The following is a 46,600-nucleotide window of genomic DNA, read 5'->3' as shown; positions in this document are numbered from 1 at the left end:
CGCGCGCCGCGCCGCGCGCGCCGCGTCGCCGCGCCGCGCGCCCGCCGTGCGCTCCCGCCCGATCGACTTTCGCGAAGAGTGCGGTCCCCGGCCTCCCGCACCGCACATCTGACGCAACTCGTCGAACGCCCCCGCGCGAGAGGTGCGTACGGTCGCTCATCCGGGCCGTTTGAGAGACATTTCGCACCCCTCGCGAGAAGGGGTACACGGTGGCCCCCGTGAGCGTGGCACCCGCACGCGGGGCTGTTGTGCCCGTGACCCGTGCGAATAGTGTGACAACGCTTCACCCGACCGAAGCACCGAGTGCACCGCACTCCTTATCGCCGCACTCTGCCGTGGAACCCGAATCACCTCGGCAGCGTCCTTGAACAAGGAGGCAACCGTGGCGTCCATGACGGAGATCCTCATTCTCCACGGCCATCTGCCGATCGAGTACCTCGACTCGGTCACCAGCGAGCCCGCGGCCGACGAGGCCGCCGTGACCGATCTGCTCGCGCGCGGCGCGATCAGCGAACTCCAGCTCGCCAAGGCCCGCGCCGCCCAGGCCGGCATGCCCTTCGTCGAGCTCGTCGACTACCCCGTCGACCGCACCGCCGTCGCCCTCGTGCCCGGCGCCATCTGCCGCCGCCACAACGTGCTCCCCATCGCGATCACCGACGGAACGCTCATCCTGGCGATGTCCGACCCCGGCAACGTGTTCGCCGTCGACGACGTGCGCGCCGCCGCCCGGATGCGCGTCTCGCCCGCTCTCGCCGACAGCGCCGACCTCCTGGCCGCCATCGACCGGTACATCCGCGCCGACGACGAACTCAGCGACCTCACGACCACGCTCGAGGAGGAGAACGCCCCCGCCGACGATTCCTCGATGAGCATCGGGGACGCCTCGGAGGACGACGCGCCCATCGTGCGCTTCGTCAACCTGCTGGTGAGTCAGGCGATCCAGGACCACGCCTCCGACATCCACATCGAGCCCGCCGAGCACGACGTGCGGGTGCGGTACCGCATCGACGGCGTGCTGCACGCCATGCAGAGCGCGCCGAAGAGCATCCAGAACGGCGTGATCTCGCGGCTCAAGATCATGAGCGACATCGACATCGCCGAGCGTCGCAAGCCGCAGGACGGCCGCATGTCCGTCGTGCACGGCGGCCGCCAGATCGACCTCCGCGTCGCAACCCTCCCGACCGTGTGGGGCGAGAAGGTCGTCATGCGAATCCTGGACAACACCAACACCGGGATGACGCTGCGCGACCTCAACCTCCTCGAGCGCAACTTCGAGACCTACCGCACGTCGTACTCCAAGCCGTACGGGATGATCCTGGTCACCGGTCCGACGGGTTCCGGCAAGTCCACGACCCTGTACACGACGCTGAACGCGGTCGCCCGTCCCGAGATCAACGTCATCACCGTCGAAGACCCGGTGGAGTATCGGATGCCCGGCATCAACCAGGTGCAGGTGAACCCCAAGGCCGGCCTCACCTTCGCGAGCGCGCTGCGCTCCATCCTGCGAAGCGACCCGGATGTCGTGCTGCTCGGTGAGATCCGCGACCACGAGACCGCGCAGATCGCCATCGAGGCATCGCTGACCGGCCACCTCGTGCTCTCCACGCTGCACACCAACGACGCGCCGAGCGCCATCACCCGCCTCACCGAGATGGACATCGAACCGTTCCTCGTCGGCTCGGCTCTGGACTGCGTCGTCGCCCAGCGCCTCGCGCGCCGCCTGTGCGACCGCTGCAAGCAGCCGGCGCAGTACTCGGCGGAGGACCTGCACGCGCTCCGCTTCGGCGTCTCGGCAGGTGAGGTTCCGCCGGTCGTGTACGCGCCGGTCGGCTGCGCCACCTGCTCGAACACGGGCTACCGCGGACGCATCGCGGTGCACGAGGTCATGGCGGTGAGCGAGGACATCGAGCGTCTCGCCGTCGCCCGCGCATCCAGTGCCGAGATCGGCCGCGCCGCGCGCGAGCAGGGGATGCTCACCCTGCGCGAGGACGGCTGGGAGAAAGCCAAGCTCGGGCTGACGAGCGTCGAAGAGATCTTGAGGGTGGTCGCGTAGTGAACGATTCCGAGTGGGGAGACCGCATGAGCCAGCCGATCTACGAGATTCCGGTGACACCGCCCGGTCAGGATGCCGACGGCTGGCATCCGGGCACGCCGGTGCCGCTCCCGGATTCCGCGGTGGGCTCGCAGCCGTCGTTCGACGCGATGCTGGGGCTGACGCCGCCGGCTCCGCCCGTGTCGGCGGTGCCGCCGGTGTCGGCTGCGCCGCCGGTGTCGGCCGCGCCGCCCGTGTCGGCTGCGCCGCTGGCAGCGTCCGCGTCGGTTCCGCCTGCGTCCTCCGTCGTGCCGCCGACGCTTCCGCTCCCTGTGCCCGCGGCGGCTCCGGCATTCCCTGCGCCGACCTCGGCTCCGGTCACCTCGTTCGCTCCGCCGGCCTCCGCGCCGGTCACGCCCGAACCCGCCGTCTCCGCGCCGAGCGCTCCGGCGGCCTTCCCGCCCCCGACCACCGCGCCGATCGCCGCCGACATCGCCCCGCCGGCGTTCACCGCACCGCTGCCGCCGGCCGCCTCGTTCGATCCGCCCACCGGATCCTGGTCCCTCACCTCGCACGAGCAGACGGCTCAGCCCGCGCACCCCGAGCACGCCGGGCAGACCGCGCCCGTGCAGCGCCTGGTGCCCGAGGGTCGCCGCGCCGCCGAGGTCGCTCCGGAGACACTCACCGAGACCACGCCGGCCCCGCGCGCCCCCGAGCCGATCGACGAACGTCTGACCGCCGCCGAGCGCGAGGCCCTCGAACGCGCGGACAAGGAACTCGTCGCCGCCCTGCACGAAGTCGTGTACCAGCGGGCCTCCGACCTCCACATCACCGTCGGCGCACCCCCGACCATCCGCGTCGATGGCGGCCTGCGCCCCGCAGCCAGCACCGAGCCCTGGAACAACGACCGCACCATGAAGGCGCTCACCAGTCTGCTGAGCGAGCGCCAGGCCGAGATCTTCAAGCGCGAGCTCGAGCTCGACTTCGCCTTCACCATCTCGGCCAACGCCCGCTTCCGTGTGAACTTCTACCAGCAGCGCGGCGCCGTCGGTGCCGCGTTCCGTCTCATCCCGACCGAGATCAAGCAGCTCAAGGAGTTGGGCGTTCCGGAGAGCGTCGGCGGCTTCTCGCAGCTTCCGCGTGGGCTCGTGCTCGTGACGGGACCGACCGGTTCGGGCAAGTCCACAACCCTCGCTGCGATGGTCGACCTCGTCAACAGCACGCGCGCCGACCACATCGTGACGGTCGAGGACCCGATCGAGTTCATGCACGTGCACAAGAAGGCGATCGTCAACCAGCGCGAGGTCGGCCACGACACCCACAGCTTCAACAACGCGCTCAAGCACGTGCTGCGGCAGGACCCCGACGTCATCCTGATCGGTGAGCTCCGCGACCTCGAGACCATCTCGGTGGCCCTCACCGCCGCCGAGACCGGCCACCTCGTCTTCGCCACCCTGCACACCCAGGATGCCGCGCAGACCATCGACCGTGTCATCGACGTCTTCCCGCCGCACCAGCAGGACCAGGTGCGCGCCCAGCTCGCCGGCACCCTGCAGGGCGTCGTCTGCCAGACCCTCGTCAAACGTGCGAACGGCCGCGGCCGTGTCGTCGCCACCGAGGTGCTCATGATGACACCCGCCATCGCCAACCTCATCCGCGAGGGCAAGACCTACCAGATCGCCTCCATGATGCAGGCCGGCCGCGACTCCGGGATGCACACCATGGACCAGCACCTCGCCGACCTGGTCAACAACGGCACCATCACCCGCAAGGCGGCCCTCGAGAAGGCACACGACGTCGAGGGCATCCACCGGCTGATCCAGCGCGTGGAGTCGCCGACAGAGGCCTCAGCGCGGGCATTCGCGACCGCCGGTCCGGACTTCGGAGACACCTACTCAGGGACGGTGAGGTAACCCGTGGCAGGTGCAACCGCTTACGCGTACAAGGGACGCGACGCCGCAGGCAAGATCGTCAAAGGCCGGGTGGATGCGCCGAGCGAGTCCGCCGTCGCGTCGCGGTTGCGGACGATGGGGCTGTCGCCCGTGTCGATCGTGGAGGCGGCCGAGGGGACGGGCCTGAGTCGCGAGATCAACATCGGATTCGGAACCGGCGTCAAGCTCAAGGACCTCGCGATCATGAGCCGCCAGATGGCCACGATGATCGGTTCAGGCCTTTCGCTGCTTCGGACCCTGAACATCATCGCCGAGCAGACCGAGAACAAGAAGCTCGCGACGATCATGGGCAGCGTTCGCGACGATGTCGAGACGGGCGTTTCGATCTCAGACTCGCTCCGCAAGCACGCAGAGGTATTCCCGCCGCTCATGATCAACATGGTGCGCGCCGGAGAGACGGGCGGCTTCCTCGACAGCTCGCTCGAGGCCATCGCGACGAACTTCGAGAAGGAGGTCAAGCTCCGCGGCACCATCAAGTCGGCGCTGACCTACCCCGTCATCGTGCTGATCATGTCGCTCGTCGCCGTCATCGCCATGCTGCTGTTCATCGTGCCCGTGTTCGAGAACATGTTCAAAGGCCTCGGGGGACAGCTCCCTCTGCCCACCATGGTGCTCGTCGAGCTCTCGCACGCCATGGTGTGGATCGCGCCCGTGTTGATCGTGGGCGGGATCGTCGGCGGCGTCTGGTGGTCGAAGAACAAGAACACCGAGAAAGTGCGAATGCGGGTTGATCCCATCAAGCTGAAGCTGCCGGTCTTCGGACCTCTGCTGAAGAAGATCGCGGTGGCCCGTTTCAGTCGCAACTTCTCCAATATGATCGGTGCCGGCGTTCCCATTCTGCAGGCCCTGAAGATCGTGGGGGAGACCAGCGGCAACTGGGTGATCGAGAGTGCGCTCGTGAAAGTCGCGGACTCCGTGCGGCAAGGCGAGTCGATCGCCGGCCCGCTGTCGGAGCAGCCAGTATTCCCCGCCATGGTCACGCAGATGATCGCAGTGGGCGAGGACTCCGGCTCGCTGGAGATCATGCTCGACAAGATCGCGGACTTCTACGACCAAGAGGTGGAGTCTGCGACGGAGCAACTCACGGCGATGATCGAGCCGCTCATGATCGCGTTCCTCGGCGTCGTGATCGGCGGCATGGTCATCGCGCTCTACATGCCGATCTTCCAAATCTCCAGCCTAGTCAAATAAGACCCCCCAACTGGGAGCCACCTCACCGTTTTCTCCCCCTTACTGGGGTGAAAACTGAGTGATATTCCCCCCTTTCGTGGGATTCTGCCGGGAGTTTTCTGCCAAATACCATCAAGCCAACGGACGGGACTCGCCCCATCCGGACCCGCATTCCCGACCGAATGGACACCGCAATGTACTTCCGACTCATGGGCAAACTGAACGCCCGCCGCAAGGGCCTGCTCGAAGAGAACGAAAAGGGCTTCACGCTCATCGAGCTCCTCGTCGTGGTCATCATCATCGGCATCCTCGCCGCCATCGCCATCCCGGTGTACCTGGGCATCCAGGACAACGCGAAGGACTCCGCCACGAAGTCCGACCTCACCAACGCGAAGACTGCCGTCATCGCCTGGATGAACGACAACCCCGGCAAGGCTTACACCGACGCGACCACGGTCGTTCCCACGACGGCGGCTCCCACCGCTGACCAGTCCAAGTACGGGGCGACCTTCAGCGACAACACGGCGTCGCTCACCCCGCATGCGACTGCGACCGGCTTCTGCATCGACGGAGTGAGCAAGAGCTCGGGGGCGACGAAGTTCTCGATCACCGACACTGCAGGGGTCACGAAGGCTGCCTGCACAGTCACTCCATAGTCACCGTGGAACGGGGCGTCGCGCAGGCGACGCCCCGTTTCTGCAGTAGAAGTACCCCCCGCTCCGCCACCATCCCAACCCGACCAGGGGAGGTGAACTATGAAAGCTCTCCGTGCCACCCTCCGCGTCGCCCGACTAGCGCGCGACGAATCTGCCGGCGTCAGCCTCATCGAGGTGATCGTCGCCATGATGATCTTCGCCATCATCTCCGTCGGCGTCGCCTACTCGCTGCTTTCGGCGTTCAGCCTCACCAACGACTCCCGATCCCGCGCCGTCGCGACCAATCTCGCTGCGCAGGAGATCGACCTCGACCGTTCAGCGGCCGACATCTTCGCCCTGCAGTCCACTCTTGACAACGCTCCGAAGACGGTGCAGGTTCCGAGCGGAACGGGCACGACCTATTCGATCGAGCGCGACGTCAGCTGGGTCTACAACTCGGGGAGCGACGTCGACTGCAATGCCTCTGCACCGAGCTCCTTGCTCTACAAGCGCATCCACGTCTCGATCACGTGGCCAAAGATGATCGGGGCCCCGGTGGTCGCGGACACGTTGTTCGCCCCCTCCTCCAAGATCAGTATCGATACTCTCGGCACGATTCTCGTCTCGACCAAATCGGCTACGGGGTCTCCCGTCTCAGGCGTCTCCGTGTCGATCTCGCCGAACCCCGGCTCCACCCCGACGGCGACCGACGTCGCCGGGTGCAGCTACGTCCTCAAGGTTCCGCCGGGTAGCTACACGGTGAGCGTGACCAGGGCGGGATACATCGATCCGCAGCAGAACACCGCTCCTTCTCGCACCGTGACCGTCAAAGCGGGTACGAGCACGTCTGCAGGGTTCACCTACGACGAAGCGGGAACGATCGGCATGTCCTATCCCAGTGGTGGAGTGCAGATCCCCAACAATCTGATCGACACGTTCACCAGCTCGAACGGCGTTTACAACACAGCGGCCACCACGCCCGGCTCTGTGAAGCTATTCCCGTCCACCGAGTACGACGCGTTTCCCGGTGCGTTCGTCGCCAAGACATCGAGCAACGCCGGCTGCGTCTCTCCCGACCCCGGTCAATGGCCCGACACGACCGATGCTCAGGGGCACACCCTGAGGGCACCGGCGCCCGCCGCCGTCCCGAGCTTCGCCGCGGGCGCGTCGGTCACGGTTCCACGGTTCCCGATGGGCTCGGTGACGGTCACCAACACCAACGGCACGACCGGAAACCTCTACCTGGTCGCGACGAGCGCACTCTCCGCGGTGCCGGGAGACCCGGGATGTTCGGGCAAGCCGCAGTCCCTCGCCTTCACCACGCTTCTCGGAAAGTCGAAGGGAAACACGCTGACCGTTGCGTTGCCGTACGGTTCCTGGACGCTCGCCTGGGGAACCAGCGCCAACCCGACTACCCTCGTCCCGTCCGCGAGCCTCACGGTCCCAAGCGGTACGACGGGAACCAAGATCGGCCTCCTCGGCGTCGTCACCCTTGACCCGAGAGTGGTGGTCCCGTGATGCGGCACACCTGGCAACGACGCCTGCGTAGCGATGAATCCGGCATCAGCCTGGTCGAGTGGATCGTTGCGATGTTCGTCTTCGGCATCGTGATCACGCTGATCGCCAACCTCTACGTCAGCACGGTCAACGCCCTCGGGGTCGCGCAGAACACCAACCAGAACACCCGGTCGGCGACCAACGTCATGAACGAAGCCGCAAGGATGCTCCGCGCCGGAACCGACAACCCGATCCAGGGCAGCGGAGTCGGCACGCCTCCGCCCAACGACCCGGCATTCGTTTACGCGCGCAACGAGTCGGTGCTCTTCTATGCGTTCGTCAACCTGACCGGCACGGCCCAGAAACCCATCATGGTTCGGCTCCGAATCGAATCGGGCACGCGGCGGTTCACCGAGAGCGTGTGGCCGGCGACCAACCTCGGCAACGGCTATTGGTCGTTCCCCGCCGAGACGACCACACCGCAATCGACCAGGATCCTGGCCGGTGCGATCGCCTCACGAGCAACCGGGAAGCCCTGGACCTTCACCTACCTGGACGCGACGAACACGCCCATCGCGATGTCGTCCGCGACGTTGGCAACCGGGGAGATCACGAGCGCGGCGACCCGAGCCACGATCGCCTCCGTTCAGGTCACGCTGACCGTGCAGTCCAGCCTCACGGACACGGCCCATACCGTGACGCTGCAGAACACGGTCGGGCTGCCGAATCTCGGACTGAACAGGACCCTCTCATGACGAAGCGCATCGAATGGTCTATTCGGGCGATCCGCCGCGGCCGAGACGACGGCATGGCACTCATCACCGTCGTCATATTCGGCACGGTGCTCGTGATGCTCGTCGCCACGGCAGCGGCGTTCTCGTCCAGCGGTGCGATCAACTCCCGCACCCAGGATGACTGGAATGCGGCGATGTCGGCCGCGTACGCCGGGGTCGAGGACTACAAGAGCCGGCTGGCTAACGACACGACGTACGTGCAGTATCGCAATCCGGCATCGTCTTTCAGCTCCACGAGCACCGGCGGGCTGCCCCCGACGACCAACCCGGCGTTCGGTGCCGACGGGTCATGGGCGAATGTTCCTTCCGGCAGCCCCGGGGTGCAGTCACGGTCATTCTTCCGCTATGAAGTCGACAACTCGCAGTACTCGGCGACCGGCGTCATCAAGCTCCGCTCGACGGGGATGGTGGGGAAGGAAGTCCGATCGCTAGTGGTCAACGTCCGTCAGCAGGGTTTCATCGACTTCCTGTACTTCACCGACTTCGAGGTGCAGGACCCGACGCAGTCGGACCTCGACTGCAACTCTTCGACGGGCAAGCCGAATTACGCCTGGACGTACTCCACGAATACCCACGATTCCGACTGCACGGAGATTCAGTTCGGCCCCAATGACGTGATCAATGGGCCCCTCCATTCGAACGACACCCTCCTGATCTGTGGTTCGACGTTCAATGGTGCCGTCACCACGTCGAACACCAAATCGCCGTACTACAAGAAGGTGAGCGGCTGCAGCAATCCGACCTGGAGTGCGACGTACGGGCCGCCGACAGTCGACTCCACGTGGGGGATGCCGCAGACGAACCTTCAAATGAAGTCCGAGACCCGCACCGACCTCGACTCGGTCAAGCGCCCGGGTTGCCTCTACACCGGTCCGACCGTGATCACCTTCACGGGCGACGGCAAGATGAATGTCAAGTCGCCGTTCAGCATCAAGACCCAGGTCAAGGGGGACCCGCCGAGCGACGGGATCGCGGCGCCGATGTGCGGCACGCCGGGAAACGTCGCCAACGGGCTGGGCTCGAAGACCGGTGCGACCATCGACGTCATCCCCCAGAACCTGATCTACGTGCAGGACGTACCGAGTTCCGGCGACCCGAATGCGACCGCCGTCGGAACATGGCCGGCGAACTTCACCTGCCTGAACACCTCGAGCAAGACGGGCTTCCAGATCGACACGACGCGCTTCCCGATGTCGACTGAGACGGTGCCGTCGGCGACCCCATCGCACTACGGATGCCGGGCTGGTGACGTGTACGTGCAGGGAACCCTGCACGGGCAGCTCACCATTGCAGCCCAGAACTACGTCTACATCACCGGAGACCTCCTCTATCAGGACAAGACGAAGGACATGCTCGGGCTGGTCGGCAACAACGCCGTGTGGGTATGGAACCCGATGAACGGCGGTACGCCCCTGCTCGCGAAGGACCGCACGATCTACGCGGCTATCCTGTCGGTCGGGCACACCTTCATGGTGCAGAACTACGATCTCGGACCGACGAGCGGGCGCGGCAGCCTGAACATCTACGGCGCCATCGCGCAGGAGTTCCGCGGCACCGTCGGGAAGTCGAGCGGCCAGGGGTACACGAAGAACTACAACTACGATTCGCGCTTCAAGTACACGGCCCCGCCGAAGTTCCTCTCACCCGTGTCGACGACCTACGGCATCAGCACCCTTGTCGAGGTTCCCAAGGCGTTCAAGCCAGATGGGAGCCCGGCCGGATGATGAGCATCGAGCAGGGCGGGTTTTGGCTCGCCGCATTCCTCACCGTCGGCGGCGCGCTCGGTCTCGCGATCGGTTCGTTCCTCAACGTGGTCGCGTACCGGGTGCCGGCAGGACTCTCCGTCGTCGCTCCGCCGAGCGCGTGCCCGGACTGCGGCTCGGAGATCCGGCCCTTTGACAACATCCCCGTGCTGTCGTGGCTGGTGCTCCGCGGTCGCTGCCGCGACTGCCACGGACCCATCAGCGCGCGCTATCCCATCGTCGAGGCGATCACGGGGGTGTTTTTTGTTCTGGTCGCCCTTCGGTTCCTGCCGCTGCTAGGAACACAGCCAGGCGTTGCGGCGCTTATCGGCGAGCTGGTCGAGTTCGTCGCATTCCTCTATCTCGCGGCGATCAGTGTCGCCCTCGCTGCCATCGATCTCGACACGCGCACGCTTCCCAATCGGATCGTGCTTCCTGCGTACCTCGTGGGCGGCGGCTTCATCATCGCGTCCGCCGTGCTGACCGGCGATCTGGGCGGTCCGATCGGGGCCGGAATCGGGCTGGCCGCTCTCTTCATTCTCTACTTCACGCTCGCGATGGTGCGCCCCGGGGGGATGGGTTTCGGCGACGTCAAGCTCGCCGGCGTGATCGGAATGTACCTCGGCTATTTGGGCTGGGGCCCACTGGCAATCGGGGCATTCTCCGCCTTCGTCCTCGGCGGCGTCTTCGGCATAGCTCTCCTTGCCTTGCGTCGCGCGCGCCGGGGCTCGGGCATTCCTTTCGGCCCGTGGATGCTCGCCGGGGCATGGATCGGAATCTTCTTTGGGCAAGCGCTGTGGAATGACTACCTCGCGCTCATCGGACTGGCTTAGCGGTAAAGGAACAAGGAGGAACACATGGGATCGAGTGTTGTCGGGATCGACATCGGGAGCGCATCCATCCGTGCGGTCGAGGTCGCCGACCCGGGTAAGCCGAAACCGACCCTGATGCGTCACCACGAGGTGCTGCTCCCGGATGGCGCGGTCAGTCGCGGGGAGGTCCTCGAGCCGAATACGGTGGCTGCCGCCCTCAAGACGCTCTGGGGCCAGGGCGGCTTCAAGAGCAAGAACGTCGTGCTTGGGATGGGGAACCAGCGGGTCCTCGCACGAGACCTCACCGTGCCGAAGATGTCGCAGACGCGCATCCGGGAGAGCCTGCCGTTCCAGGTGCAGGACATGCTGCCGGTACCCGTGGCGGAGGCCCTTCTGGATTTCTATCCCGTCTCCGAGTCGATGAGTGACACCGGACCCGTCGTCAACGGCCTCTTGGTCGCAGCCGTGAAGGATGCTGTCCTCGGCAATGTGAAGGCGACACAGCTCGCCGGCCTCACAACGGTGGACGTCGACCTCATCCCCTTCGCCCTCACCCGAGTCCTCCTGGGGCGGTCGGCAGCGGGCGGTTGCGTCGCCTTGATCGAGATCGGCGCCAACACGACGAGCGTCGTGATCGCGCTCAACGGCGTGCCGCAGTTCGTCCGTATCATCCCGACCGGCGGGGCGGACCTGACCCAGGCACTGGTGTCGGAGCTGGAGATCGACCTCGGAGAGGCGGAGCGACTCAAGGCGACGATCGGCCTGGCCAAGCAGGTGACGACGATCGAGGAGCACCGCGCTGTGGAGATCATCTACCGTGTCGCGAGTGAGCTTCTGACAAGCCTGCGCAACACGGTCAGCTACTTCGTGAACACCCACCCGTCAATACCGGTGCGCGAGTTGGTCGTGACCGGCGGCGGTGCGCAGCTTCCCGGATTGACCGAGGCACTCAGCGAGATGACCCGCCTCCCCGTCGCACTCGGTGATCCTTTCCGGGCGATCGCCCTCTCCCGCTCTCTCAACGCGGACCTGCTCCGACACAACAGATCACGACTGGCTGTCGCCCTCGGGCTGGCATTAGGGAGTGCAGCATGAGCATCACACTGCGGCGTCCTGCCGACGCCGAACAACCCGAGGTGGCGCCCGACGCTACGACGTCCACGGGCTCGTCCAAAGACAAGACGGTCAAGAAGGCGAAGGCCGCCGGCGAAAGTCGATCCTCTAAACAGAAGGCCCCGACGCGGGACGCCCTCGTCGTCGGCGGCGCCCCCCGTGTCGACCTGCTCCCGCTCGAGGTCCGTGCGGGTCGCAAAGCCAAGCGGCTCCGGCGCGGTCTGGGATACGGCGTGCTGGCCACGGTGATCGTCATGGTGCTTGCGGCCGGGGCCGCCTTCGCGTTCAACGTGGCGGCCCAGGCCCGCATGCTCCTGGCGCAGTCAGAGACGGCCACGCTCCTCGCACAGCAGCAGGACTTCGTAGAGGTCCGCCAGGTTCAGGGACAGGTGGCGGTCGCGCAGGCGGCGCAGCAGGTGGGCGCGTCGACGGAGATCGACTGGAAGGCCTACCTCGGCCGCGTTCAGGGGACGCTCCCGGGTGACGTCTCGATGCAGAAGGTGACGGTCGACTCGTCCACGCCGATGGCCATCTACGCGCAGGCGACCGTGCCTCTGCAGCCTGCCCGTGTAGCGACCCTCACGTTCACTGCGTCGAGCCCGAACATCCCGCAGGTCCCCGAGTGGCTGCGCGCGCTCGCCAAGCTCCCCGGATACGCGGATGCGACCCCCGGCACGATCACGCTCGACAAGACGACGAACCAGTACACCGTGAACATCACGATGCACATCAACGACGCGGCTTTCGACAAGCGCTTCCAGCCGAAGGGAAAGTAGCGATGGACAAGACACGCCTCTGGGCCATCGGAGCAGCGCTCCTCATGGTCGTCGTGGTCGCTCTCGGCTGGGTGGTCGCCGTGCAGCCGCAGCTCGACGCGGCATCGGCCGCCGACGCGCAGACCGCGACGATCCAGACGACGAACGCGCAGAGCGCCGCCGCGCTGGAGCAGCTGAAGAAGGACTACAAGAACCTGCCTGCGCTTCAGGACAAGCTCACGGCGTTGCAGAAGTCGGTTCCGGCTGATCAGTCCATCCCGGCCTTCGTCGACGAGCTGTACGCGATCGCCGCCCAGAACGGGTTGACCATCACGAACTGGACCGCCGCCGACGCGCAGGCGTACAAGACCGTCACACCGCCTGCCGCGGCCGCCCCGGCTCCAACGGCCTCCCCGTCCGCGACGCCGACCCCAGCTCCGTCGGTCGCGCCGACCGCTCCCGTGGCCGCGGCGAACGCAGGTGTGCCTCCCGTTATCAGCGCGCTGATCACCCCGGCCAATTTCGCCGCGGTACCCATCACCGTGTCGGTGAACGGACCATACGAGAACATCCTGGCGTTCCTCCACGGCACGCAGACCGGTCAGCGGCTGTTCCTGGTCACCGGCTTCTCGTCGGCTCCGTCGACCACGAGCCCCGGATTCGACGGCACCGTGAGCGGTCTCATCTACGTCCTCGACCAGCCGAAGGCCGCGACGGAGGTCACAGCCACCAAGAAATAACGCCCCTCACCCGCCTCCACCCCTCGCCGTCCGCCCTCCCTGGACTTCGTGCACCTCGTTGCTACAGTGGGCACCACTGACGGAGCCCACCGCGGGCCGATCGAGGAGTGGCACATGAGCAACACGACGCCGGAGAAACCGGACGCACGTTCGGGCGACGCCGCCGCGCAGACCGACTCGGCGACCGGTCAGGTCGCGCCCGCAACGGCTCCCGCCGAGTCCGCCGCGGCCGCGCCCGCCTCACCTGCGGCATCCGCTGCGCCCGAGGCCGGCAGCGCCGGCGAGCCGCACGACACCGATCCGGATGTCGCCAACCCGCCGTCCAAGCCCGTCGCCGCCCGCGGCCACGTGAACCACCCCGAGACCCCCGTTGCAGAGGTTCCGGCGACGCCGGCCAAGGCCGCCAAAGCGAAGACCGCCGCCCCGGCGCCCGTCGAGCCGGAGCCGGTCGTCACGTCCGACGACGACGTCGCCGCCGCCGTTGCGCGCTCGAACACCGCAGACATCCCGGATGTCGAGACTGCTCCTGCAGCCGCAGCCGGCACCGCGACCATCGACACGGCGTCTCCTGCCGAGTCCGCCACCCCCGTGATCGTCGCCGCAGAAGCCGCGACCGCAGGCGGCGCCGCCACGGCAGGCGCCGCAGCAGCGACCGCGCCGTACGCCGGCGAGGCGACGGCCGCGCCCACGGCCGCCTATGCGCAGCAGCCGCAGCCGGTCACTCCTATCTACGTGCAGCGCCCCGAGCCGCCCAAGAAGAAGAGCAACCGCGGCGTGGGCATCCTGATCGCGCTCGTCGGCACGGTCGTGTTCCTCGCCCTGTGGGCTGCCGCGGTCGTCATCGTCGGCAACATCCTGACGCCGGGGACCGCCTTCGTCGACAACCTGAACCTGTTCGTCCGGTCGTATGCGGGCTGGGTGCCCGTCGTGGTGTTCTTCGTCGCGATGGTGGTGCTGATCCAGATCCTGAACCGAGCACGCTGGTGGGCGTACATCCTGGGCGGTCTGTTCGTAGCCGTGCTGGTGTACCTCTCTTACATCGGTGCGGTCTTCCTCGACGCGAACCCCGGCAAGCTCACCCAGAACGAGGCGGGCATTCTGCTGAGCCGCCTGTGGGTCAACCCGTTCGCCGTGCTCGCCGGTGTGATCGCCCGCGAGGTCTCGGTGTGGACCGGCGCGTGGCTCGCCGCCCGCGGCCGCAAGCTCAAGGTGCGCAACGCCGAGGCGCAGGCCGACTACGACCAGCAGCTCGCCGACGCCCAGAACCAGGCGGTCTCGGCTTACGCGACGCCCGCTCCCGCGCAGACCGGGTACTGATCTCTCGAGAACGACGCACGAGGAGTGCCGGCCATGCGTGACGAGCGTGCGTATGCGGCGGTCGTCGCGGCCTTTGCGGCGTTCCTCTACCTCGCGATCGTGGTCGCGGCCTTCGGCCTGATCTCGCTCGCCACCAACACCGAAGTGATCGCCGACCCCGACGTCGGAACCCTCGTCGGTCCGGTGATGACCGGCGCGGCGACGCTGACCGTGTTCGCGTTCCTGCTCTCCCTGGGCCTGCGGGTTCCCGCGGACAATCAGCGGGTCATGCCGGGGGTCGCCCTCGGCGTCGGATTGGCGGCCTACTTCGTCTACGCCGCGGCGGGTGGCATTGCGGGGGCGGCCGGCGACCCATCGCAGCCGTTCCACTACTTCCTGTTCACGTTCGCTCAGCTCGGCAGCTGGTACGCGATCACGGTAGGCATCGCCGCGTTCCTCGTGACCCTGCTCTACCAGCTCGTGCTCGTCGGACGCTTCCGCCAGCGCGGCCGGCCCCGCTGGCCGTGGGAGAGCGACGACGACGAGTAGCTCCGGCTCTCCGGCTCTCTGGCTCTCCGGCTCTCTGGCTCTCCGGCTCCGTGAGTCGGCACTAATTGTCGCGCAGACCCGGATTCCGGGGTCTCACGCGACAATTAGTGACAGCTCATGCTCGTGCATGCCTGGATCCTGTGGATAACTGCCACCCGCGAGCACTGCCACCCGCGAGCACTGCCACCCGCGGGCGCCGCCACCCGCGCGCGCTGGCACCCGCGAGCTCCCCACCCACGAGCGCCCCCGCACAACCCTCACCCGACCAGCGGCACCTGCACCCGCGCGAACTTCCCCTTCGCGATGTACATCCCGCGCCCCGGCGGGAACTCCGCCCGGTTCAGCCGCGGCAGCGGCGTCTTCAGCAGCAGGTCGCCCTCCACCGAGTCCGGCTGCAGCAGCAGTCCGCGGCGACCGTTCTTGACCTCGCCGAGCAGCGGCCACGACGAACCCCACGCACTGGTCTCCGCCTCGGCCACCAGCAGGTGATCGCTGCGGCGGACGGCGCGCACCAACTCGACGATCGGCGAGTCCGCCGGCGTCTGCAGGAAGTCGCCGATGCTCTCGACGAACACCGCGATCCGTCCTTCGGTGTCCGGGTCGGCGACCGCCGCCGCGAGGTCACGGGCGAGCGCAGCCGCCTCGTCCGGTGTCGTCGCCGTGTCCGTCCAGTGCGCCGCCGACGCGAGCGGTGAACGCGCGTTGCCCATGTAGTAGAGGCGCGTCTCGGGATCGAAGCGGGTGACGGATGCGGCCAGCGCCGCCAGCGTGCTGGTGCGGCCGCTCGCGGGAGGGCCGGCGACGAGCAGCGTGCCCGACGGTTCGAAGCCGAACGGGCCGAGGTCGAGGTCGCTCACGCCGAGCACGGGCGCGCCGTCGTGCGACGTCGGCAGCCCCGAGAATTGCAGTTCCTTCGGCAGCGCGCCGATGGGCGGAGCAGAGGGCACCCCGGCCCGCACCATCGCCTCGGCCAGGCGGGTGGTCGCCGCGGACTGGTCGGAGACCGACGTGCTGCCGCCGAGGATCGCGATCTGCGTCTCGTAGCCGCCGACGATCGCGCGTCCGGGAGGCGACGACGGACCCAGGATGTCGCTCGGCACGTCGAGCATCCCGTAGCCATCGTCCGCGAGCCGCAGCACCACCTTGCGCTGCACCATCGAGCCGATCGAGGTGGGCACCGCGCCGGCGCGGTCGCCGGTGAGCGCCACGTGGATGCCCAGCTGCCGCCCGTCGCTCAGCACGTCCTTGAAGACGTCGTACCAGATCGAGCGGCCGGCGGGGATCTCGAAGTCCTCGCGGAAGTTCGGGAAGCCGTCGATGAGCAGCAGGATGCGCGGCTCGTCCGGGCGTCCGGCGAGGCGGCGGTACTCCGTGATGCTCGAGGCGTTGGCCTCGGCGAAGCGCGGTCCTCGATCGTCGAGCTCGGTCTTGAGCATCCGGAACAGGCGGATGATGCGCTCGGCGTCATCGCCCGGGATGATCGATCCGACGTGCGGCATCGCCTCGAGCATCCGGAGGCTGCCGGCGCCGAAGTCGAGGCCGTAGACGCGCACCGGGCCGCCGCGCGGGGTGATCGCCGCCGCCGAGGCGAGCGTGCGCAGAGCGGCGGACTTGCCGGAGCCGCCCGTGCCGTAGATCGCGATGTTGCCGTCGACGTCGGGCGAGAAGTACACCGGCACCTGCTGCTGGCGGTCGGGCACATCACTCACGCCGATGAGCAGTTCCGCGTCGGTGCGCTGTCGCAGCAGACCCAGGTCGTAGACCGCCGCGAGCTCGTCGAGCCACGGTCGCCGCGGGCCCGGGATGTGCGCCGCGGCCTGGGCGTGGATGATCGACGTCACGAGACGCTGCTGGTCGGTCGGCCCGAGGTCGCGCTCCTCGTCGACGACGCCACCGGGTTCGTCCCAGCGGATCTCGCCGCCGAAGCGCAGTTCGGCCACCTCGACGCCCGCGCGTTCCGGCTCCCGCGCGGTCCAGCCACCGGCGTATGCCGACTGGAACTGCGTGAGCCGCCCTGGACCGGTCTTGGCCATGCCGCGCCCGGGGATGCCCGGATCGAAGTGCGCTGCGTCGCTCACGCCGACGACGTCCTGGCTGTCCGACTCGTCCGCCATCCGGAGCGCGATGCGCAGGTTGGTGTTCGCGCGCAGGTTGTCCTTGATCACGCCGGCCGGTCGCTGCGTCGCCATGATCAGGTGGATGCCCAGCGAGCGGCCGCGCTGGGCGATGTCGACGACGCCGTCGACGAACTCCGGCACCTCGCCGACGAGGGCGGCGAATTCGTCGATCACCAGCACCAGGGCGGGCGGGCACTCGGGGTCGCCGCGCTTCTCGAGCTCGAGCAGGTCTTTGGCCTTCTTGCGGTTGAGCAGGTGCTCACGGTAGTGCAGTTCGGCGCGGAGGCTGGTGAGCGCGCGGCGCACCAGGTGCGGGCTGAGATCCGTCACGAGGCCGACGCAGTGCGGAAGCGTCACGCAGTCGGCGAAGGCCGAGCCGCCCTTGTAGTCGACGAAGAGGAAGGTCACGCGGTCGGAGCTGTATTCGGCGGCCATCCCGAGCACCCACGCCTGCAGGAACTCGCTCTTGCCCGCGCCGGTCGTTCCGCCGACCAGCGCGTGGGGGCCCTGCGTGCGCAGGTCGAGGTGCATGGCGTCGACACCGCCGGAGCCGATGATCGCCCGCAGCGTTCCCGCGCGGCGCTTGACGGGCCGGATGCCCGGAGTCCGGTCGTGGATCGAGGCGTTCTGCCGCCAGCGGTCCACCACCGAGTTCGACGACTCGACCAGCTCGTGACCGAGCAGGCTCACGAGCGAGATCGAGCGCGGGAGGTCGCTGGAGTCGGCGACGAGCGCGCCCGCGTCGATCACGGGGGCCATGCGCTTGGCGAAGTCGAGGGCGACAGCCGCCTGCACCGGCTCGGTGACGACATCCGAGATTGTCTCGCCGACGCGCACGAAGCCGACGGTCGCCCGGTCGGCGCGATCGTCGTGCGCCAGATAGGTGCGGCAGACCGCGGGCAGCGAGGCGGTGTCGTTGCTGAGCCAGACCGGGAAGACGCCGGCGTCGGCGGCGACCTCGGCCAGCTGCACGAGCCGTGCGCGGTCCACGGAGACGTCGTCGGAGATGACCACGACGATGGCCGGGATCGGCGAGGGGGTGCCGTCGACAGTCTCCGAGCGGCCGACGTCCGCGCCGCGCTCGAGGGCGGCGCGCTCCTGCTCCATCGCGCCGCGTCGTCGAGCCCCCTTGGCCTCGGCGAGCCTGGCCTCGATCACGCCTTCGAGCGCGCTGAGCACGGTCGCGGCGCTCGAGGCGCTGTCGGCGAGATGGCTGCCGCCGAGCGGGCTGTGCGGCGACGACGTGTGCGGCAGCCACTTGAGCCACTCCAGCTCGCGCGACCAGCGCGGCGACACCAGGGACGCGACGACGAGCTCGGCGGGGGAGTGCAGGGCGGTGAGCTGCACGAGCGTGGCGTTCAACGACCCGGCCGCGAGCTCGTCCGGTCCCGCGATGCCGAGGGCGCCCGACTCGTACAGGTTGTCCAGCACGGGAACGCCGTCGACGCGTTCGTGCTCCCGGATGACCGCGTCGAGTCGCTCCTGGAACTCCACGAGCATCTCACCCCGGTCGACGGCAGCGATGGTGTTGCGCGAACGCATCGATCCGATCCCGAGCTGCACGTTGAGGAATGACCAGTGCTCCGGCCGTCTCGTCCAGAGCAGCGGACCGCGCTGCACGGCGTCTGCCAGCGCGGCGGCGGTCGTCGGCGACTCGGCGCGGCGCAGCTCGATCTCGCGGGCGCGCTCCGACTCGAGCTTCTCCGCGAGGGCGTCGAGGCGCTTGTCGAACACCGCGATCGCCTTCTTCAGCTGGCGTTTCGCTCGCGTCCGGCCGGTGACGTAGTTGCCGATCAGCATCACCGGCGAGAGCAGGATGAACAGCAGCGACGACGCATTGTGCGTGACGAAGAACAGCGCCCCACCGAGCAGCAGGGGGGTGAGCATCGCCAGGAGCGGGAAGGGCGGGTCCTCCTTCTCGGCCGGCACCTCCGGCGCCTGGAACGTCTGGCCGGCGTACCGCTGCTCCACGCGCGGCGACCGGTTGAAGAAGATCGGTCCGGCCTTCGGGGCCGCCGCCGGAACATCGGTGAGCCCGAGCACGGTGATCCGCACCTCGGAGTCGCCGATCAGCAGGGTCTCGCCACGCCGGATGGTGAACCGCGAGACGATCCCGCCGTCGACGACCACTCCGTTCGCCGACCCCAGATCGACCACCTCGACGCCGTCCGCCGCCTCGAAGCGCACGTGCTTCTTCGACACGAGCGGGTCGTGCAGCACGATGTGGCTCTGCTCGTCGCGCCCGAGCACGGTGGTGCCGCGACGCAGCGGGAACTCGCGCCCGGCATCCGGACCACTCACGACCGCGAGCGTCGCCACCACGGGCGCGTCCGCGAGATCGTTCGGTGCGTAGTAGACGCCGGCATCGGCGAGGCTCACGGTGGCGCCGCTGCCGATCCAGGCCTCGCCGATCGGGGCGTCGGGCGGGAGCACGAGCGGCTCGGCCTGTCCGGGCAGTGCCGCGCGCAACGTGAGCGCGCGCGCATCCGTCGTCATCGCTTCTGTTCGCGGATCGAGGCGGCGGATCGTCGAGGCGACCTCCGAGATGCTCGCGGCGGCGTCGGCGGTGACGACGATGTCGTCCCCGGGGCCGGACGCGCGGGACAGCGTGAGTTTGAGTCGCACGGTGAAACGATACCGACTGCCCGGCAGAGAGCCGATGGGGACCCCTCCCCATCGCCCGTCGCGGCACCGTTGGGTAGCGTGGCGGAGGCAGACATCCTAGGAAGGGGACCGGTGTGGCCGATCTGAAGCTCAACCTCGCGGAGCTCGTGCAGCTGCGGGATGACCTCGACGCCGTCGTGCGCGAGTTCCACAACGCCGACGATTTCAGCGACTCGGTCGCCGACGCCACCGGTCACGACGACCTGGCGAGCCATGTGCGCGAGTTCGCCCACAAGTGGAACGAGAAGCGCAAGAGCATGACCGAGAACGTGGAGAACGTGCAGAAGACGATCGCCGCCGTAGCCGACAACTTCGTCAAGGTCGACGGCGACCTCGCCAAGGCGGTGGAAGGCAAATGAGCGACAGGGAGTTCGCGCCCCTCACGGGCGACCCGGCGGTGCTCGAGGCGAAGGCGGCCCACTACGCGTCCATCGCCGAGGCGATCCAGCGCTCCACCAAGGAGCTCAACAAGATCCACGACCTCGACGGGATGACGTCGCAGGCCGTGTCGAAGCTGCAGGAGATGTCCAAGGATGTCGCCGAGGACATCACCAAGGCCCACGACCGCTACTCCAAGACTGCGGCGGCGCTGAAGACCTACGCGTCGGAACTGCGCGACGCGAAGGACGACGCCGACAAGGCCATCACCCTCATCAACGACAAGCAGAGCGAGGCGGATGCGGCGAGCACGGCCGCCTCGACCGCCCACACCGCCGTCGGCACCGCGAAGGGCGACGACGTCGCCACCGCGAAGGCCGACGCCTCGAAGGCCGATCACGCCGCGCACTCGGCCGACGCCGCGCTGAAGAGCGCACACCAGGCCTGGTACGACGCGCGGGACAAGAAGAACCGCGCCGCGGAGAAAGCCGTCACCGCGATCGTCGACGTGGTCGACCACCACAACAACGGCCTCAAGAACCCCGGGTTCTGGGACAAGGTGATGGACGTGATCTCGACCATCGGCGACATCGCCGGCGTGCTCGCGATCTTCCTCTCCTGGGTGCCGATCCTCGGCCAGGTGCTGCTGGTGATCGCGCTCGTCGCGTCGGTCATCAAGCTGATCGATGCGGTGGTCAAGTTCGCGAACGGCGAGGGCAGCTTCCTGGGCATCCTGGGCGCGGCCGTCGGCGTCGCGCTGAGCCTGTTCGGCGGCCGGATCTTCACGTTCCTCGGCAAGGCGGCCAAGATCAAGGGACTCGCACGAGTGCCCCGGATGGTCGGCGGCGTTCACACCTCGCCGAACGCGATGCTCAAGATGCAGATGGGCAAGCGCCTCATGAAGTCGGCGACCAAGAAGCTGTTCGAGAAGCCGCTGAACGACGTGAACCCCGCCAAGATCTGGCAGGCGGCGGGCGAATCCGCCGCGGGGCAGCGCGAGGCGTACAAGGCGCTCTTCACCGACGGCGCCGACAAGATGAAGGCCGTGCGCACGCTGCTCGGCGTCGACAAGAACGTGGTCAGCGCCATCTCCCACGACGTCGGCAAGCGCGAGCTCAACCCGCTCACCGTCGTCGCGGGCTTCCAGCAGGGGCAGTCCCTGTGGAACAAGGGGGCGGACCTGGTGAGCGTGCCGGCCAGGATCGACGACATCGTGAACAAGTTCGACGGTGGCAACCACACCGACCTCCCGAAGGTGCCGACTCTCGACCTCACGAAGTTCGCCGTGGCCAACGCAGACAAATACACTCCCACGTACGTGAGTCACAACAGCTAGGAGCTCCACGCATGTCGAACCCGACCTCCCTGCGTCCGCGCGACATCGTCGACTTCTCGTTCGAGACCCCCGACGGCTGGTACGACGTCGTGCTGCTCGGCGAGGAGGGGGCGGAGGAGTGGCCGACGGCCCTGGCCGCCGAGCTCGGTGGCGGCGACCTGGCACCCGGCGTCGTCGAGCAGCTCACCGTGCTGCAGCAGGTGCTGTACGGGCAGGATGCGAGCGGCGGCACGCGCGCCCGCGTCTACCTCCCGGTGCCGGAGGCCGGGGTGCTGAGCGCCTACCAGACGTTCGAACTGCTCGAGCTCGAGGCCGACGACTCGCCCGAGAGCTTTCTGGCGGCGACGGATGCGCAGGCCGGGCACCGCGAGCCCGGGTACGAGGTGCGCGGATACCAGTCGTGGCGTTCCGCGCATCCGGCCGGTGAGCTCGTCGGCTTCACCCACCTGACCGCCCTCGCGGAGCCCGACGCCGACGACGCCGTGCTCGAGCAGCGCGTCGTCTTCGTGATCTTCCCGGTCGGGGCGGCGCAGGCCTTCCAGATGGAGTTCCGTTCGGCGTTCATCGGCGGCTTCGACGACATGGTCGCCGAGACCCAGGCCATCGCCGACAGCCTGGTCGTCACGCTGGGAGACGCCCGATGACGGATGCCAGGCTCACCGCCCTCGACAGCGAGCTGGCGATCGTCTTCCCCGGAACCTGGGCGACCATCCCCTTGCACGACGAGGAGGCGGCCCGCCGCCGCGTCGCACGCCTCGTGACCGAACGGGTCGGTCGTGCCGACCGCCTGGCGCGGACGCGCCGGACCGTGCGCGACGAGCTCGACAAGCTGGTCGCCCTCGCCATCGATAGCGATGCCTTCGCGCTCGCCCTCTCGATGGAGATCCTTCCCGGAGTGCCGTTCCCGGCGTCGATCGTGATGGGGCGCGAGAAGTGGCCGGATGGTTCATCCGGCTCGGTGCAGGAGCGGCTGGCGGCGGCGTTCCCCGCCGGCGATCCGCTCGACCTGTCGTTCGGGCCGGCACGCCGTGCCTCCAGCGTGCGGCAGACCAGGTACGAGGAGCAGAGCGCTCCCGAGCTGCTGGCCGACTACCGGTTCGCCGCGCCCGACGAATCGTGCGTCATCCACGTGCGGGTGAACGCCCCGATGGCGGTGGAGCCCGAGCTCTACCTCGAGCTCTTCGACGCGATCGTCGACTCGATCAGCTTCCGGCCGCCACTGGAACGCCCCGCCGAGCTCCGTTGAACCGCACGCGGGCGGCGCGCACGACGAGCACGACGGTCGCGACCACGAGGGCCAGCGAGACGATGCTCCACACCACGGCCGCCGCCGGACTGACCGGCCAGAGCAGCCACCCCGGCACCAGGAACGACACGAGGCCGTACGGGATGGCCGCCAGCAGCAGGTCCTTGCCGGGGATCCAGCCGAGGAACATCAGCTGGGTCCAGAACCGCGTCCACGGCGTCACGCGCAGCGGCAGCAGCGACATCGCGGTCGGGTAGACCGTGATCGGGCCGATCGCCTCGCGGGTCCATCCGGTCGCCGACAAGCGCTCCGAGGCGTACGACGGCCGCAGCGACCGCACGAGGTAGGTGAACGCGAGCACCGCGAGCGGCACGGATGCAAGGGGGAGCGCGATGAACGCGTAGCCGAGCAGGGGCACGAGCACGACGACGGCGAAGAGGCCGGCAAGGATGAGCACGAAGATGTCGCCGTTCTGCACGAAGTCCTTGGTCGTGAAGGAGTCGTTGGACGCCAGGCCGACGGTGAGCAGCGCCGGCAGCGAGAGGGTCACGGCGCCGATGATCGTCCACACCAGCCCGATCAGGAGGTACCCGACGGGGCGGAGCGCCCTGGCCGTGGCCGAGGGCGGTGTCTCGTAGCGCTGAGCACGGGAACGTTTCGCCTGGCCGGCCGACGATTGCGGGTTCGGCTTCATCGGTGAGTACGAAGGCATGGTGACCAGGCTAGTCAAAGACCGGATGCGCGACATGGGGAGTCCTCCCCATTCCACCCTGGCACCGGGCGCCGATAGGTTACCGGTAGCTGGTCGGCCCGAGGGGTTGGCCGTTCAGAACACGAAGGGATTGAACGTCATGGCAAACATGAACGTCACGTACGGCGAGATGACCGATGCCGCCAACCGCCTGACATCGGGCAAGGACGACATCACCGCGAAGCTCCACGAGCTCCAGAACCTGGTGAACGGCCTCGTGAACGGTGGCTTCGTCACCGACCAGGCCTCTGGCGCGTTCCACAGCTCGTACGAGCAGTTCACCAAGGGCACCACGGAGGCCGTGAACGGCCTCGACGGGATGTCGCAGTTCCTCACCAAGGCGGCCGACGCGCTGCAGAACGTCGACAGCGAGCTGGCCAAGGGCATCGGCGGCTAGTCCTCCGACGGCACCGGAGCCGCCGACGGCTCCGACTTCCCGGAGCGCGGGCACCTGAAAAGGGGCCCGCGCTCCGCCGCGTCCGGTCGCTACACTCGACAACGTTGTGACGAGGGGGAGCCGATGAGCGAGACGATTCCGAGCGCGCCGACGGCCACCGCGAGGCGATCCCGCTCCGGCCTGCTCTGGTGGCTCGTCGGCGCCGCAGCGGTTCTGGTCACGGCCGGGGCCGTCGCCCTCGGTATCGTCACCGTGTCCGCGTACCAGAACCTGCCGAAGACCCTCGTCGGCAGCTACCTGTCCGACCTCGAGCACGCCCACGCCGAAGACGCCCTCCGGCTGGCCGGCATCAGCACGAACGCATCCGACGTCCTCCTCACCGATGCCGTGCTCGCCAAGGCGACCGATCGCATCGCCTCCTTCTCGCTCTCCCGCACCGTCACGCATGGCGACAGCGCCACGATCACGGCGACCATCCGCCGCAGCGACGGCCCGTACGAGCAGGCCTTCACCGTGGAGCGCGCCGGCGGACTGCCCTTCCTTCCCCTGTGGCGGCTGGTCGGCGTCCATCCGGATGTCGTCGGCGTCAGCGTCTCGGGCCCGCGTGGCATCACCTACACGGTCGGGGGCGCCACGCCGGTGAGCACTCCGCTCGGTGTCGCGGTGACTCTGCGGGCGTTCCCCGGCAGCTACCCGGTGATGGTGAAATCGGCGAGCGCGGAGTTCGACGTCTGGAACGCCGACGCCTCCTCGGCGCCGCCCGGCCGGGACCACAAGCCGGCGACGTTCGCCGCGCACCTCACCCCGGACGGCGAGGCGCGGGCGGAGAAGGCGGTCGACGACTGGCTGGATGCATGTCTCGCATCGCACGACGCCGCCCCCGCCGACTGCCCGTTCGGTGTCGTTCCCGACGACGGGATCGACCTCAGTGATCTGCAGTGGCACCTCGACCACCGTCCGTACACCTCGATCGCTCCGCAGTACACGAAAGCGGGCGGCTGGCCGGCGGCGAGCGGCGAAGACGGACGCGTCGAAGCGACCGCGACGCTGACACGCTCCTCCGACGGCGCCACGGGTTCTGGCACCAGTGAGGTGATCACCTTCGGCTTCCAGGGCGTCATCACGTTCGACGGATCGAAGGCGGTCTTCACGCCCTATTTCGCAGATTCACAGGATCAGCAGGGTTGATCGGTGCCCGCGGGGTGCGCGGCGCACAGCCCATACTCCCGAACGGCGCGGTGGTGCCACGCGCCGCGCCGGTGCGGCCTGCATCCGTTTGACCGTCACCCCGCAGTGAGCTAAGATTTATCGGGTGTGCGCTTTGTCGCGCGCTCGTTCGCTGCCCAGAAATGGGCGGTTGCGAGTGGGCAGGCACGTACTCATCCGAATGGGCCGGAACAACCGCACGGTAGTTCCGCGCCCCCACGGCATATCGACGATCACTACGAACCATTCCGACCGATCGTCGATTCCCCGAGAATCCCACTTGTGCCCGCGAGGGCGTGATCTGGCTCGGGTCAGCAACACCTGTCACCGTGCAGTCCATAAAAGGAGAAGTCAGTGCCAACCATTCAGCAGTTGGTTCGGAAGGGCCGCAGCCCCAAGGTCACAAAGACCAAGGCGCCCGCCCTGAAGTCCAACCCCCAGCAGCGCGGTGTTTGCACCCGCGTCTACACCACCACGCCCAAGAAGCCGAACTCGGCTCTGCGCAAGGTGGCCCGTGTCAAGCTCTCGAACGGTACCGAGGTCACGGCCTACATCCCCGGTGAGGGCCACAACCTGCAGGAGCACTCGATGGTGCTCGTGCGCGGCGGTCGTGTGAAGGACCTCCCCGGCGTGCGCTACAAGATCGTCCGTGGCGCTCTCGACACCCAGGCCGTCAAGAACCGCAAGCAGGCTCGCAGCCGTTACGGCGCGAAGATGGAGAAGAAGTAATGCCTCGCAAGGGACCGGCTCCTAAGCGCCCCGTCGTCGCAGACCCCGTCTACGGCGCACCGATCGTCAGCCAGCTCGTCAACAAGATCCTCCTCGACGGCAAGAAGGGCCTTGCCGAGCGCATCGTCTACGACGCGCTCGAAGGCGTCGCCGCGAAGAACGGCCAGGATGCTGTGGCCACCCTCAAGAAGGCGCTCGACAACGTGCGCCCGACCCTCGAGGTCCGCAGCCGCCGCGTCGGTGGTTCGACCTACCAGGTGCCCGTCGAGGTCAAGCCTCACCGTGCCAACACCCTGGCGCTGCGCTGGCTCACCAGCTACGCCAAGGGTCGCCGCGAGAAGACCATGACCGAGCGTCTCACCAACGAGATCCTGGACGCGTCCAACGGTCTCGGCGCCGCCGTCAAGCGTCGTGAAGACACGCACAAGATGGCCGAGTCGAACAAGGCATTCGCGCACTACCGCTGGTAATGATTTCTGTCCGCCGGGTGTTGTACCCCATGGGGGCCAGCACCCGGCGGAACCCGCTCAACTTCTACTTTTCGGAGGAACCCTGTGGCACAGGACGTGCTCACCGACCTGCATAAGGTCCGCAACATCGGCATCATGGCCCACATCGATGCCGGCAAGACCACTACGACCGAGCGCATCCTGTTCTACACGGGCGTCAACCACAAGATCGGCGAGACCCACGACGGAGCCTCGACGACCGACTGGATGGAGCAGGAGAAGGAGCGCGGCATCACCATCACGTCCGCGGCCGTGACCTGCTTCTGGAACAAGAACCAGATCAACATCATCGACACCCCGGGCCACGTGGACTTCACCGTCGAGGTGGAGCGTTCGCTCCGCGTCCTCGACGGCGCCGTCGCCGTCTTCGACGGCAAGGAGGGCGTCGAGCCCCAGTCCGAGACCGTCTGGCGTCAGGCCGACAAGTACAACGTCCCGCGCATCTGCTTCGTCAACAAGATGGACAAGCTCGGCGCCGACTTCTACTACACGGTCGACACCATCGTCAGCCGCCTGGGCGCCAAGCCGCTCGTGCTGCAGCTGCCGATCGGCTCGGAGTCGAACTTCGAGGGTGTCGTCGACCTCATCGAGATGCGTGCCCTCACGTGGCGTGGTGACGCCAAGGGTGACGTTCAGATGGGTGCGAAGTACGCCATCGAGGAGATCCCCGCCGACCTGGTCGAGAAGGCCGAGGAGTACCGTCAGGCTCTCCTCGAGACCGTCGCCGAGACCGACGACGCACTGCTCGAGAAGTTCTTCGGTGGCGAGGAGCTGACCGTCGCCGAGATCAAGGGCGCGATCCGCAAGCTCACCATCAACAGCGAGATCTACCCGGTCCTCTGCGGCTCCGCCTTCAAGAACCGTGGCGTCCAGCCGATGCTCGACGCTGTGATCGACTTCCTCCCGTCGCCGCTCGACGTGCCCGCCATCGAGGCGCACGACCCGCGCGACGAAGAGAAGGTCATCCTGCGTCACGCCGACGCGACCGAGCCGTTCTCGGCTCTGGCCTTCAAGGTCGCCGTGCACCCGTTCTTCGGTCGCCTGACCTACGTGCGCGTGTACTCCGGCCGTGTCGACAGCGGCGCCGGCGTCGTGAACTCGACGAAGGGCAAGAAGGAGCGCATCGGAAAGATCTTCCAGATGCACGCCAACAAGGAGAACCCGGTCGACTTCCTGACCGCGGGCAACATCTACGCCGTGATCGGCCTCAAGGACACCACCACCGGTGACACCCTGAGCGACCCGGACAACCAGGTCGTCCTCGAGTCGATGACGTTCCCGGAGCCCGTGATCGAGGTCGCGATCGAGCCGAAGACCAAGGCCGACCAGGAGAAGCTGGGCACCGCGATCCAGAAGCTCGCCGAGGAAGACCCGACGTTCCGCACCGAGCAGAACCAGGAGACCGGTCAGACGGTCATCAAGGGAATGGGCGAGCTCCACCTCGACATCCTGGTCGACCGCATGAAGCGCGAGTTCAACGTCGAGGCGAACGTCGGCAAGCCCCAGGTGGCCTACCGCGAGACGATCCGCCGCGCCGTCGAGAAGTACGACTACACGCACAAGAAGCAGACCGGTGGTTCGGGCCAGTTCGCGAAGATCCAGATCACGATCGAGCCGATGGACGTCACCCCCGAGACGAGCTACGAGTTCGTCAACGGCGTGACCGGTGGCCGCGTCCCGCGCGAGTACATCCCGTCGGTCGACCACGGTATCCAGGACGCCATGCAGGTCGGCGTTCTCGCCGGCTTCCCGACGGTGGGCGTCAAGGCGACCCTCGTCGATGGTGCCTCGCACGACGTCGACTCCTCGGAGATGGCGTTCAAGATCGCCGGCTCGATGGCCTACAAAGAGGCTGCTCGCAAGGCGAACCCTGTGCTCCTCGAGCCGCTCATGGCGGTCGAGGTTCGCACGCCCGAGGAGTACATGGGCGATGTGATCGGTGACCTCAACTCACGTCGAGGCCAGATCCAGTCGATGGAGGACGCGAGCGGGGTCAAGGTGATCCGCGCGAACGTTCCGCTTTCGGAGATGTTCGGATACATCGGTGACCTGCGGTCGAAGACCTCGGGCCGCGCGGTCTACTCGATGACCTTCGACAGCTACGCGGAGGTCCCGAAGGCAGTCGCCGACGAGATCGTCCAGAAGAACAAGGGCGAGTAGTAGCAGAGCCCCTGACAGATTGGGGATGCCGGTCCGCTGGTTCGCCAGCGTTCCGGTATCCCGGATCGACCAAGTAACATAGGTAAACAATCCCGTAGAGTTGCCGGCCGAAAACCATCGGCCGGGGTTTCTACACGAGAGTCCTGAGGAGGACCCAGTGGCTAAGGCCAAGTTCGAGCGGACTAAGCCGCACGTCAACATCGGAACCATCGGTCACGTCGACCACGGCAAGACGACGCTCACCGCGGCGATCTCCAAGGTGCTTGCTGACAAGTACCCGTCGGCGACCAACGTTCAGCGCGACTTCGCGTCGATCGACTCGGCTCCGGAAGAGCGTCAGCGTGGTATCACGATCAACATCTCGCACGTCGAGTACGAGACCCCGAAGCGCCACTACGCGCACGTTGACGCCCCTGGGCACGCCGACTACATCAAGAACATGATCACCGGTGCCGCTCAGATGGACGGCGCGATCCTCGTGGTCGCCGCCACCGACGGCCCGATGGCTCAGACCCGTGAGCACGTTCTGCTCGCCAAGCAGGTCGGCGTTCCGTACCTGCTCGTCGCGCTGAACAAGTCCGACATGGTGGACGACGAGGAGATCCTGGAGCTCGTCGAGCTCGAGGTCCGCGAGCTGCTCTCCAGCCAGAACTTCGATGGCGACAACGCCCCCGTCGTTCGCGTCTCGGGCCTCAAGGCTCTCGAGGGCGACGAGAAGTGGGTCGAGTCGATCGTCGAGCTCATGGACGCCGTCGACAACTCCATCCCCGACCCCGTGCGCGACAAGGACAAGCCGTTCCTGATGCCGATCGAGGACGTCTTCACGATCACCGGTCGTGGAACCGTCGTCACCGGCCGCGCCGAGCGTGGAACCCTCGCCATCAACTCCGAGGTCGAGATCGTCGGCATCCGCCCGACGCAGAAGACCACGGTCACCGGTATCGAGATGTTCCACAAGCAGCTCGACGAGGCATGGGCCGGCGAGAACTGTGGTCTGCTCCTCCGTGGAACCAAGCGTGAGGACGTCGAGCGCGGTCAGGTCGTCGTCAAGCCGGGTTCGGTCACGCCGCACACCGACTTCGAGGGCACTGCCTACATCCTCTCGAAGGACGAGGGTGGACGTCACAACCCGTTCTACGCGAACTACCGTCCGCAGTTCTACTTCCGTACCACCGACGTCACCGGCGTCATCACGCTGCCCGAGGGCACCGAGATGGTCATGCCCGGCGACACCACCGACATGACCGTCGCGCTGATCCAGCCGATCGCCATGGAAGAGGGCCTCGGCTTCGCCATCCGTGAGGGTGGCCGCACCGTGGGCGCTGGTACCGTCACGAAGATCATCAAGTAGTCTTCGACTGCTGAGACAGAAAGGGGTCGGGCCTTCGGGCCCGGCCCCTTTCTGCATGCCGTGACGCCCCCGTTCTGGGGCCTATGCACAAGTGAGCAATTCTCGATAAGAGAAGACAACGCAGGGTCGCTTCCCGTAAGCTGAGAAAACCTCAAAACCCGATCCGAGGTTTGTCGCGCTTGCCAAGGGGGTCTCGACCATGCGACGTAACACGCACCACTCCGTCTCGTCCGAATCACGTGAACCCGACCGCATGAGGTCCCCGTTCACCGTCGCCGGAACCTGGGCCGCACGCATCGTCGCGCCGGCCATCGTTCTGGCGCTCGCGATCACCGGCTTCACCGCCCCGGCCTACGCCGACGATGCTCCGGCCGCCGATCAGCCCGCGGCAACGGCACCTGCTGCGCCCGCGGCCGATCCCGCACCCGCTGCGGATCCTGCGCCCGATCCGGCCCCCGCGCCCGCCCCCGATCCGGCTCCAGCGCCGGATCCCGCACCCGCGCCCGCGCCTGCTCCGGCGCCCGCGCCTGATCCTGCTCCGGTGACGGCTCCGGACCCTGCGCCGGCGACCTCGCCCGACCCTGGGCCGGCATCGGCGCCCGAAGCCTCTCCCGACAGCTCCACGCCCTCGACGCCTCCGAAGGCCCCGTCGACCGCGACGCCGTCCGCCCGATCGGCGGCTCCGACGGCGAAGGCACTCGCGGCGGTCACCACGACCGTCACGGTCAAGAAGTACATCCAGGACGCATCCGGGGCGCTCATCGACGCGACCCCCGCCGGCTGGGCGTTCACCGCGCAGAGCGCCGGACTCCCGACGAGCCCGCAGACGCTCACCACCGACGACGCGACCGGCGCCGTTGTCTTCTCGCTGACGCTCCCCGAAGGGCAGTCGAGCGTCCCCATCACGATCACGGAGACGCAGCAGCCCGGCTATGAGCTCGTGCAGCAAGGCGGCAAGAACGCGACCTGTGTGTACGGCTACAGCGGGGTCACGAACGCGGGCGCGCTCGGCTTCACGGTCAGTGCCGCGAGCCAGAACGTCACCTGCACCGTCATCAACAAGAAGGTGCCGGCGACGTGGACCGTCTCGAAGTCGAGCGATCCCGTGTCGGGCTCCACGGTGGTCCCCGGCCAGGTGATCGACTACACCCTGACGCTGAACTACAGCGCCGGAGAGATGCCGGCCTCCATCACGCTCACCGATGACATGTCCGAGCTGCTGAACAACGCGGCACTGGTCGGCGTGCCCGTCGCCAGCCAGGGAACCGCCACCATCACGGGCACGACCCTCAGCTGGACGATCACCACGTTCACCGGGCCGGTCACCCTCACCTACTCGGCACGGGTGAACCAGGGCGCTTACGGTGTGCACCTGGTCAACGTGCTGACGGTCCCGCCGGGCGGCAGCTGCTACGGCAGCTGCACGACCGACCATCCGACTCCGCACTGGATCCTGACCAAGACCGCCGATCCCGCGAGCGGGTCCGTCGTTCAGCCGGGCCAGACCATCACCTACACGCTCACCGCGCGCAACGACTCGGATGCCACGGTCGCCGCGGCCACGGCCGTCGACGCGATGGGCAACGTGCTGGATCACGCGACCCTTTCCGGCGCGCTGCCCGTCGCACTGAGCCTCGCCGGCCAGAACGCCACCTGGCACGTGCCGTCGCTCGCGCCGGGGGAGACGAAGTCCGTCTCGTTCAGCGTGGTCGTCGACCCCGACGCCTCGGGCATCATCATCGACAACGTCGTGGCTCCCGGGCCGGGCGGATCCTGCCCGACGCCGTCGACGGGGCCCCAGCCCCAGGGACCGCCGAGCTGTGAGACGACCCACCGCGTCCCCGTCGTGAACCTCTCCATCGTCAAGACCCACTCGACCGCCGATGGCGGCCAGGGCGGTGTCGTCGACTCCGGCAAGGGCGACCCGATCGACTACCAGCTCACCGTGGCCAACAGCGGTCCGGATGCGGCCACCGGCGTGACCGTGAGCGACCCGCTCCCGCAGGGCGTCACCTACGTCGCGGGATCGTTCAGCGGACCCGCCGGCTGGACGGCCTCCGTCTCCGGCGGCGTCCTCACGGCGACCTATTCGGGAACGCTGGCCGCCGGCGACTCCGCCGAGTTGCACTTCAACGCGACCGTCGGAACGCTCAGCCGGCCGGGGATCGACTCACCGTACCCGGACATCGACAACTCGGCGTGCGTGACCAGCACCGAGCACGACTCCGACACCTCGGACAACTGCTCGCACGACACCACGAAGGTGAAGGCGATCGCCGTCAGCACTCAGTCGCTCTGTGTGAACGATGCACCGGTCGTCTCGTACTCGCTGACCCCGTTCAACCTCACCTCGGCCCCGACGATCGCGCTGATCTGGTGGACGAGCGACGGCTACGCCAACCGTGACCCGAGCATCCCGGCCGGTGATCAGGCCGCACTGCTCGCCGACGGTGCGCAGCAGGTCGACTACGTGGCGCTGCCGGCCGGCTGGATGAACGGGCAGACCATCAGCGGAACGCAGCTGTGGCCCGGTGCCAGTGTCGACGCCAACGGGCGCGGCAACGGCTGGCCCGGATGGCGGCAGCTGGGTGACGGCACCTGGGTGCTCGATCCCGCCGCGCCGTTCTACAACCTGCGCAACGACGCGATCGTCGAGGTGAGGATCAACCCGACCTCGGCCGAGACGGTGGCGTACCCGCCGGCCTCCACCCACTGCACGCCGACGACGTCCACGCCGCCGACGACGGTGACGACGACCGGCACTCCGACCGGCCTCGCCGCCACCGGCAGCGACCTGCCTCTGCCGACGATCGCCGGGCTCGCGCTGATCGCACTGGGCGCTGCGTTCATGCTCTGGATGCGCCGCCGCCGCGGTGAAGCGAGCTAGGGGGTTTACCTCCCGTTCATCCGGACGCACAATGAATGGACCGTTCGTACCGAACGGACCGCCGACGAAAGGAGCGCGTATGGATACCCACAGCCTCGCAAACCAGGCCGACCCGCACACAGGGCCTCGGGCGGAAAGTTCGGGAGCCGCGTAAGCGGACCAGTTGGCATCAGAAGGGAGTGACGGCGCGAGGCGTCACTCGAGCGGGATCGGCAGTGAAAGCCGGTCCCGCTCCTTCGTTTCCGCGCCCCGCACCGGGAGCGCGGGGCGAGTGCGAGGCGAGCGCGGGACAATACTCCCGGCACCTTGCCAGCGGGCGCGACACGCCCGGGTTGCAGCAAAGCCGAGAGTCTGGCAAACTTGTCTAGTTCAACATTCCGGAACGAGTGCACTCACGTGTGCTCCGAACGGATCACTGCCAGGCAGTGCATAGCCCACCGCGAGGTCGTTATTCGACCGGCGGCAGATGGTTAGGCCGCGGGTAGCAGAACAAAGCTTAATCGACAACCTCAGGGAACATGGGTCATCCATGTCTCCGATCCGGGCGACACGCCCGGGCGCGGGGGTCGGTGAGTTGACAGAAGAACAGTGGCGTAACACAGCGTTCGTCGCATCCGCGTCCAATGCGAGAACGGTTCCTCACGGGACCGCGTCTCGTACGACGCCATAACAAGAGAGTGAGTCAGACATGGCGGGACAGAAGATCCGCATTCGGCTTAAGTCGTACGACCACGAGGTCATCGACACCTCGGCGCGCAAGATCGTCGACACCGTGACCCGTGCGGGCGCGACCGTTGTCGGCCCCGTGCCGCTTCCGACCGAGAAGAACGTGGTGTGCGTCATCCGTTCGCCCCACAAGTACAAGGACAGCCGCGAGCACTTCGAGATGCGCACGCACAAGCGCCTCATCGACATCATCGACCCGACGCCCAAGGCCGTCGACTCGCTCATGCGTCTCGACCTGCCCGCCGACGTCAACATCGAGATCAAGCTCTAGGGGGGATCATGTCTGCTATCGAGACCAAGATTTCCAAGGGCCTGCTCGGCAAGAAGCTCGGCATGACGCAGGTGTGGGACGAGAACAACAAGCTCATCCCCGTCACTGTCATCGAGATCACCCCGAACGTGGTCACCCAGGTCCGCACCCCCGAGGTCGACGGCTACAACGCCGTGCAGATCGCCTACGGCCAGATCGACCCGCGCAAGGTCAACAAGCCGTCGGCCGGTCACTTCGACAAGGCCGGTGTCACCCCCCGTCGCCACCTCACCGAGGTCCGCACCGCTGACGCCGCCGACTACGCGGCCGGCCAGGAGCTGACCGTCGACGCGATCTTCGAAGCCGGCCAGCTGGTCGACGTCGTCGGAACGTCGAAGGGCAAGGGCTTCGCCGGTGTCATGAAGCGCCACAACTTCAAGGGTGTCTCCTCCTCGCACGGTTCGCACCGCAACCACCGCAAGCCGGGCTCCATCGGCGCCTCCTCGACCCCGAGCCGTGTCTTCAAGGGCATGCGCATGGCTGGTCGCATGGGTGGCGAGCGCGTGACCGTTCTGAACCTCAAGGTTCAGGCCGTCGACGCCGAGAAGGGCCTCCTGCTGGTCAAGGGCGCCGTTCCCGGCGCGCGTGGCCGCATCGTTTTCGTCCGCAACGCAGTGAAGGGGGCCTAGTCGTATGGCTACCTCAATTGACGTCCTCGATGTCAAGGGCAAGAAGGCCGGCTCTGTCGAGCTTCCCGCCGACCTGTTCGACGTCCAGACCAACATCCCGCTGATCCACCAGGTCGTCGTGGCACAGCTCGCCGCTGCACGCCAGGGCACCCACAAGACCAAGCGTCGTGGTGAGGTCTCCGGCGCCGGCCGCAAGCCGTTCAAGCAGAAGGGAACCGGTCGCGCTCGTCAGGGCTCGATCCGCGCCCCTCAGATGACCGGCGGTGGCATCGTCCACGGACCGGTGCCCCGCAGCTACGCGCAGCGCACCCCCAAGAAGATGATCGCCGCTGCTCTGCTCGGTGCACTCAGCGACCGCGCCCGCGGAAGCCGTCTGCACGCTGTGGAGTCGCTCGCCCTCGGTGAGACCCCGTCGACCAAGGCCGTCGTGGAGTACCTCTCCGGAGTCGCCACCTCGAAGCACGTTCTCATCGTGCTCGAGCGCGACGACGCCGTGAGCGCCCTGAGCGTCCGCAACATCCCCACCGTGCACGTGCTGCACCACGACCAGCTGAACGCCTACGACGTTCTGGTGAGCGACGACATCGTCTTCACCAAGGGCGCCCTCGAGGCCTTCATCGCTGCGAAGACCAAGAAGGAAGAGGTGAACGCGTAATGGCCGTCAACAAGGACCCGCGCGACGTCATCATCGCTCCGGTCGTCTCTGAGAAGAGCTACGGCCTCATCGACGAGGGCAAGTACACCTTCCTCGTCGACCCGCGTTCGAACAAGACCGAGATCAAGCTCGCCATCGAGAAGATCTTCAAGGTCGAGGTCGCTTCGATCAACACCCTGAACCGTCAGGGCAAGACCCGTCGTACCAAGTTCGGTACCGGAAAGCGCAAGGACACCAAGCGTGCGATCGTCACGCTGAAGTCCGGTTCCATCGACATCTTCACGGCAGTTGGCTAAGGCCGGGATCTAGAGGAAAACAGACATGGCTATTCGTAAGTACAAGCCCACGACCCCCGGTCGTCGCGGTTCGAGCGTTGCCGATTTCGCCGAGATCACCCGATCGACGCCTGAGAAGTCGCTGCTCCGCCCGCTCTCCAAGACCGGTGGCCGCAACAACCAGGGCCGCATCACGACCCGTCACATCGGTGGTGGCCACAAGCGCCAGTACCGCGTCATCGACTTCCGTCGCAATGACAAAGACGGCGTGAACGCCAAGGTCGCTCACATCGAGTACGACCCCAACCGCACGGCGCGCATCGCGCTGCTCCACTACGTGGACGGCACCAAGCGCTACATCCTGGCCCCGAACAAGCTGGCGCAGGGCGACATCGTCGAGTCGGGTGCCGGCGCGGACATCAAGCCGGGCAACAACCTGCCGCTGCGCAACATCCCCACCGGTACCGTGATCCACGCGATCGAGCTGAAGCCGGGCGGCGGCGCCAAGATGGCCCGCTCCGCCGGTGCCTCGGTGCGTCTCGTCGCCAAGGACGGCCCCTACGCGCAGCTCCGTCTGCCGTCGGGCGAGATCCGCAACGTCGACGCCCGCTGCCGCGCCACGATCGGCGAGGTCGGCAACGCCGAGCAGTCGAACATCAACTGGGGCAAGGCCGGCCGCATGCGCTGGAAGGGCGTCCGCCCGACCGTGCGTGGTGTCGCCATGAACCCGATCGACCACCCGCACGGTGGTGGTGAGGGCAAGACCTCCGGTGGTCGCCACCCGGTCAGCCCGTGGGGCCAGAAAGAAGGCCGCACCCGCCACCCCAACAAGGAAAGCGACAAGCTCATCGTTCGTCGCCGTACCGCCGGCAAGAAGCGTAAGTAGGAGTAGAAGATGCCACGCAGTCTCAAAAAGGGCCCCTTCGTCGACGACCACCTGCTTCGCAAGGTCGTCACGGCGAACGAGGCCAACAGCAAGAACGTGATCAAGACCTGGTCGCGCCGCTCGATGATCGTCCCGGCCATGCTGGGTCACACCATCGCGGTGCACGACGGTCGCAAGCACATCCCGGTGTTCGTCACCGAGACCATGGTTGGGCACAAGCTCGGCGAGTTTGCCCCCACCCGCACCTTCCGTGGACACGTGAAGGACGACAAGAAGGGTCGTCGCCGCTAACGCGGTGACGTAAGGAGGAGAGAAATGGTGGAGTCGATCGCACGCGTGCGTCACATCCGCGTGACCCCCCAGAAGGCTCGTCGCGTCGTCAACCTGATTCGCGGCAAGCAGGCACAGGAGGCCCTGGCCATCCTGAAGTTCGCCCCGCAGGGTGCGAGCGAGCCGGTGTACAAGCTCGTCGCCTCGGCGATCGCCAACGCGCGAGTCAAGGCCGACGCCTCGAACACCTATCTGGACGAGCAGGACCTGTACGTGAGCAGCGCATTCGTCGATGAGGGCACGACCCTCAAGCGTTTCCAGCCGCGCGCACAGGGTCGGGCCTTCCGCATCAACAAGCGCACCAGCCACATCACGGTCGTCCTCGCGACGCCGGACGAGGCGGATGCTGCCAAGGCTACGAAGAAGGCGAGCAAGTAATGGGTCAGAAAGTCAATCCATACGGCTTCCGTCTGGGAATCACCACCGACCACGTGTCGCGCTGGTTCTCCGACAGCACCAAGAAGGGTCAGCGTTACAGCGACTACCTCGCTGAGGACGTCAAGATCCGTCGTCTGCTGCAGACGTCGCTCGACCGCGCGGGTGTCTCGCGCATCGAGATCGAGCGCACCCGTGACCGTGTCCGCGTCGACATCCACACCGCCCGTCCGGGCATCGTGATCGGTCGTCGTGGCGCCGAGGCCGAGCGCATCCGCTCCGACCTCGAGAAGCTCACCGGCAAGCAGATCCAGCTGAACATCCTCGAGGTGAAGAACCCCGAGGCCGACGCTCAGCTCGTCGCTCAGGGCATCGCCGAGCAGCTCTCCGCACGTGTGGCCTTCCGCCGCGCGATGCGCAAGGGCCTGCAGGGTGCTCAGCGCGCCGGCGCCAAGGGTGTCCGCATCCAGGTTTCGGGCCGCCTCGGTGGCGCCGAGATGAGCCGCTCGGAGTTCTACCGCGAGGGTCGTGTGCCGCTGCACACGCTCCGCGCGAACATCGACTACGGCTTCTACGAGGCCAAGACGACCTTCGGTCGCATCGGTGTCAAGGTGTGGATCTACAAGGGCGACATCACGAACAAGGAACTCGCTCGCGAGCAGGCGAACACCAAGTCCACCCGCCCCGAGCGTAACGACCGTCCGCGTCGCGGCGGGCGCAACAGCGCCCCGGCCGAGACCGCGCCGGCCGCAGCAGGAGTTGAGGCATAACCATGTTGATCCCACGTAGAGTCAAGCACCGCAAGCAGCACCACCCCGGCCGTTCCGGCCAGGCCACTGGTGGCACCAAGGTCTCCTTCGGTGAGTTCGGTATCCAGGCACTGACCCCCGCGTACGTGACCAACCGTCAGATCGAGTCCGCTCGTATCGCGATGACGCGTCACATCAAGCGTGGTGGAAAGGTGTGGATCAACATCTACCCCGACCGTCCGCTCACGAAGAAGCCGGCCGAGACCCGCATGGGTTCCGGTAAGGGTTCCCCCGAGTGGTGGGTCGCCAACGTCAAGCCGGGTCGAGTCCTCTTCGAGGTCTCCGGCGTCAACGAGGAACTCGCTCGTGAGGCCATGACCCGTGCAATCCACAAGCTGCCCCTCAAGGCACGCATCATCAAGCGCGAGGAGGGCGACGCGTAATGGCGATCGGATCCAAGGAGCTCGCATCCGCTGAGCTCGACACTTTCGAAGACGAGCGACTCGTCGACGAGCTGAAGAAGTCCAAGGAAGAGCTGTTCAACCTGCGCTTCCAGTCGGCCACCGGCCAGCTCGAGAGCCACGGCCGCCTGCGTGCGGTCAAGCGCGACATCGCTCGTATCTACACAGTCATCCGTGAGCGCGAGCTCGGCATCCGGGCCACCCCGGCCCCCGCCGACATCGCTCCGAAGGCTGAGAAGAAGACCAAGGCCAAGAAGGCGGCTCCGGCTGCCGAGGCGGCCGAGACTGAGACTGAGGAGGCCAAGTAATGGCTGAGACCACCAAGGCCGCGGCCGCGGAGTCGGCGGCCGACGAGGCCCTCGCGCGCGGTTACCGCAAGGCCCGCCGCGGTTACGTGACCAGCGACAAGATGGACAAGACCATCGTCGTCGAGGTCGAGGACCGCGTGAAGCACCCCCTGTACGGCAAGGTCATCCGCCGCACCTCCAAGGTGAAGGCGCACGATGAGAACAACTCCGCCGGCATCGGCGACCTCGTTCTCATCAACGAGACCCGTCCGCTGAGCGCCTCCAAGCGGTGGCGCCTGGTTGAGATTCTGGAGAAGGCCAAGTGATTCAGCAGGAATCCCGACTCAAGGTCGCCGACAACACGGGCGCCAAGGAGCTGCTCACCATCCGTGTTCTGGGTGGTTCCGGTCGCCGTTACGCGGGCCTGGGTGACACGATCGTCGCCACGGTCAAGGACGCGATCCCCGGCGGCAACGTCAAGAAGGGCGACGTCGTCAAGGCCGTCATCGTGCGCGTGGTCAAGCAGACCCGTCGTGCCGACGGCTCGTACATCAAGTTCGATGAGAACGCTGCAGTGATCTTGAAGAACGACGGCGACCCCCGTGGTACCCGTATCTTCGGGCCGGTCGGTCGCGAGCTCCGCGACAAGAAGTTCATGAAGATCATCTCGCTGGCACCGGAGGTTATCTAAGTCATGGCGAAGAACATCAAGAAGGGTGACCTCGTCCAGGTGATCTCGGGCGCGAGCCAGGCTCGCGGCGGAGACCGTGGCAAGCAGGGTCGCGTCATCGAGGTGCAGGTCGAGAAGAACCGCGTGATCGTGGAGGGTGTCAACTTCGTCACCAAGCACGTGCGCGTCGGACAGACGCAGCGCGGCACGAAGACCGGTGGCATCGAGACCCACGAGGCTCCGATCCACGTTTCGAACGTGGCGCTCGTCGACCCCGAGACCAAGAAGCCGACCCGCGTCGGCTTCCGCAGCGAGACCGTGACGAAGGACGGCGTCTCCAAGACGGTCCGCGTTCGCTACGCCAAGAAGTCAGGTAAGGACCTGTAATGACCGACACTGCAACCGCTGCTGGCAAAATCCAGCCGCGACTCAAGCAGAAGTACAAGAACGAGATCTCGGCTCAGCTGACCAAGGACCTCGGCTTCACCAACCCGCACCAGGTGCCGGGTCTCGTGAAGATCGTCGTCAACATGGGTGTCGGCGAGGCAGCTCGCGACGGCAAGATCATGGACGGTGCGGTCACCGACCTCACCAAGATCACCGGCCAGAAGCCGCAGGTCACGAAGGCCCGCAAGTCCATCGCGCAGTTCAAGCTGCGCGAGGGTCAGCCGATCGGCGCACACGTCACGCTGCGCGGCGACCGGATGTGGGAGTTCCTCGACCGGCTGCTCTCGCTCGCGCTGCCCCGTATCCGCGACTTCCGCGGCCTCTCGGACAAGCAGTTCGACGGCACCGGCAACTACACCTTCGGTCTCACGGAGCAGTCGATGTTCCACGAGATCGACCAGGACAAGATCGACCGTGTTCGCGGTATGGACATCACTGTGGTGACCACCGCGAAGAACGACGACGAGGGCCGCGCGCTGCTCAAGCAGCTCGGCTTCCCGTTCCGTTCGAACGACGCGGCCTAGTCCCACCCCCTGTCGGGCCGGCCGAACCGGCCGGCCCGCTTCCACCACAGGTCGTCAGTCGTGTAACGGCTGGACGAAACCTGGTGAACAAAGGAAACAACTGTAATGACAATGACAGATCCGGTCGCAGACATGCTGACCAGACTGCGCAACGCGAACTCGGCGCACCACGACACCGTGTCGATGCCGCACTCGAAGCTCAAGGCGCACATCGCCGACATCCTCAAGGCCGAAGGTTACATCGCCGGCTGGGAGGTCTCCGATGCACGCGTTGGTCAGACTCTGACCCTGAGCCTCAAGTTCGGACCGAACCGCGAGCGTTCCATCGCCGGTATCAAGCGCGTCTCGAAGCCCGGACTCCGCGTCTACGCGAAGTCCACGGAGCTCCCTACGGTGCTCGGCGGGCTCGGCGTCGCCATCCTGTCCACCTCCTCCGGTCTTCTGACCGACCGGCAGGCTGAGAAGAAGGGCGTGGGTGGGGAAGTCCTCGCCTACGTGTGGTAGTTCGACATGTCGCGTATTGGAAGACTGCCCATCGACGTCCCTGCGGGAGTCGATGTGAAGATCGACGGCCAGGTCGTCACCGTCAAGGGTCCGAAGGGTGAGCTCTCGCTCACCGTCGCCAACCCCATCGAGGTCAAGCTGGACGAGGGCAAGGTGCTCGTCACCCGTCCCGACGACGAGCGCTCGTCGCGTTCGCTCCACGGCCTGACCCGCACCCTGATCAACAACCAGATCATCGGCGTCACCGAGGGCTACTCGAAGGGCCTCGAGATCGTCGGCACCGGTTACCGCGTGGCGCAGAAGGGCGCGGGCGTCGAGTTCGCTCTCGGCTTCTCGCACCCGGTCAACGTCGAGCCGCCCGCGGGCATCACGTTCGCTGTGGAGGGCAACAACAAGCTCACCGTCAGCGGAATCGACAAGCAGGCCGTCGGTGAGGTCGCCGCCAACATCCGTAAGATCCGCAAGCCCGAGCCCTACAAGGGCAAGGGTGTGCGCTACGCCGGCGAGGTTGTCCGCCGCAAGGCCGGAAAGGCTGGTAAGTAACCATGGCTCTTGGAACCAGAGGAAAGAGCAAGTCCGCAGCGCGTGACCGCCGTCACGCCCGCCTTCGCAAGAAGGTCGAGGGCACCGCGGTCCGTCCGCGTCTGGTCGTCAACCGCTCGGCCCGTCACGTCTTCGTGCAGGTCGTCGACGACGCGCAGGGTCACACCCTCGCGTCTGCGTCGACCATGGAGGCGGACCTCCGCAGCTTCGACGGCGACAAGACCGCCAAGGCGCGCAAGGTCGGCGAGCTCGTCGCCGAGCGTGCGAAGAGCGCGGGCATCGAGGCCGTCGTATTCGACCGTGGAGGCAGCAAGTACGCAGGTCGCGTCGCCGCTGTCGCCGAAGGAGCTCGAGAGGGTGGATTGAACCTGTGAGCGACGAACAGAACAACAAGGAGCAGACCGTGGCCGCAGAGGCGCCGGTGGAAACCGCCGCATCCACGACCAGCACGCAGAACGAGCCTCGCGAGGCTCGCCGCGGTGGCCGTGAGCGCAACCCCAACCGTGATCGCGGCAGCCGCGATCAGGACAAGAGCCAGTTCCTCGAGCGCGTTGTGACCATCAACCGTGTCTCCAAGGTCGTCAAGGGTGGTCGTCGCTTCAGCTTCACCGCCCTGGTGGTCGTCGGAGACGGCAACGGACTGGTCGGCGTCGGCTACGGCAAGGCCCGTGAGGTGCCGCTGGCGATCTCGAAGGGCGTCGAGGAGGCGAAGAAGAACTTCTTCCGCGTCCCGCGCGTCGGCAACACCATCCCGCACCCCGTGCAGGGTGAGGCAGCCGCCGGTGTGGTGCTTCTGCGCCCCGCCGCCGCCGGTACCGGTGTTATCGCCGGTGGCCCCGTGCGCGCCGTGCTCGAGTGCGCCGGTATCCACGACGTGCTCAGCAAGTCGCTCGGCTCGTCCAACACGATCAACATCGTGCACGCGACCGTCGAGGCGCTGCAGCAGCTCGAGGAGCCCCGTGCCGTCGCAGCTCGCCGTGGTCTCGACTACGACCAGGTCGCCCCGGCGCGCCTGCTTCGTACCGAGGCAGCGCTGGCCGAGGCCGCCGCGACCGCGAAGGCAGGTGCCTGATGGCTGCTCGTCTGAAGATCACGCAGATCAAGTCCAAAGTAAGTGAGAAGCAGTACCAGCGCGACACCCTTCGCAGTCTGGGACTGAAGCGCATCGGTGACGTCGTCGTCCGTGAGGACAACTCGCAGAACCGCGGGTACGTCAACACCGTCGCTCACCTGGTGAAGGTCGAGGAGATTGACTAATGGCTGACGAAAAAGAGGCAACCACCAAGGCTGCTGCTAAGCCGGCCGCCGAGAAGAAGGCTCCGGCCAAGAAGGCTCCGGCGAAGGCCGCTGCCGACAAGCCGGCCGCCGAGAAGAAGGCTCCGGCCAAGAAGGCTCCGGCGAAGGCCGCTGCCGCTTCGACGAGCGAGACCACCGCTGCCAAGGCTGAGAAGCCCGCAGCGAAGGCTCCCGCCAAGAAGGCCGAGGTCACGGAGAACCGCGAGCACGTGCTCAAGGTCCACCACCTGCGCCCCGCCGCCGGTTCCAAGAAGGACCGGACCCGCGTCGGACGCGGTGAGGGTTCCAAGGGTAAGACGGCAGGCCGTGGTACCAAGGGTACGAAGGCTCGCTACTCCGTCCGCCCCGGCTTCCAGGGTGGCCAGCTGCCGATGCACATGCGGGCTCCGAAGCTTCGCGGCTTCAAGAACCCGTTCCGCGTCGAGTACCAGGTCGTGAACCTGGAGAAGCTCGCCGAGCTCTACCCGTCGGGTGGTGACGTCACCGTCACCGATCTCGTCGCGAAGGGCGCCGTTCGCAAGAACGAGAAGGTCAAGGTTCTCGGCAATGGAGACATTGCGGTTAAGCTGAACGTTGCGGTCGACAAGGTCTCCGGCTCCGCCGAGCAGAAGATCGTCGCCGCGGGTGGCTCCGTCAAGTAGTCACTGGGATCGCTGGAACCGCCGGTTCCGCGCGACCTACGTAAAGTAGTGCAGTCGGGTGACCAGATCATCTGGTCACCCGGCTGACTCCTTACAGGAAAGCAGGACGCACTTTGTTTAGCGCCGTCGCGCGGATCTTCCGCACGCCAGATCTTCGCCGCAAGATCGCCTTCACCCTGGGCATCATCGCCCTGTTCCGGCTGGGGTCGTTCATCCCGGCTCCGTTCGTGGACTTCGGCAACGTGCAGGCCTGCCTCAATGCGAACCAGGACACGTCCGGTCTCTACTCGCTCGTCAACCTGTTCTCGGGTGGCGCGCTCCTCAAACTCTCGATCTTCGCGCTCGGCATCATGCCGTACATCACCGCGTCGATCATCGTGCAGCTGCTGCGCGTGGTCATTCCGCGCTTCGAGACCCTCTACAAAGAGGGTCAGGCTGGTCAGGCCAAGCTCACGCAGTACACGCGTTACCTCACGATCGCGCTCGGTGTGCTCCAGTCCACTACGCTGATCACCGTCGCCCGCAGCGGCGCGCTCTTCGGCACCACCGCCGTCTCGCAGTGCACGCAGCTCATCACCGACGACTCCTGGTACGCCATCATGCTCATGGTCATCACCATGACCGCCGGCACCGGCCTCATCATGTGGATGGGCGAGCTCGTCACCGAGCGCGGCATCGGCAACGGCATGTCGCTCCTCATCTTCACCTCGATCGCCGCGCAGTTCCCGAGTTCGCTCTGGGCCATTGCGCAGTCGCAGAACGTCGAGACCCTCATCGTGGTGATCGCCATCGGATTGCTGATCGTGGCGGCCGTCGTGTTCGTCGAGCAATCGCAACGGCGCATCCCTGTGCAATACGCCAAACGGATGGTCGGCCGGCGCACCTACGGCGGCAACAACACGTACATCCCGATCAAGGTCAACATGGCCGGTGTCGTGCCGGTGATCTTCGCGTCGTCGCTGCTGTACCTGCCGGCGCTGATCGCGCAGTTCAACCAGCCCGCAGCGGGCAAGGCCCCTGCTCCCTGGGTGACCTGGATCACCAACTACCTCACCAAGGGCGATCACCCGCTCTACATGCTCCTGTACTTCCTGCTCATCGTGGGCTTCACCTACTTCTACGTCGCGATCACCTTCAACCCTGAAGAGGTCGCAGACAACATGAAGAAGTACGGCGGCTTCATCCCGGGCATCCGTGCCGGACGCCCGACCGCCGAGTACCTCGACTACGTGCTGACCCGCGTGACGCTCCCCGGAGCGATCTATCTGGGGTTGATCGCGCTGATACCTCTGATCGCCTTCGCGGCGATCGGGGCCAGTCAGAACTTCATGTTCGGAGGCACATCGATCCTGATCATCGTCGGTGTCGGACTCGAGACGGTCAAGCAGATCGACTCGCAACTCCAGCAGCGGCATTACGAAGGGCTGCTGCGATGACCCGGATGCTGATCGTCGGACCTCCTGGAGCAGGCAAGGGGACGCAGGCGTCCCGCATCACCTCCGCCTACGGGATCCCCGACATCTCCACCGGTGACATCTTCCGCGAGAACATCAAGAACGAGACGCCGCTCGGCAAGCAGGTCAAGGCCATCGTCGACTCCGGCGATTACGTGCCCGACAGCCTCACCAACGAGCTCGTCACCAACCGGCTGCTCCAGGACGACGCCCGGAACGGCTTCCTCCTCGACGGCTACCCGCGCACGCTCGAGCAGGTGCACTTCCTCGACCAGCTGCTGGATTCCAAGGGTCAGAAGCTCGAGGCCGTCATCCAGCTTGTCGCCGATCAGGACGAGATCGTCTCCCGCCTGACGAAGCGAGCGCAGGAGCAGGGCCGCGCCGACGACTCGGAGGACGCCATCCGGCACCGCCAGCAGGTCTACCTACGCGAGACCTCGCCGCTGATCGACGTCTACCGCGACCGGGGTCTCCTGGTCGAGGTCGACGGCCTCGGCGACATGGACGAAGTGGCCGAGCGCATCAAGGCGGCTCTGGCCGAGCGCGGCATCGTGCCCGTCGGCCAGCGCGACGAGTCGGTGGCGTAGGGCCGTTGGTCTTCAAGCGGTCCATCTACAAGTCGCCCGCGCAGCTCCGGCTGATGGTGGCGCCCGGTCTGGCGACCGCGGCCTCGCTCGACGCCGTGCAGAACGGCATCGCGGCGGGTGTCTCGACGCTGGAGCTGGACGCCCTGGCCGAGCAGGCCATCATCGCCGCCGGCGGCACGCCGAACTTCAAGCTCGAGCACGGATACCACCACACGATCTGCGCGTCGGTGAACGACGAGGTGGTGCACGGCATCCCCGGTGCGCGCATCCTGCAGCCCGGTGACGTCGTCTCGATCGACAGCGGCGCCGTGCTCGACGGCTGGAACGGCGACGCGGCGCGGACCTTCGTGCTGCCCGATCCGACCCGCCCGGAGGTGGTCGCCGAGCGGCAGCGTCTCTCCGACGTGACCGAGGCGTCGCTGTGGCACGGCATCGCCCGGCTCGCATCCGCCTCCCACCTCAACGAGGTGGGCGAGGCGATCGAAGAGCACATCCTCTCGCAGGGGGAGTACGGCATCCTGACCGACTACATCGGGCACGGCATCGGGCGCCGGATGCACGAGGAGCCGCCGGTCTTCAACTACCGCGTGCGCGCGAAGGGTCCGGAAGTCAAACCCGGTCTGGTCGTCGCGATCGAGCCGATGGTGGTGCTCGGCGACGCCGAGACCTACGTGAAGGACGACGGCTGGACCGTCGCCACGGAGGACCACTCGGCCGCAGCGCACTGGGAGCACAGCGTCGCGGTGCACAAAGACGGCATCTGGGTGCTCACCGCCGCCGACGGCGGAGCGGCAGGACTCGCCCCGTTCGGCATCGTCCCGGCGCCTCTCGCGTGACCTGCTCGCGCAGGGCGAACGCAGATCATACACAAGGATTAGCCAAACGCCAGTTAATCCCATAAGATTGATCCTTGGTGTCTTGGGCGTGCTTTTTGCATGCCATTCACCACAATCAACGCACGACCAGCAATCAATACTTTTAGCGACAGTGAGGCTATGGCCAAAAAAGACGGTGTCATCGAGATCGAAGGATCTGTTGTCGAAGCGCTGCCCAACGCGATGTTCCGCGTTGAGCTGACGAACGGCCACAAGGTTCTTGCCCACATCTCCGGCAAGATGCGTCAGCACTACATCCGTATCCTCCCGGAGGACCGCGTGATCGTGGAGCTGAGTCCCTACGATCTGACCCGCGGCCGGATCGTCTACCGCTACAAGTAACGACTGCTGTAAGTAACGGCCACGCCACCGGGTAGCCCCTGGCGAGGTACGAGGACAGCGAACAAAGGTATACACACATGAAGGTCAAGCCTTCCGTCAAGAAGATCTGCGACAAGTGCAAGGTCATCCGTCGTAACGGGCGGGTCATGGTCATCTGCGAGAACCCGCGCCACAAGCAGCGCCAGGGCTGACGCAGGACCGGCCGGCACAGTTCGG

Annotated in this window: 51 protein-coding genes; 49 read left to right on the top strand and 2 right to left on the bottom strand. The window is 66.8% G+C overall.

Going from position 1 to position 46,600, the window contains the following annotated elements; all coding sequences use genetic code 11:
- Nucleotides 1-382 precede the first annotated feature (382 nt).
- From PKE84_RS03210 to PKE84_RS03150, 13 genes are all read left to right on the top strand, one after another.
- Complete coding sequence (locus PKE84_RS03210; RefSeq protein ID WP_271175738.1) at nucleotides 383-2,053, top strand: GspE/PulE family protein; 1,671 nt, start codon at nucleotides 383-385, stop codon at nucleotides 2,051-2,053.
- 26 nt (nucleotides 2,054-2,079) lie between these two features.
- Complete coding sequence (locus tag PKE84_RS03205) at nucleotides 2,080-3,945, top strand: type IV pilus twitching motility protein PilT (RefSeq protein ID WP_271175737.1); 1,866 nt, start codon at nucleotides 2,080-2,082, stop codon at nucleotides 3,943-3,945.
- A gap of 3 nt (nucleotides 3,946-3,948) precedes the next feature.
- Entirely contained in the window at nucleotides 3,949-5,175 is a 1,227-nt protein-coding gene (locus tag PKE84_RS03200; protein WP_271175736.1) for a type II secretion system F family protein, read from the top strand.
- A gap of 173 nt (nucleotides 5,176-5,348) precedes the next feature.
- Nucleotides 5,349-5,810: a prepilin-type N-terminal cleavage/methylation domain-containing protein gene (locus tag PKE84_RS03195; protein WP_271175735.1), complete on the top strand. Its 462-nt coding sequence runs from the start codon at nucleotides 5,349-5,351 to the stop codon at nucleotides 5,808-5,810.
- A gap of 99 nt (nucleotides 5,811-5,909) precedes the next feature.
- Entirely contained in the window at nucleotides 5,910-7,307 is a 1,398-nt protein-coding gene (locus PKE84_RS03190; protein ID WP_271175734.1) for a prepilin-type N-terminal cleavage/methylation domain-containing protein, read from the top strand.
- The gene (locus PKE84_RS03185) at nucleotides 7,307-8,041 is read left to right on the top strand and encodes a type IV pilus modification PilV family protein (protein ID WP_373877107.1); all 735 of its coding nucleotides are present in this window, start codon (nucleotides 7,307-7,309) and stop codon (nucleotides 8,039-8,041) included. The genes PKE84_RS03190 and PKE84_RS03185 overlap by 1 nt, the downstream gene beginning before the upstream one ends.
- Nucleotides 8,042-8,094: 53 nt before the next feature.
- A complete protein-coding gene (locus PKE84_RS03180; RefSeq protein WP_271175732.1) occupies nucleotides 8,095-9,804 on the top strand; it encodes a hypothetical protein in 1,710 nt (569 codons plus the stop codon).
- Nucleotides 9,801-10,655: a prepilin peptidase gene (locus tag PKE84_RS03175; protein ID WP_309297481.1), complete on the top strand. Its 855-nt coding sequence runs from the start codon at nucleotides 9,801-9,803 to the stop codon at nucleotides 10,653-10,655. Before PKE84_RS03180 ends, PKE84_RS03175 begins: the two co-directional genes overlap by 4 nt.
- A gap of 24 nt (nucleotides 10,656-10,679) precedes the next feature.
- The gene (gene pilM / locus PKE84_RS03170) at nucleotides 10,680-11,729 is read left to right on the top strand and encodes a type IV pilus assembly protein PilM (protein WP_271175731.1); all 1,050 of its coding nucleotides are present in this window, start codon (nucleotides 10,680-10,682) and stop codon (nucleotides 11,727-11,729) included.
- Nucleotides 11,726-12,523, top strand: coding sequence for a hypothetical protein (locus PKE84_RS03165; protein ID WP_271175730.1), 798 nt, complete (start codon nucleotides 11,726-11,728; stop codon nucleotides 12,521-12,523). Before pilM ends, PKE84_RS03165 begins: the two co-directional genes overlap by 4 nt.
- 2 nt (nucleotides 12,524-12,525) lie before the next feature.
- Nucleotides 12,526-13,242, top strand: coding sequence for a type 4a pilus biogenesis protein PilO (locus PKE84_RS03160; protein ID WP_271175729.1), 717 nt, complete (start codon nucleotides 12,526-12,528; stop codon nucleotides 13,240-13,242).
- A 114-nt stretch (nucleotides 13,243-13,356) separates the two neighbouring features.
- A complete protein-coding gene (locus PKE84_RS03155; RefSeq protein WP_271175728.1) occupies nucleotides 13,357-14,559 on the top strand; it encodes a hypothetical protein in 1,203 nt (400 codons plus the stop codon).
- 33 nt (nucleotides 14,560-14,592) lie between these two features.
- Nucleotides 14,593-15,087 (top strand): DUF6121 family protein, encoded by a 495-nt coding sequence (locus PKE84_RS03150; RefSeq protein WP_271175727.1) that lies wholly within the window; start codon nucleotides 14,593-14,595, stop codon nucleotides 15,085-15,087.
- A 257-nt stretch (nucleotides 15,088-15,344) separates the two neighbouring features.
- On the opposite strand, the gene PKE84_RS03145 is transcribed toward PKE84_RS03150, so the two are convergent.
- A complete protein-coding gene (locus PKE84_RS03145; protein WP_271175726.1) occupies nucleotides 15,345-19,829 on the bottom strand; it encodes a type VII secretion EssC family protein in 4,485 nt (1,494 codons plus the stop codon).
- 113 nt (nucleotides 19,830-19,942) lie between these two features.
- On the opposite strand from PKE84_RS03145, the gene PKE84_RS03140 reads away from it, so the two are divergent.
- From PKE84_RS03140 to PKE84_RS03125, 4 genes are read left to right on the top strand one after another with little or no spacing between them, the layout of a single operon-like run.
- Entirely contained in the window at nucleotides 19,943-20,227 is a 285-nt protein-coding gene (locus PKE84_RS03140) for a hypothetical protein (RefSeq protein WP_271175725.1), read from the top strand.
- A complete protein-coding gene (locus PKE84_RS03135; RefSeq protein WP_271175724.1) occupies nucleotides 20,224-21,582 on the top strand; it encodes a putative T7SS-secreted protein in 1,359 nt (452 codons plus the stop codon). The genes PKE84_RS03140 and PKE84_RS03135 overlap by 4 nt, the downstream gene beginning before the upstream one ends.
- 11 nt (nucleotides 21,583-21,593) lie before the next feature.
- Nucleotides 21,594-22,226, top strand: a complete 633-nt coding sequence (locus PKE84_RS03130; protein ID WP_271175723.1) for a hypothetical protein — start codon at nucleotides 21,594-21,596, stop codon at nucleotides 22,224-22,226.
- Nucleotides 22,223-22,828, top strand: a complete 606-nt coding sequence (locus tag PKE84_RS03125) for a hypothetical protein (RefSeq protein WP_271175722.1) — start codon at nucleotides 22,223-22,225, stop codon at nucleotides 22,826-22,828. Before PKE84_RS03130 ends, PKE84_RS03125 begins: the two co-directional genes overlap by 4 nt.
- Here PKE84_RS03125 and PKE84_RS03120 read toward each other — a convergent pair.
- Nucleotides 22,785-23,540: a hypothetical protein gene (locus PKE84_RS03120; RefSeq protein WP_271175721.1), complete on the bottom strand. Its 756-nt coding sequence runs from the start codon at nucleotides 23,538-23,540 to the stop codon at nucleotides 22,785-22,787. The genes PKE84_RS03125 and PKE84_RS03120 overlap by 44 nt on opposite strands.
- 139 nt (nucleotides 23,541-23,679) lie before the next feature.
- Here PKE84_RS03120 and PKE84_RS03115 point away from each other — a divergent pair, with 139 nt between their 5' ends.
- The 32 genes from PKE84_RS03115 to rpmJ all read left to right on the top strand — a co-directional run bounded on the left by PKE84_RS03115 (nucleotide 23,680) and on the right by rpmJ (nucleotide 46,575).
- The gene (locus tag PKE84_RS03115; protein WP_271175720.1) at nucleotides 23,680-23,976 is read left to right on the top strand and encodes a WXG100 family type VII secretion target; all 297 of its coding nucleotides are present in this window, start codon (nucleotides 23,680-23,682) and stop codon (nucleotides 23,974-23,976) included.
- Between the two features lie 123 nt (nucleotides 23,977-24,099).
- Complete coding sequence (locus tag PKE84_RS03110) at nucleotides 24,100-25,164, top strand: hypothetical protein (RefSeq protein ID WP_271175719.1); 1,065 nt, start codon at nucleotides 24,100-24,102, stop codon at nucleotides 25,162-25,164.
- A 372-nt stretch (nucleotides 25,165-25,536) separates the two neighbouring features.
- The gene (gene rpsL / locus PKE84_RS03105; protein WP_055811472.1) at nucleotides 25,537-25,911 is read left to right on the top strand and encodes a 30S ribosomal protein S12; all 375 of its coding nucleotides are present in this window, start codon (nucleotides 25,537-25,539) and stop codon (nucleotides 25,909-25,911) included.
- Nucleotides 25,911-26,381, top strand: a complete 471-nt coding sequence (gene rpsG / locus PKE84_RS03100) for a 30S ribosomal protein S7 (protein ID WP_163287610.1) — start codon at nucleotides 25,911-25,913, stop codon at nucleotides 26,379-26,381. Before rpsL ends, rpsG begins: the two co-directional genes overlap by 1 nt.
- Before the next feature lie 84 nt (nucleotides 26,382-26,465).
- Nucleotides 26,466-28,580: an elongation factor G gene (gene fusA / locus PKE84_RS03095; RefSeq protein WP_271175718.1), complete on the top strand. Its 2,115-nt coding sequence runs from the start codon at nucleotides 26,466-26,468 to the stop codon at nucleotides 28,578-28,580.
- Between the two features lie 157 nt (nucleotides 28,581-28,737).
- Nucleotides 28,738-29,931 carry an elongation factor Tu gene (tuf, locus tag PKE84_RS03090; protein ID WP_271175717.1) on the top strand — a complete coding sequence of 398 codons (1,194 nt, stop codon included), beginning with the start codon at nucleotides 28,738-28,740 and terminating at the stop codon, nucleotides 29,929-29,931.
- A 253-nt stretch (nucleotides 29,932-30,184) separates the two neighbouring features.
- The gene (locus tag PKE84_RS03085; protein ID WP_271175716.1) at nucleotides 30,185-32,818 is read left to right on the top strand and encodes a DUF7927 domain-containing protein; all 2,634 of its coding nucleotides are present in this window, start codon (nucleotides 30,185-30,187) and stop codon (nucleotides 32,816-32,818) included.
- A gap of 688 nt (nucleotides 32,819-33,506) precedes the next feature.
- A complete protein-coding gene (gene rpsJ / locus PKE84_RS03080; RefSeq protein ID WP_005050520.1) occupies nucleotides 33,507-33,815 on the top strand; it encodes a 30S ribosomal protein S10 in 309 nt (102 codons plus the stop codon).
- Nucleotides 33,816-33,823: 8 nt separating this feature from the next.
- On the top strand, nucleotides 33,824-34,483 hold the full coding sequence (rplC, locus tag PKE84_RS03075) for a 50S ribosomal protein L3 (RefSeq protein ID WP_271175715.1): 660 nt from the start codon (nucleotides 33,824-33,826) through the stop codon (nucleotides 34,481-34,483).
- 4 nt (nucleotides 34,484-34,487) lie between these two features.
- Complete coding sequence (gene rplD, locus PKE84_RS03070) at nucleotides 34,488-35,138, top strand: 50S ribosomal protein L4 (protein ID WP_271175714.1); 651 nt, start codon at nucleotides 34,488-34,490, stop codon at nucleotides 35,136-35,138.
- Nucleotides 35,138-35,434 (top strand): 50S ribosomal protein L23, encoded by a 297-nt coding sequence (gene rplW / locus PKE84_RS03065; protein ID WP_271175713.1) that lies wholly within the window; start codon nucleotides 35,138-35,140, stop codon nucleotides 35,432-35,434. Before rplD ends, rplW begins: the two co-directional genes overlap by 1 nt.
- 25 nt (nucleotides 35,435-35,459) lie before the next feature.
- Nucleotides 35,460-36,299, top strand: coding sequence for a 50S ribosomal protein L2 (gene rplB / locus PKE84_RS03060; protein WP_271175712.1), 840 nt, complete (start codon nucleotides 35,460-35,462; stop codon nucleotides 36,297-36,299).
- A 9-nt stretch (nucleotides 36,300-36,308) separates the two neighbouring features.
- Nucleotides 36,309-36,590 carry a 30S ribosomal protein S19 gene (rpsS, locus tag PKE84_RS03055; RefSeq protein ID WP_157157198.1) on the top strand — a complete coding sequence of 94 codons (282 nt, stop codon included), beginning with the start codon at nucleotides 36,309-36,311 and terminating at the stop codon, nucleotides 36,588-36,590.
- Nucleotides 36,591-36,614: 24 nt separating this feature from the next.
- Nucleotides 36,615-37,007: a 50S ribosomal protein L22 gene (gene rplV, locus PKE84_RS03050; protein WP_271175711.1), complete on the top strand. Its 393-nt coding sequence runs from the start codon at nucleotides 36,615-36,617 to the stop codon at nucleotides 37,005-37,007.
- A complete protein-coding gene (gene rpsC / locus PKE84_RS03045) occupies nucleotides 37,007-37,774 on the top strand; it encodes a 30S ribosomal protein S3 (protein ID WP_271175710.1) in 768 nt (255 codons plus the stop codon). Before rplV ends, rpsC begins: the two co-directional genes overlap by 1 nt.
- Before the next feature lie 2 nt (nucleotides 37,775-37,776).
- On the top strand, nucleotides 37,777-38,196 hold the full coding sequence (gene rplP / locus PKE84_RS03040; RefSeq protein WP_271175709.1) for a 50S ribosomal protein L16: 420 nt from the start codon (nucleotides 37,777-37,779) through the stop codon (nucleotides 38,194-38,196).
- On the top strand, nucleotides 38,196-38,522 hold the full coding sequence (gene rpmC, locus PKE84_RS03035; RefSeq protein WP_271175708.1) for a 50S ribosomal protein L29: 327 nt from the start codon (nucleotides 38,196-38,198) through the stop codon (nucleotides 38,520-38,522). The genes rplP and rpmC overlap by 1 nt, the downstream gene beginning before the upstream one ends.
- Entirely contained in the window at nucleotides 38,522-38,827 is a 306-nt protein-coding gene (rpsQ, locus tag PKE84_RS03030; protein WP_271175707.1) for a 30S ribosomal protein S17, read from the top strand. The genes rpmC and rpsQ overlap by 1 nt, the downstream gene beginning before the upstream one ends.
- A complete protein-coding gene (rplN, locus tag PKE84_RS03025; protein ID WP_271175706.1) occupies nucleotides 38,824-39,192 on the top strand; it encodes a 50S ribosomal protein L14 in 369 nt (122 codons plus the stop codon). Before rpsQ ends, rplN begins: the two co-directional genes overlap by 4 nt.
- Before the next feature lie 3 nt (nucleotides 39,193-39,195).
- Nucleotides 39,196-39,558, top strand: coding sequence for a 50S ribosomal protein L24 (gene rplX / locus PKE84_RS03020; protein ID WP_271175705.1), 363 nt, complete (start codon nucleotides 39,196-39,198; stop codon nucleotides 39,556-39,558).
- Entirely contained in the window at nucleotides 39,558-40,142 is a 585-nt protein-coding gene (rplE, locus tag PKE84_RS03015) for a 50S ribosomal protein L5 (RefSeq protein ID WP_271175704.1), read from the top strand. Before rplX ends, rplE begins: the two co-directional genes overlap by 1 nt.
- A 105-nt stretch (nucleotides 40,143-40,247) precedes the next feature.
- Entirely contained in the window at nucleotides 40,248-40,646 is a 399-nt protein-coding gene (gene rpsH, locus PKE84_RS03010) for a 30S ribosomal protein S8 (RefSeq protein ID WP_271175703.1), read from the top strand.
- 6 nt (nucleotides 40,647-40,652) lie between these two features.
- The gene (rplF, locus tag PKE84_RS03005; RefSeq protein ID WP_271175702.1) at nucleotides 40,653-41,189 is read left to right on the top strand and encodes a 50S ribosomal protein L6; all 537 of its coding nucleotides are present in this window, start codon (nucleotides 40,653-40,655) and stop codon (nucleotides 41,187-41,189) included.
- Between the two features lie 2 nt (nucleotides 41,190-41,191).
- Nucleotides 41,192-41,563: a 50S ribosomal protein L18 gene (gene rplR, locus PKE84_RS03000; RefSeq protein ID WP_271175701.1), complete on the top strand. Its 372-nt coding sequence runs from the start codon at nucleotides 41,192-41,194 to the stop codon at nucleotides 41,561-41,563.
- A gap of 29 nt (nucleotides 41,564-41,592) precedes the next feature.
- On the top strand, nucleotides 41,593-42,261 hold the full coding sequence (gene rpsE / locus PKE84_RS02995) for a 30S ribosomal protein S5 (RefSeq protein ID WP_271175768.1): 669 nt from the start codon (nucleotides 41,593-41,595) through the stop codon (nucleotides 42,259-42,261).
- Complete coding sequence (rpmD, locus tag PKE84_RS02990) at nucleotides 42,261-42,446, top strand: 50S ribosomal protein L30 (RefSeq protein ID WP_271175700.1); 186 nt, start codon at nucleotides 42,261-42,263, stop codon at nucleotides 42,444-42,446. Before rpsE ends, rpmD begins: the two co-directional genes overlap by 1 nt.
- Complete coding sequence (rplO, locus tag PKE84_RS02985) at nucleotides 42,446-43,126, top strand: 50S ribosomal protein L15 (RefSeq protein ID WP_271175699.1); 681 nt, start codon at nucleotides 42,446-42,448, stop codon at nucleotides 43,124-43,126. The genes rpmD and rplO overlap by 1 nt, the downstream gene beginning before the upstream one ends.
- A 113-nt stretch (nucleotides 43,127-43,239) precedes the next feature.
- Nucleotides 43,240-44,562, top strand: coding sequence for a preprotein translocase subunit SecY (gene secY / locus PKE84_RS02980; RefSeq protein ID WP_271175698.1), 1,323 nt, complete (start codon nucleotides 43,240-43,242; stop codon nucleotides 44,560-44,562).
- Entirely contained in the window at nucleotides 44,559-45,167 is a 609-nt protein-coding gene (locus tag PKE84_RS02975; protein ID WP_271175697.1) for an adenylate kinase, read from the top strand. Before secY ends, PKE84_RS02975 begins: the two co-directional genes overlap by 4 nt.
- A gap of 5 nt (nucleotides 45,168-45,172) precedes the next feature.
- Nucleotides 45,173-46,003: a type I methionyl aminopeptidase gene (map, locus tag PKE84_RS02970; protein WP_271175696.1), complete on the top strand. Its 831-nt coding sequence runs from the start codon at nucleotides 45,173-45,175 to the stop codon at nucleotides 46,001-46,003.
- A gap of 159 nt (nucleotides 46,004-46,162) precedes the next feature.
- Nucleotides 46,163-46,384 (top strand): translation initiation factor IF-1, encoded by a 222-nt coding sequence (gene infA / locus PKE84_RS02965; RefSeq protein ID WP_021759551.1) that lies wholly within the window; start codon nucleotides 46,163-46,165, stop codon nucleotides 46,382-46,384.
- 77 nt (nucleotides 46,385-46,461) lie between these two features.
- Nucleotides 46,462-46,575, top strand: a complete 114-nt coding sequence (gene rpmJ, locus PKE84_RS02960; RefSeq protein ID WP_021759549.1) for a 50S ribosomal protein L36 — start codon at nucleotides 46,462-46,464, stop codon at nucleotides 46,573-46,575.
- The last annotated feature ends 25 nt before the right edge of the window (nucleotides 46,576-46,600 follow it).

Origin of the sequence: Leifsonia poae (genome assembly GCF_027921845.1) — a bacterium.
GTDB lineage: Bacteria > Actinomycetota > Actinomycetes > Actinomycetales > Microbacteriaceae > Leifsonia > Leifsonia poae.
This window is presented reverse-complemented; position numbering and strand designations above follow the sequence as displayed.

What these genes read in the sequence shown, in the direction of transcription:
- rpsS (WP_157157198.1), top strand. Translation starts at nt 36,309, where the DNA reads ATGCCACGCAGTCTCAAAAAGGGCCCCTTCGTCGACGACCACCTGCTT.
- rpmJ (WP_021759549.1), top strand. Translation starts at nt 46,462, where the DNA reads ATGAAGGTCAAGCCTTCCGTCAAGAAGATCTGCGACAAGTGCAAGGTC.
- rplE (WP_271175704.1), top strand. Translation starts at nt 39,558, where the DNA reads ATGACCGACACTGCAACCGCTGCTGGCAAAATCCAGCCGCGACTCAAG.
- rplB (WP_271175712.1), top strand. Translation starts at nt 35,460, where the DNA reads ATGGCTATTCGTAAGTACAAGCCCACGACCCCCGGTCGTCGCGGTTCG.
- PKE84_RS03125 (WP_271175722.1), top strand. Translation starts at nt 22,223, where the DNA reads ATGACGGATGCCAGGCTCACCGCCCTCGACAGCGAGCTGGCGATCGTC.
- PKE84_RS03120 (WP_271175721.1), bottom strand. Translation starts at nt 23,540, where the DNA reads ATGCCTTCGTACTCACCGATGAAGCCGAACCCGCAATCGTCGGCCGGC.
- PKE84_RS03155 (WP_271175728.1), top strand. Translation starts at nt 13,357, where the DNA reads ATGAGCAACACGACGCCGGAGAAACCGGACGCACGTTCGGGCGACGCC.
- rplC (WP_271175715.1), top strand. Translation starts at nt 33,824, where the DNA reads ATGTCTGCTATCGAGACCAAGATTTCCAAGGGCCTGCTCGGCAAGAAG.
- rplP (WP_271175709.1), top strand. Translation starts at nt 37,777, where the DNA reads ATGTTGATCCCACGTAGAGTCAAGCACCGCAAGCAGCACCACCCCGGC.
- PKE84_RS03085 (WP_271175716.1), top strand. Translation starts at nt 30,185, where the DNA reads ATGAGGTCCCCGTTCACCGTCGCCGGAACCTGGGCCGCACGCATCGTC.
- PKE84_RS03165 (WP_271175730.1), top strand. Translation starts at nt 11,726, where the DNA reads ATGAGCATCACACTGCGGCGTCCTGCCGACGCCGAACAACCCGAGGTG.
- rpsQ (WP_271175707.1), top strand. Translation starts at nt 38,522, where the DNA reads ATGGCTGAGACCACCAAGGCCGCGGCCGCGGAGTCGGCGGCCGACGAG.
- PKE84_RS03190 (WP_271175734.1), top strand. Translation starts at nt 5,910, where the DNA reads ATGAAAGCTCTCCGTGCCACCCTCCGCGTCGCCCGACTAGCGCGCGAC.
- rplO (WP_271175699.1), top strand. Translation starts at nt 42,446, where the DNA reads ATGGCTGACGAAAAAGAGGCAACCACCAAGGCTGCTGCTAAGCCGGCC.
- PKE84_RS03110 (WP_271175719.1), top strand. Translation starts at nt 24,100, where the DNA reads ATGAGCGAGACGATTCCGAGCGCGCCGACGGCCACCGCGAGGCGATCC.
- PKE84_RS03115 (WP_271175720.1), top strand. Translation starts at nt 23,680, where the DNA reads ATGGCAAACATGAACGTCACGTACGGCGAGATGACCGATGCCGCCAAC.
- rpsC (WP_271175710.1), top strand. Translation starts at nt 37,007, where the DNA reads ATGGGTCAGAAAGTCAATCCATACGGCTTCCGTCTGGGAATCACCACC.
- PKE84_RS03185 (WP_373877107.1), top strand. Translation starts at nt 7,307, where the DNA reads ATGCGGCACACCTGGCAACGACGCCTGCGTAGCGATGAATCCGGCATC.
- rplF (WP_271175702.1), top strand. Translation starts at nt 40,653, where the DNA reads ATGTCGCGTATTGGAAGACTGCCCATCGACGTCCCTGCGGGAGTCGAT.
- PKE84_RS03175 (WP_309297481.1), top strand. Translation starts at nt 9,801, where the DNA reads ATGATGAGCATCGAGCAGGGCGGGTTTTGGCTCGCCGCATTCCTCACC.
- PKE84_RS03195 (WP_271175735.1), top strand. Translation starts at nt 5,349, where the DNA reads ATGTACTTCCGACTCATGGGCAAACTGAACGCCCGCCGCAAGGGCCTG.
- rpsH (WP_271175703.1), top strand. Translation starts at nt 40,248, where the DNA reads ATGACAATGACAGATCCGGTCGCAGACATGCTGACCAGACTGCGCAAC.
- rpsJ (WP_005050520.1), top strand. Translation starts at nt 33,507, where the DNA reads ATGGCGGGACAGAAGATCCGCATTCGGCTTAAGTCGTACGACCACGAG.
- rplR (WP_271175701.1), top strand. Translation starts at nt 41,192, where the DNA reads ATGGCTCTTGGAACCAGAGGAAAGAGCAAGTCCGCAGCGCGTGACCGC.
- PKE84_RS03150 (WP_271175727.1), top strand. Translation starts at nt 14,593, where the DNA reads ATGCGTGACGAGCGTGCGTATGCGGCGGTCGTCGCGGCCTTTGCGGCG.
- rplD (WP_271175714.1), top strand. Translation starts at nt 34,488, where the DNA reads ATGGCTACCTCAATTGACGTCCTCGATGTCAAGGGCAAGAAGGCCGGC.
- rplX (WP_271175705.1), top strand. Translation starts at nt 39,196, where the DNA reads ATGGCGAAGAACATCAAGAAGGGTGACCTCGTCCAGGTGATCTCGGGC.
- rpsG (WP_163287610.1), top strand. Translation starts at nt 25,911, where the DNA reads ATGCCTCGCAAGGGACCGGCTCCTAAGCGCCCCGTCGTCGCAGACCCC.
- rpmD (WP_271175700.1), top strand. Translation starts at nt 42,261, where the DNA reads ATGGCTGCTCGTCTGAAGATCACGCAGATCAAGTCCAAAGTAAGTGAG.
- PKE84_RS03130 (WP_271175723.1), top strand. Translation starts at nt 21,594, where the DNA reads ATGTCGAACCCGACCTCCCTGCGTCCGCGCGACATCGTCGACTTCTCG.
- rplW (WP_271175713.1), top strand. Translation starts at nt 35,138, where the DNA reads ATGGCCGTCAACAAGGACCCGCGCGACGTCATCATCGCTCCGGTCGTC.
- rplV (WP_271175711.1), top strand. Translation starts at nt 36,615, where the DNA reads ATGGTGGAGTCGATCGCACGCGTGCGTCACATCCGCGTGACCCCCCAG.
- infA (WP_021759551.1), top strand. Translation starts at nt 46,163, where the DNA reads ATGGCCAAAAAAGACGGTGTCATCGAGATCGAAGGATCTGTTGTCGAA.
- PKE84_RS03160 (WP_271175729.1), top strand. Translation starts at nt 12,526, where the DNA reads ATGGACAAGACACGCCTCTGGGCCATCGGAGCAGCGCTCCTCATGGTC.
- PKE84_RS03135 (WP_271175724.1), top strand. Translation starts at nt 20,224, where the DNA reads ATGAGCGACAGGGAGTTCGCGCCCCTCACGGGCGACCCGGCGGTGCTC.
- PKE84_RS03205 (WP_271175737.1), top strand. Translation starts at nt 2,080, where the DNA reads ATGAGCCAGCCGATCTACGAGATTCCGGTGACACCGCCCGGTCAGGAT.
- PKE84_RS03180 (WP_271175732.1), top strand. Translation starts at nt 8,095, where the DNA reads ATGGCACTCATCACCGTCGTCATATTCGGCACGGTGCTCGTGATGCTC.
- PKE84_RS02975 (WP_271175697.1), top strand. Translation starts at nt 44,559, where the DNA reads ATGACCCGGATGCTGATCGTCGGACCTCCTGGAGCAGGCAAGGGGACG.
- pilM (WP_271175731.1), top strand. Translation starts at nt 10,680, where the DNA reads ATGGGATCGAGTGTTGTCGGGATCGACATCGGGAGCGCATCCATCCGT.
- rpmC (WP_271175708.1), top strand. Translation starts at nt 38,196, where the DNA reads ATGGCGATCGGATCCAAGGAGCTCGCATCCGCTGAGCTCGACACTTTC.